Source organism: Pseudoalteromonas sp. R3 (genome assembly GCF_004014715.1).
In the GTDB taxonomy this organism is placed as follows: domain Bacteria; phylum Pseudomonadota; class Gammaproteobacteria; order Enterobacterales; family Alteromonadaceae; genus Pseudoalteromonas.
In genome coordinates this window covers 173,015-230,685 of the sequence record NZ_CP034835.1, presented here as the reverse complement: position 1 = coordinate 230,685, position 57,671 = coordinate 173,015, and the positions used below count along the sequence as shown (strand labels likewise).

54 protein-coding genes (2 of these 54 running past the window's edge) are annotated in these 57,671 nt (G+C 49.6%); 25 read left to right on the top strand and 29 right to left on the bottom strand.

What is annotated here, in order from left to right; translation table 11 throughout:
- Together metL and metB are read right to left on the bottom strand one after the other, a co-directional pair.
- On the bottom strand, positions 1-876 hold the start of the coding sequence (gene metL, locus ELR70_RS05875) for a bifunctional aspartate kinase/homoserine dehydrogenase II (protein ID WP_054016971.1). Its footprint begins 1,473 nt before the window's first position; only the first 876 of its 2,349 coding nucleotides appear in the window; its start codon is at positions 874-876; its stop codon lies off the left edge, out of view.
- A gap of 5 nt (positions 877-881) precedes the next feature.
- Complete coding sequence (gene metB, locus ELR70_RS05870; protein ID WP_054016972.1) at positions 882-2,105, bottom strand: cystathionine gamma-synthase; 1,224 nt, start codon at positions 2,103-2,105, stop codon at positions 882-884.
- A 300-nt stretch (positions 2,106-2,405) separates the two neighbouring features.
- Between metB and metJ the strand changes: the two genes are divergently transcribed.
- Complete coding sequence (gene metJ, locus ELR70_RS05865) at positions 2,406-2,726, top strand: met regulon transcriptional regulator MetJ (RefSeq protein WP_010386199.1); 321 nt, start codon at positions 2,406-2,408, stop codon at positions 2,724-2,726.
- A 70-nt stretch (positions 2,727-2,796) separates the two neighbouring features.
- On the opposite strand, the gene ELR70_RS05860 is transcribed toward metJ, so the two are convergent.
- Entirely contained in the window at positions 2,797-4,038 is a 1,242-nt protein-coding gene (locus ELR70_RS05860) for a malic enzyme-like NAD(P)-binding protein (protein WP_010386198.1), read from the bottom strand.
- Between the two features lie 630 nt (positions 4,039-4,668).
- Complete coding sequence (gene rpmE / locus ELR70_RS05855; protein ID WP_082078901.1) at positions 4,669-4,884, bottom strand: 50S ribosomal protein L31; 216 nt, start codon at positions 4,882-4,884, stop codon at positions 4,669-4,671.
- Positions 4,885-5,192: 308 nt separating this feature from the next.
- Here rpmE and priA point away from each other — a divergent pair, with 308 nt between their 5' ends.
- The 5 genes from priA to ELR70_RS05830 all read left to right on the top strand — a co-directional run bounded on the left by priA (position 5,193) and on the right by ELR70_RS05830 (position 10,244).
- Positions 5,193-7,364 carry a primosomal protein N' gene (gene priA, locus ELR70_RS05850; RefSeq protein WP_054016973.1) on the top strand — a complete coding sequence of 724 codons (2,172 nt, stop codon included), beginning with the start codon at positions 5,193-5,195 and terminating at the stop codon, positions 7,362-7,364.
- An 8-nt stretch (positions 7,365-7,372) separates the two neighbouring features.
- The gene (locus tag ELR70_RS05845) at positions 7,373-7,906 is read left to right on the top strand and encodes an SPOR domain-containing protein (protein WP_054016974.1); all 534 of its coding nucleotides are present in this window, start codon (positions 7,373-7,375) and stop codon (positions 7,904-7,906) included.
- 76 nt (positions 7,907-7,982) lie between these two features.
- Positions 7,983-8,501: an ATP-dependent protease subunit HslV gene (gene hslV, locus ELR70_RS05840; RefSeq protein ID WP_054016975.1), complete on the top strand. Its 519-nt coding sequence runs from the start codon at positions 7,983-7,985 to the stop codon at positions 8,499-8,501.
- Positions 8,502-8,512: 11 nt separating this feature from the next.
- Positions 8,513-9,841: an HslU--HslV peptidase ATPase subunit gene (gene hslU / locus ELR70_RS05835; RefSeq protein WP_054016976.1), complete on the top strand. Its 1,329-nt coding sequence runs from the start codon at positions 8,513-8,515 to the stop codon at positions 9,839-9,841.
- A 40-nt stretch (positions 9,842-9,881) separates the two neighbouring features.
- Entirely contained in the window at positions 9,882-10,244 is a 363-nt protein-coding gene (locus ELR70_RS05830) for a DUF971 domain-containing protein (protein WP_054016977.1), read from the top strand.
- A gap of 62 nt (positions 10,245-10,306) precedes the next feature.
- Here ELR70_RS05830 and ELR70_RS05825 read toward each other — a convergent pair whose 3' ends face one another.
- The 3 genes from ELR70_RS05825 to ELR70_RS05815 all read right to left on the bottom strand — a co-directional run bounded on the left by ELR70_RS05825 (position 10,307) and on the right by ELR70_RS05815 (position 13,866).
- Positions 10,307-12,187: a methyl-accepting chemotaxis protein gene (locus tag ELR70_RS05825; protein ID WP_054016978.1), complete on the bottom strand. Its 1,881-nt coding sequence runs from the start codon at positions 12,185-12,187 to the stop codon at positions 10,307-10,309.
- 108 nt (positions 12,188-12,295) lie between these two features.
- Positions 12,296-13,348, bottom strand: a complete 1,053-nt coding sequence (locus tag ELR70_RS05820) for an MJ1255/VC2487 family glycosyltransferase (protein WP_054016979.1) — start codon at positions 13,346-13,348, stop codon at positions 12,296-12,298.
- On the bottom strand, positions 13,345-13,866 hold the full coding sequence (locus ELR70_RS05815; protein ID WP_054016980.1) for a phosphatase PAP2 family protein: 522 nt from the start codon (positions 13,864-13,866) through the stop codon (positions 13,345-13,347). The genes ELR70_RS05820 and ELR70_RS05815 overlap by 4 nt, the downstream gene beginning before the upstream one ends.
- 161 nt (positions 13,867-14,027) lie before the next feature.
- On the opposite strand from ELR70_RS05815, the gene rraA reads away from it, so the two are divergent.
- Both rraA and ELR70_RS05805 read left to right on the top strand, forming a co-directional pair.
- Positions 14,028-14,534 carry a ribonuclease E activity regulator RraA gene (gene rraA, locus ELR70_RS05810; RefSeq protein WP_054016981.1) on the top strand — a complete coding sequence of 169 codons (507 nt, stop codon included), beginning with the start codon at positions 14,028-14,030 and terminating at the stop codon, positions 14,532-14,534.
- A gap of 76 nt (positions 14,535-14,610) precedes the next feature.
- Positions 14,611-15,669, top strand: coding sequence for a formimidoylglutamase (locus ELR70_RS05805; RefSeq protein WP_054016982.1), 1,059 nt, complete (start codon positions 14,611-14,613; stop codon positions 15,667-15,669).
- Here ELR70_RS05805 and ELR70_RS05800 read toward each other — a convergent pair.
- Together ELR70_RS05800 and hutI are read right to left on the bottom strand one after the other, a co-directional pair.
- The gene (locus ELR70_RS05800) at positions 15,666-17,510 is read right to left on the bottom strand and encodes a GGDEF domain-containing phosphodiesterase (RefSeq protein WP_054016983.1); all 1,845 of its coding nucleotides are present in this window, start codon (positions 17,508-17,510) and stop codon (positions 15,666-15,668) included. The two genes, ELR70_RS05805 and ELR70_RS05800, sit on opposite strands and share 4 nt — an antisense overlap.
- 24 nt (positions 17,511-17,534) lie before the next feature.
- Positions 17,535-18,755, bottom strand: coding sequence for an imidazolonepropionase (gene hutI / locus ELR70_RS05795; protein WP_200908224.1), 1,221 nt, complete (start codon positions 18,753-18,755; stop codon positions 17,535-17,537).
- Positions 18,756-18,905: 150 nt separating this feature from the next.
- Between hutI and hutC the strand changes: the two genes are divergently transcribed.
- The gene (gene hutC / locus ELR70_RS05790; protein ID WP_054016985.1) at positions 18,906-19,616 is read left to right on the top strand and encodes a histidine utilization repressor; all 711 of its coding nucleotides are present in this window, start codon (positions 18,906-18,908) and stop codon (positions 19,614-19,616) included.
- Between the two features lie 6 nt (positions 19,617-19,622).
- Here the strand turns inward: hutC and ELR70_RS05785 are convergent, their stop codons facing one another.
- Complete coding sequence (locus tag ELR70_RS05785; protein ID WP_054016986.1) at positions 19,623-20,384, bottom strand: NADP-binding protein; 762 nt, start codon at positions 20,382-20,384, stop codon at positions 19,623-19,625.
- Between the two features lie 256 nt (positions 20,385-20,640).
- On the opposite strand from ELR70_RS05785, the gene ELR70_RS05780 reads away from it, so the two are divergent.
- The 3 genes from ELR70_RS05780 to hemN all read left to right on the top strand — a co-directional run bounded on the left by ELR70_RS05780 (position 20,641) and on the right by hemN (position 26,243).
- Positions 20,641-22,671 carry a methyl-accepting chemotaxis protein gene (locus ELR70_RS05780; RefSeq protein WP_054016987.1) on the top strand — a complete coding sequence of 677 codons (2,031 nt, stop codon included), beginning with the start codon at positions 20,641-20,643 and terminating at the stop codon, positions 22,669-22,671.
- A 138-nt stretch (positions 22,672-22,809) separates the two neighbouring features.
- Positions 22,810-24,759, top strand: a complete 1,950-nt coding sequence (locus tag ELR70_RS05775; protein ID WP_054016988.1) for a methyl-accepting chemotaxis protein — start codon at positions 22,810-22,812, stop codon at positions 24,757-24,759.
- A 113-nt stretch (positions 24,760-24,872) separates the two neighbouring features.
- Complete coding sequence (hemN, locus tag ELR70_RS05770) at positions 24,873-26,243, top strand: oxygen-independent coproporphyrinogen III oxidase (protein ID WP_054016989.1); 1,371 nt, start codon at positions 24,873-24,875, stop codon at positions 26,241-26,243.
- A 45-nt stretch (positions 26,244-26,288) separates the two neighbouring features.
- Here hemN and ELR70_RS05765 read toward each other — a convergent pair whose 3' ends face one another.
- The 13 genes from ELR70_RS05765 to rpsJ form a co-directional block, all read right to left on the bottom strand.
- Positions 26,289-28,166 carry a methyl-accepting chemotaxis protein gene (locus tag ELR70_RS05765; RefSeq protein ID WP_054016990.1) on the bottom strand — a complete coding sequence of 626 codons (1,878 nt, stop codon included), beginning with the start codon at positions 28,164-28,166 and terminating at the stop codon, positions 26,289-26,291.
- Positions 28,167-28,296: 130 nt separating this feature from the next.
- The gene (locus tag ELR70_RS05760) at positions 28,297-29,172 is read right to left on the bottom strand and encodes a hypothetical protein (RefSeq protein ID WP_054016991.1); all 876 of its coding nucleotides are present in this window, start codon (positions 29,170-29,172) and stop codon (positions 28,297-28,299) included.
- 974 nt (positions 29,173-30,146) lie between these two features.
- Complete coding sequence (gene rpsQ / locus ELR70_RS05755) at positions 30,147-30,404, bottom strand: 30S ribosomal protein S17 (RefSeq protein WP_049863782.1); 258 nt, start codon at positions 30,402-30,404, stop codon at positions 30,147-30,149.
- Positions 30,404-30,595, bottom strand: a complete 192-nt coding sequence (gene rpmC / locus ELR70_RS05750; RefSeq protein ID WP_010376372.1) for a 50S ribosomal protein L29 — start codon at positions 30,593-30,595, stop codon at positions 30,404-30,406. The genes rpsQ and rpmC overlap by 1 nt, the downstream gene beginning before the upstream one ends.
- Positions 30,596-31,009 (bottom strand): 50S ribosomal protein L16, encoded by a 414-nt coding sequence (gene rplP / locus ELR70_RS05745; RefSeq protein ID WP_049863781.1) that lies wholly within the window; start codon positions 31,007-31,009, stop codon positions 30,596-30,598.
- Positions 31,010-31,022: 13 nt separating this feature from the next.
- A complete protein-coding gene (gene rpsC / locus ELR70_RS05740; protein ID WP_010386168.1) occupies positions 31,023-31,724 on the bottom strand; it encodes a 30S ribosomal protein S3 in 702 nt (233 codons plus the stop codon).
- A 12-nt stretch (positions 31,725-31,736) separates the two neighbouring features.
- Entirely contained in the window at positions 31,737-32,069 is a 333-nt protein-coding gene (gene rplV / locus ELR70_RS05735) for a 50S ribosomal protein L22 (RefSeq protein WP_010386167.1), read from the bottom strand.
- 12 nt (positions 32,070-32,081) lie between these two features.
- The gene (rpsS, locus tag ELR70_RS05730; RefSeq protein WP_010367084.1) at positions 32,082-32,360 is read right to left on the bottom strand and encodes a 30S ribosomal protein S19; all 279 of its coding nucleotides are present in this window, start codon (positions 32,358-32,360) and stop codon (positions 32,082-32,084) included.
- A 16-nt stretch (positions 32,361-32,376) separates the two neighbouring features.
- Positions 32,377-33,201, bottom strand: coding sequence for a 50S ribosomal protein L2 (gene rplB / locus ELR70_RS05725; protein ID WP_054016992.1), 825 nt, complete (start codon positions 33,199-33,201; stop codon positions 32,377-32,379).
- 17 nt (positions 33,202-33,218) lie between these two features.
- Positions 33,219-33,521, bottom strand: coding sequence for a 50S ribosomal protein L23 (rplW, locus tag ELR70_RS05720; protein WP_049863779.1), 303 nt, complete (start codon positions 33,519-33,521; stop codon positions 33,219-33,221).
- Positions 33,518-34,120, bottom strand: a complete 603-nt coding sequence (gene rplD / locus ELR70_RS05715; RefSeq protein WP_010386164.1) for a 50S ribosomal protein L4 — start codon at positions 34,118-34,120, stop codon at positions 33,518-33,520. The genes rplW and rplD overlap by 4 nt, the downstream gene beginning before the upstream one ends.
- A gap of 17 nt (positions 34,121-34,137) precedes the next feature.
- Positions 34,138-34,773, bottom strand: coding sequence for a 50S ribosomal protein L3 (gene rplC / locus ELR70_RS05710; protein WP_049863778.1), 636 nt, complete (start codon positions 34,771-34,773; stop codon positions 34,138-34,140).
- Between the two features lie 27 nt (positions 34,774-34,800).
- Complete coding sequence (gene rpsJ / locus ELR70_RS05705; protein ID WP_005495349.1) at positions 34,801-35,112, bottom strand: 30S ribosomal protein S10; 312 nt, start codon at positions 35,110-35,112, stop codon at positions 34,801-34,803.
- Between the two features lie 387 nt (positions 35,113-35,499).
- Here rpsJ and plsB point away from each other — a divergent pair, with 387 nt between their 5' ends.
- Positions 35,500-37,926, top strand: a complete 2,427-nt coding sequence (plsB, locus tag ELR70_RS05700; protein WP_054017023.1) for a glycerol-3-phosphate 1-O-acyltransferase PlsB — start codon at positions 35,500-35,502, stop codon at positions 37,924-37,926.
- A 25-nt stretch (positions 37,927-37,951) separates the two neighbouring features.
- Here the strand turns inward: plsB and tesB are convergent, their stop codons facing one another.
- Positions 37,952-38,818: an acyl-CoA thioesterase II gene (tesB, locus tag ELR70_RS05695; RefSeq protein ID WP_054016993.1), complete on the bottom strand. Its 867-nt coding sequence runs from the start codon at positions 38,816-38,818 to the stop codon at positions 37,952-37,954.
- Positions 38,819-38,992: 174 nt separating this feature from the next.
- Between tesB and ELR70_RS05690 the strand changes: the two genes are divergently transcribed.
- A complete protein-coding gene (locus tag ELR70_RS05690; RefSeq protein WP_054016994.1) occupies positions 38,993-39,457 on the top strand; it encodes an EVE domain-containing protein in 465 nt (154 codons plus the stop codon).
- 27 nt (positions 39,458-39,484) lie between these two features.
- Here ELR70_RS05690 and ELR70_RS05685 read toward each other — a convergent pair whose 3' ends face one another.
- Together ELR70_RS05685 and ELR70_RS05680 are read right to left on the bottom strand one after the other, a co-directional pair.
- Complete coding sequence (locus tag ELR70_RS05685; RefSeq protein ID WP_046004895.1) at positions 39,485-39,682, bottom strand: hypothetical protein; 198 nt, start codon at positions 39,680-39,682, stop codon at positions 39,485-39,487.
- Positions 39,679-40,740, bottom strand: a complete 1,062-nt coding sequence (locus ELR70_RS05680) for a potassium channel family protein (protein WP_054016995.1) — start codon at positions 40,738-40,740, stop codon at positions 39,679-39,681. The genes ELR70_RS05685 and ELR70_RS05680 overlap by 4 nt, the downstream gene beginning before the upstream one ends.
- Positions 40,741-40,940: 200 nt before the next feature.
- On the opposite strand from ELR70_RS05680, the gene ELR70_RS05675 reads away from it, so the two are divergent.
- From ELR70_RS05675 to ELR70_RS05655, 5 genes are all read left to right on the top strand, one after another.
- The gene (locus ELR70_RS05675; protein WP_054016996.1) at positions 40,941-41,885 is read left to right on the top strand and encodes a chemotaxis protein CheV; all 945 of its coding nucleotides are present in this window, start codon (positions 40,941-40,943) and stop codon (positions 41,883-41,885) included.
- A 147-nt stretch (positions 41,886-42,032) separates the two neighbouring features.
- Positions 42,033-44,198, top strand: a complete 2,166-nt coding sequence (gene uvrD / locus ELR70_RS05670; RefSeq protein ID WP_054017024.1) for a DNA helicase II — start codon at positions 42,033-42,035, stop codon at positions 44,196-44,198.
- Positions 44,146-46,281 carry a GNAT family N-acetyltransferase gene (locus ELR70_RS05665; RefSeq protein ID WP_082353320.1) on the top strand — a complete coding sequence of 712 codons (2,136 nt, stop codon included), beginning with the start codon at positions 44,146-44,148 and terminating at the stop codon, positions 46,279-46,281. The genes uvrD and ELR70_RS05665 overlap by 53 nt, the downstream gene beginning before the upstream one ends.
- Entirely contained in the window at positions 46,226-47,317 is a 1,092-nt protein-coding gene (locus tag ELR70_RS05660) for an ABC transporter substrate-binding protein (RefSeq protein WP_054016998.1), read from the top strand. The genes ELR70_RS05665 and ELR70_RS05660 overlap by 56 nt, the downstream gene beginning before the upstream one ends.
- A gap of 41 nt (positions 47,318-47,358) precedes the next feature.
- Positions 47,359-48,207 (top strand): CZB domain-containing protein, encoded by an 849-nt coding sequence (locus tag ELR70_RS05655; RefSeq protein ID WP_054016999.1) that lies wholly within the window; start codon positions 47,359-47,361, stop codon positions 48,205-48,207.
- A gap of 113 nt (positions 48,208-48,320) precedes the next feature.
- Here ELR70_RS05655 and typA read toward each other — a convergent pair whose 3' ends face one another.
- Positions 48,321-50,141: a translational GTPase TypA gene (gene typA, locus ELR70_RS05650; protein WP_054017000.1), complete on the bottom strand. Its 1,821-nt coding sequence runs from the start codon at positions 50,139-50,141 to the stop codon at positions 48,321-48,323.
- Positions 50,142-50,552: 411 nt separating this feature from the next.
- Between typA and glnA the strand changes: the two genes are divergently transcribed.
- From glnA to ELR70_RS05625, 6 genes are all read left to right on the top strand, one after another.
- Positions 50,553-51,959 carry a glutamate--ammonia ligase gene (glnA, locus tag ELR70_RS05645; protein ID WP_054017001.1) on the top strand — a complete coding sequence of 469 codons (1,407 nt, stop codon included), beginning with the start codon at positions 50,553-50,555 and terminating at the stop codon, positions 51,957-51,959.
- Positions 51,960-52,215: 256 nt separating this feature from the next.
- Positions 52,216-52,728 carry a DUF4124 domain-containing protein gene (locus ELR70_RS05640; protein WP_235577136.1) on the top strand — a complete coding sequence of 171 codons (513 nt, stop codon included), beginning with the start codon at positions 52,216-52,218 and terminating at the stop codon, positions 52,726-52,728.
- Between the two features lie 57 nt (positions 52,729-52,785).
- Positions 52,786-53,847, top strand: a complete 1,062-nt coding sequence (gene glnL, locus ELR70_RS05635; protein ID WP_054017002.1) for a nitrogen regulation protein NR(II) — start codon at positions 52,786-52,788, stop codon at positions 53,845-53,847.
- A gap of 55 nt (positions 53,848-53,902) precedes the next feature.
- A complete protein-coding gene (gene ntrC / locus ELR70_RS05630) occupies positions 53,903-55,303 on the top strand; it encodes a nitrogen regulation protein NR(I) (RefSeq protein WP_054017026.1) in 1,401 nt (466 codons plus the stop codon).
- A gap of 114 nt (positions 55,304-55,417) precedes the next feature.
- Entirely contained in the window at positions 55,418-55,543 is a 126-nt protein-coding gene (locus ELR70_RS25685; protein ID WP_277749876.1) for a hypothetical protein, read from the top strand.
- Between the two features lie 165 nt (positions 55,544-55,708).
- Positions 55,709-56,167, top strand: coding sequence for a cyclic nucleotide-binding domain-containing protein (locus tag ELR70_RS05625; protein WP_054017003.1), 459 nt, complete (start codon positions 55,709-55,711; stop codon positions 56,165-56,167).
- A 37-nt stretch (positions 56,168-56,204) separates the two neighbouring features.
- On the opposite strand, the gene ELR70_RS05620 is transcribed toward ELR70_RS05625, so the two are convergent.
- Complete coding sequence (locus tag ELR70_RS05620) at positions 56,205-57,443, bottom strand: cysteine desulfurase-like protein (RefSeq protein WP_054017004.1); 1,239 nt, start codon at positions 57,441-57,443, stop codon at positions 56,205-56,207.
- Between the two features lie 9 nt (positions 57,444-57,452).
- Positions 57,453-57,671, bottom strand: partial view of a 2OG-Fe dioxygenase family protein gene (locus ELR70_RS05615; RefSeq protein ID WP_054017005.1) — the end only. Its footprint extends 414 nt past the window's final position; only the last 219 of its 633 coding nucleotides appear in the window; its start codon lies off the right edge, out of view; the stop codon is at positions 57,453-57,455.

The following is a 57,671-nucleotide window of genomic DNA, read 5'->3' as shown; positions in this document are numbered from 1 at the left end:
TTTTTCCTTGCTGTAACCTTGCTTAACCACTTCGGTGCCCTGCACATCTGGGTCAAAGCTACTGCGTACCTGTAGCTTAATGGTCGTTTCTTTAAGTGGTGACAAGGTTTTTGCGTGTAAAACCGGGTTACCAAGACGGGCCAATAAATTCGCCTGCGCACGACATACCTTACTGTATTTTATAGCATTACCCACTTTTCTCGGGTCAGTGCTGAATACACCTGGCGTGTCTGTCCAGATAGACACAGACGCCGCATCCAGATAGCTGGCTAACAATGTCGCACTGTAGTCGCTGCCATTGCGCCCGAGCGTGACAGTATTGCCCATGCTGTCGGCTGCAATAAACCCTGTCACAACATAAATTTTGTCCTGATTGAGTGTCTGATGGCAGGCCAGGCGATTCTGGCTATGCATCAGCTGACCCTGGTGCTGAGTAAACAGCGACCGTGCATCCACATCTTGTGCAGCAATATTAAGAGTATTCAACAGGGCTGCGAGTAAACGTGCAGACCAGATCTCGCCGAATGCAAGCAGAGGCGCCTCCTGCAACTGGCGGGACTGTGCCAGGCGGCCAATGCTGCTTAGCTCATCGCGCAACTCAGATGCCAGCTGGTCCTGCCGGGTAGCAGAGAACAATTCACTGATCAGCTGCACCTGATGATTTTCAACCTGCAGCAATATATCGCTGAAAGCACGCTCATCCTGCTGCTGATAGCTCTGCCACAGCGCAACCAGAGTATTGGTCGTTTTGCCAGCCGCCGATACCACGATACAGTCGCCAGTTTGGCAGTGACCAATGATGATGTTGGCAACCGCTTGATAGCGTGCCGCTGAACTCAGACTTGAACCACCGAATTTATGTACTGCTTTTGTCATTTCTTCTACCACAATGCCGTATGTGCTGGCGAGAGCTTGAATGCTTTCGCATTATCACTGGAACCGCCTTGCGTAGTTTTCACCGCTGCGAAAGCCTGTTCTAGGTCTGCTAATAAATCGTCGATTTCTTCAATGCCCACCGAAATACGGATCAGCGTATCGCCGACACCCGCTTCAAGACGTGCTGCCGGATCCATGCCTGCATGCGTCATGGTTGCCGGGTGACAGATCAAGCTCTCGACCCCGCCCAGCGACTCAGCCAGCGAGAATTGCTTTACACTCGTCAGGAACTTAGCTGCATCTGCCAACTCCCCTTTAATGTCAAAGCTCACCATCCCTCCGAAGCCTTGTTGCTGTTGTTTAGCCAGCGCATGCTGAGGATGGCTTTCCAGTCCGGGGTAATACACCTGACTGACAAACTCAGATTGCTCTAGATAACGCGCAATCGCCAGCGCGTTTTCCTGATGCTGTTTCAGGCGAACATTGAGCGTACGCAAACCACGTAATGTCAGGTAACTGTCGAACGGTGCGCCTGTGATACCGATATTGTTCGCCCACCAGGCTAGCTCATCACCGAGCTCCTCGGTTTTGGCAATCACTGCACCGCCGACGACATCCGAGTGACCATTGATATATTTTGTCGTGGAGTGCACCACGATGTCGACGCCAAATGCGATGGGATTTTGTAGCGCCGGCGACAGAAAGGTGTTGTCGGCCGCAACCAGAGCACCGCACTGTGCAGCAACGTCGGTGACCGCTTTAATATCGGTTAATCTCAAAATCGGGTTGCTCGGCGTTTCTATCCAGACCAGCTTAGGTTTAATCGCCAGGATCTCCTGCAAGCTCTCGCTGCGTGTCAGATCCAGGACTTTGACCTTCAGCAAACCGCGCTTTTCCAGCGAGGTAAATAAGCGATAGCTGCCACCGTAACAGTCGTGTGGGATCACTAAGGTGTCGTCAGCATTAAGTAGCTGAGTCACCAGATGTACCGCAGCCATGCCGGTAGCCGTAATGATGCCCTTTGCTCCACCCTCTAGCTCTGCCAGTGTTTGCGCGAGAATGTCGCGATTTGGGTTGCCGCTACGGCCATAATCATAGTCACGTTTCTTATCGAAGTCCGCAAATGAATAGGTGGTCGACAAATAAAGCGGGGGCACCACCGCACCATGATGCTTATCAGCATCAATGCCTGTACGTACCGCTATGGTTGACTTGTTGCTTTGGCTCATAGGTCACCTGGCTAAGTTAGATGTTTAGACGTCTAAAAGGTTAGATGAACAAAAGTTAGAAGTCAAAACATTTATACCGCTAAATGGCTAAATAACTAGTATTTGACTATCTTTTTTAAACCGATAAAATTTCGCCACTCAACGCGAACTCTATGCTAATAAGACTGAGTATTTGAGCTTAAACTATGGCAAATGACGTGCAACATTGCCAACAGAGAGCCTGCGTGTCACGGTTGGATCCATACACAGTACACAGTCTTATTCGCATTGCATCTACAACACTGAGGCAAGTACACCACTATGGCTAAATGGAACGGTGAATATATTCACCCTTATGCAGAACACGGTAAGAAATCAGAACAGGTAAAAAAGATTACTGTTTCTATCCCGCTCAACGTACTCAAAGTGCTGACCGATGAGCGCACCCGCCGCCAGGTTAACAACCTGCGCCACGCGACTAACAGTGAGTTACTGTGTGAGGCATTTCTGCATGCCTTTACCGGCCAGCCGCTACCTGGTGATGAGGACCTGCGCAAAGATAATCCGGAGAAGATCCCGGCAGAAGTGCGTCAGATCATGACTGAAATGGGGTTGGAGATCCCAGAGATTAACGAAGAGTAATCTTGTCGACGCCAGTAAATAACAACAAAAAAAGCCTCACAGTGTGAGGCTTTTTTTTGCTCTGATAGGCTTATGCCATATAATTTTCCGGCATTTCTATTTGCGCCACACCGGACTCAACCGCCGCCTCAGCAACCGCTCTGGCAATACGTGGCAACAAACGCGGGTCCATCGGCTTAGGAATGATGTAATGTTCACCAAACTCCAGGCTGTCCACATCCGCTGCTTTAAGTACTTCAGCAGGTACAGGTTCTTTGGCGATGCTGCGGATCGCTTCAACTGCCGCAATCTTCATTTCATCGTTAATGGCCGTTGCACGCACATCCAGTGCACCACGGAAGATAAACGGGAAACACAGTACATTATTCACCTGGTTTGGATAGTCTGAACGGCCCGTTGCCATGATCAAATCATCACGTGCGCCATGCGCCACTTCCGGGCTGATCTCAGGATCTGGGTTAGAACAAGCGAATACCACTGGCTTGTCCGCCATCAGTTTCAGGTCTTCCGGAGACAGCAGGTCCGGACCAGACACGCCCACGAAGACGTCAGCGTCTTCAATCACATCCTGCAAGGTACGCTTGTCGGTATTATTGGCGAACAGCTTTTTGTACTCATTCAGATCATCACGACGTGTGTGGATGACCCCTTTACGGTCAAGCATATAAATGTGTTCACGCTGTGCGCCGCACTTGATTAATAGCTCCATACAGGCGATGGCAGCAGCGCCAGCTCCCAGACAAACGATAATGGCGTCATGAATGTTCTTGCCCTGGATCTCAAGTGCGTTCAACATACCCGCAGCAGTCACAATTGCAGTGCCATGTTGATCATCATGGAATACCGGCACATCACAGCGCTCAATTAACGCACGCTCAATCTCAAAACACTCAGGTGCTTTGATATCTTCCAGATTGATGCCACCGAAGGTGTCGGCGATATTGGCCACCGTATTGATAAAGTCTTCTGTGGTCCGGTGCTTAACTTCGATGTCAATCGAATCCAGGCCTGCAAAGCGTTTAAACAGTAACGCTTTACCTTCCATCACAGGCTTAGAGGCCAGAGGGCCAAGATTACCCAGACCCAGGATAGCAGTACCATTACTGATAACGGCAACCATGTTACCTTTACCTGTGTAACGATAAGCATTGCTGGGGTCGGCGGCGATTTCACGGACTGGTTCTGCAACACCTGGACTGTATGCCAGGGCCAGATCCTTGACGGTTTCCGCAGGCTTGGTCAACTCAACGCTGATTTTTCCTGGAACGGGGTGGGCATGATAATGTAACGCTTGTTCACGAAAGTCTGACATGACGCGATTTTTTCCTAACGAAGAAGTTGAAAGTGAGAGTGAGATAAAAAATTCGCTAACTGCTTTAAACCATACCTTTTTTAAAAATTAATTCAAGCGATATCAGGTCTATCCTGTTAAAGCAAAGATAGTTGACAGTTAGCAAAATTTAGCGACTTTTTTGCTACTTTTCGGCAAAGTTAACTCACAATAAATGATCTGATAAGTGTCATTTCCAGTTCAAAATAGCGTCATTTTTATGCAGAATATAAATGAAATGAATAAAGCAAGCTAAGAAAACAAGTTCACAACATTTGATGTGTTTTAGATCGCATTTAGCCACTTATCACTGCATTTATAGAATTATAAAACTAATTTTATCACGGATAGCTATGCATATTAATCAGTTGAATATGGCTATTCACGCTGAAACAGGTCATGACAGGATTGTCATAAAGCCAGTCTCTGAAGGTATTAGCAAGTACGCCCGCTTTCTGGCGATAGGCATCTTTATACTGGAAACTTTACTAACCAAACCGAACTGATCCGTCCACTTGGATATGAAGGAAGAAGGCGAACGCCAGATTGAAAAACACAGAGCAGAAACGAAAAAAGCACCCGAAGGTGCTTTTTCTACAGCAAAAGTAGTGCTTACTTCTTGCTGCTAAGCGCGCCAAAGCGCTTGTTGAAGCGATCAACACGACCACCTGTGTCTAGGATCTTCTGCTTACCAGTGTAGAACGGGTGACAAGCAGAACATACGTCCAGGTGAATGTCTTTACACAGTGTTGAACGAGTCTCGAATTTGTTACCGCACGAACAAGTTGCTGAGATTGTTTCGTACTTAGGATGAATACCTTCTTTCATAGGGCACCTCTAGTTAAGGCCGTATCGCTCTCCAAACCCGAAGTCTGGCACCATACGTAGTTATACAAAAATTGTGGACGCGTATTTTAGGGTCAATTAGGACGATCCACAAGCAATAAATGCAAATTAGCAGTTATTTTTTGTGCAATCTCACCATGATGCCGTGAATCACCAAGCGAAAAGCACTCTGTGAAAGCATACACATGCAATTTTACGCTGTTACGGTATACTAACCGCCGTTCTGATTGCATGTTCAACCACAATCAGACCGCTATCCTTAACTTTGATACTCAGATGCCGGAGTCTCCATGCGCTTCGCCGAAGTCGCTTTAAAAGTACCTTTACATAGAACCTTTGATTACCGCCTTGATCCGCAGCAGCTGCCTTGCGTTGGAGGCCGAGTTCGGATCAAATTCGCCAACCGAGATTGCATTGCTATCGTGGTGGCACTGAAAGCGCACAGTGATGTACCTGATGACAAAATAAAAGCCATTGGGTCAGTGCTAGATACCACGCCCATCTTGTCACCTGAGCATCTCGGCTTTTTACGCTTCAGCGCACAGTATTACTGTCATCCGTTAGGCGAAACCCTGTTTACCGCCCTGCCTGGTGCATTGCGCGAGGGTGAGCAGGTCGATAAAACACAAGTGCCTGTGCTAACCCTCACAGAGGCAGGAAGTGAAACCACACAGCTCAGAGCTAAAAAGCAACTGGCTTTGCTTGAGCAACTGCGCAGCGCCGGCGATGCGACCGCCAGTGAACTGAAAACACTCGGCTTCTCACAGGCACAGATCAAAGCATTGTTAGAAAAAGGCCTGATCCGGGAAGAACTGCGCACCGACACCGACTGGCAATCGGCCCCATTGCAACTGGGCTCTAAACCCAGGCTTAACCCCGAGCAGGCCACTGCCTGCAGTGCCATCAATAGCCAAATCGGATTTCGTACATTTTTACTTGAAGGTGTCACGGGTAGTGGTAAAACAGAAGTATATTTACAAAGCCTGGAGGCCATTTTAGCCAACGGCAAACAAGCATTGGTACTGGTACCAGAAATAGGCCTGACACCACAAACCGTGAATCGCTTTAAGCGTCGCTTTGAGGGGCTACCCATTGACTTGTGGCACTCCAACCTGACAGACAATGAGCGCTTACATACCTGGCGCCGTGCTGAACAGGGTGAATCAGCATTGGTGATAGGCACCCGCTCAGCGGTCTTTTTACCTTTTCAGGCTTTGGGCATGATAGTGGTCGATGAAGAACACGATGGCTCCTTCAAACAGCAGGATGGATTACGTTACCATGCCCGCGATCTGGCCGCTTATCGCGCCGCCCAGGGCCAGTTTCCGTTAATTTTAGGCACCGCAACACCGGCACTAGAAACCTTACATAAAGCCTTGCAGAGCCGTTATCAGTTACTGCCTCTGACTAAGCGGGCACAAACCCAACAAGATAACCGCTTTGTATTAGTGGATATGAAAGGTCAGGCTGAACAGGCCGGGTTTGCTAAGGCCAGCCTGGATGCCATTTCAGCTACCCTGGCTCGCGGGCAACAGGTTATGGTGTTCCTAAATAGACGAGGTTTTGCCCCTACCCTGATCTGTCATGAATGTGGCTGGCTCAGCAACTGCAACCGCTGTAGTACCAGTGCCACCTACCATAAATCACTACGCCGTCTGATCTGTCATCACTGCTCAGAGCAAGCCTTTGTGCCTGTGCAATGCCCCGACTGCGGCAGCACCCAGATCATGCCCACAGGGTATGGTACAGAGCAGCTGGAAGAGTTCTTATCCGAACAGTTTGCCGACTTTCCTGTGCACCGCATTGACCGCGACTCTACTCGTCGCAAGGGCAGTCTCGAAAGTGCACTGGATGAAATTAACCAAGGAGGGGCACGGCTGCTGATCGGCACTCAAATGCTCGCCAAAGGCCATCACTTCGCCGACGTCAATCTGGTGGTGATCCTCGACGTAGACAGCGGGCTGTATTCTTGCGACTTTCGTGCCACGGAACACATGGCTCAGCTGATAACGCAGGTAGCCGGGCGGGCCGGACGTAGCGGCGAGGCAGGCACTGTGCTGCTGCAAACTCACTTCCCGGAACACCCTTTATTACAAGATTTGGTCAACAACGGGTATCAGGACTTTGCTCGCTATGCTTTGCGGGAGCGCGAAGAAACCCAGATGCCACCTTATAGCCACATGGCCCTGATCCGTGCAGAAGCCACCAATGCACAGCTGGTCATGGCGTTTTTATCGGATCTGGTTCCAGCCACCCCCTACCCTGGTATACAATTACTCGGACCGATCCCCGCGCCGATGGAACGCCTGGCCGGAAAATACCGATATCAATTGCATATTCAGGCAGCGCAGCGCAAAGTACTGCATCAATACCTGACGCAACTGGCTGATTATATTGGCCAGCATAAACTTGCCAACCGAGTGCGCTGGAGTATTGACGTTGACCCTATGGATACCTATTAAAAAACGATATGGCACAACACGACTATATAAATAAGAAGCCGGGCGGTAAAAAAGCCGCCAAAGGAAAGGCCGGCAAACCCTTTCCAAAGGTTTTTGCGGCCCTGACACTGGTGCTGGTCGGTGCCTTTGGTTATGGCCTGTGGTACATCAAACACCACGGCGAACCTCAGGTACAGCCAAGCAGCCCTAAGCCTGCAAAACAAGCTGAGCAACCCAAAGTAGAAAAAGATCTCCCTCGCCCACCTGATTTTATAAAGGACATCAAAGATCATGAAGTGATCGTTGAGGTGAAAAAGCTGGAGAGTAAAGGCCCATACCAGATGCAATGCGGCTCATTCAGAACCTATAAACAAGCTGAGCAAATGAAGGCCAAAATGGCATTTGCTGGCCTCATCGCAGAGATCCGTCGCACCGAAGGCTCCAACGGCGTCTGGTATCGAGTGCGTCTGGGCCCTTATGACACCAAACGAGGCGCTGAGAGCGACAAAAACAAGCTGGAACGGATTAACATCGTCAGCTGTGGTATCTGGAAGTGGACTTGATCTTCGTAAAATCGTCCCTATCTCTACCCTAATTGAATTTACAGGTGAGGCAGCAGCCTCCTGATTAAGGAATACTATGACAACTATCGTGAGTGTTCGCCGAGGCGACAAAGTCGTAATTGGCGGAGATGGCCAGGTCTCTCTTGGCAATACGGTCATGAAAGGCAACGCCAGAAAAGTGCGTCGCCTGTACAACGGTAAAGTACTAGCAGGCTTTGCCGGTGGCACTGCCGACGCGTTCACCTTGTTTGAGCGCTTTGAAACCAAACTGGAAATGCACCAGGGTCACCTGACCCGCGCGGCCGTGGAAATGGCAAAAGACTGGCGTACCGACAGAGCGCTACGCAAACTAGAAGCCCTGCTGGCTGTTGCCGATGAAACGGCGTCATTGATCATCACAGGTAATGGCGACGTAGTACAACCTGAGCACGACCTGATAGCCATAGGCAGTGGCGGTAACTTTGCCCAGGCCGCAGCCACAGCGCTGATTGAAAACACCGACCTGAGTGCCCGTGAAATTGTGGAAAAGAGCCTTAAAATCGCAGGCGACATCTGCGTCTTTACCAACAATTTCCAAACCATCGAAGAATTGTAATAGGAATTGCCATGACAGCAATGACCCCCAGAGAAATCGTCCATGAGCTTGACCAGCATATTATCGGTCAGGATAAAGCCAAAAAAGCCGTCGCCATCGCATTGAGAAACCGCTGGCGTCGAATGCAGCTTCCTGAAGAGCTGCGCAGCGAAGTTACCCCGAAAAACATCCTGATGATTGGTCCAACAGGTGTAGGTAAAACCGAGATCGCCCGCCGTTTGGCAAAACTGGCGAACGCCCCCTTTATCAAAGTTGAAGCCACCAAGTTCACCGAGGTGGGATATGTCGGCAAAGAGGTCGAAACCATCATTCGCGATTTGGTTGAAGTCTCTTTCAAAATGACCCGCGAGCAGCAAACCAAGAAACACAAGCACCGCGCTGAAGAAGCTGCGGAGGAGCGTATTCTGGATGCCCTGCTGCCACCCGCTAAAGACGCTTGGGGTGAAACTCAGCAAAGTGATAACAGCTCTACGCGTCAGGTGTTCCGCAAGAAACTCCGTGAAGGCCAGCTGGATGACAAAGAGATCGACATCGACATCGCAGAAACAGCGCCTCAGGTAGAGATCATGGCACCGCCGGGCATGGAAGAGATGACCAATCAGTTGCAGGGCATGTTCCAGAATCTGTCGGGCGACAAAAAGAAAAGCCGCAAACTGAAGATCAAAGAAGCCTTCAAGCTCTTAGTTGAAGAAGAAGCCGCTAAACTGGTCAACCCGGAAGAGCTTAAAGAGCAGGCCATTTTTGCCGTTGAGCAAAATGGTATCGTGTTCATCGATGAGATTGATAAGATCTGTAAGCGTGGTGAAGCTTCAGGCCCGGATGTCAGCCGCGAAGGCGTACAGCGCGACCTGCTTCCGCTTATCGAAGGCTCAACTGTCAGCACTAAACATGGCATGGTTAAAACGGACCATATTTTGTTTATTGCTTCAGGTGCATTCCAGATGGCCAAGCCCTCTGATCTTATTCCTGAGCTGCAAGGTCGTTTACCTATTCGTGTTGAATTGGAAGCGCTCACTGCAAAAGACTTTAAACGTATTCTGACAGAGCCACACGCATCGCTCACAGAGCAGCAACAGGCGCTGATGAATACAGAAAGTGTCAGTATCGAATTCAACGGTGATGCGATTGAACGCATTGCCCAGGCAGCCTGGCAGGTTAATGAAAAGACTGAAAACATCGGAGCTCGTCGTCTGCATACAGTGATGGAAAAGCTGATGGAAGAAATTTCATTCGACGCTTCCGACAAAGCCGGCGAGTCACTGACAATAGACGCGGCCTATGTCGACAAACATTTGGATATGTTGGTCCAGGACGAAGATCTGAGCCGCTTTATTCTTTAACGGATAACCGCCCGGTCGATGATCGGGCTTTTTTATACCTATGTATCAAGTAACCAAACTACATTACCACACCCAGCAAAACCTGCTTGATGTGTACTTTGATGATGGTCTGACTCACTCGCTCAGTGCCGAGTTTTTGCGTGTCCATTCACCTTCGGCCGAAGTACAGGGACATGGCCCCGGTCAGCAACAGCTGGTGCTCAATAAGCAGGATGTGGCCATTGGGCAGATTGAGCCGGTTGGCCACTATGCGGTCAGGCTGGTATTTGATGACGGACACAACTCAGGGCTGTTCAGCTGGCAATACTTGAGAAAGCTGTGCGAACAGCATGAGACACTGTGGCAAGATTATCAGCAGCGTATGTCTGCACGCCACGATGTGCCGATCAAGTTTATGCCCTGACAACTTGTGTTAGACAAAAAAGGCGACCTGCGTGGTCGCCTTTCTTTTTCAAACCCTGCGGGTTATACCTGGTATTTTTCTACCGATTCATACAAGTTACGGGCTTGCTCTGAGAGTTCTTCACTACTCTGTGCATTACTGCTGGCATGCTCAGAGGCCACCTGCGCAATGTCGCGGATCTTAACCACGTTTTTGTTCACTTCAGATGCAACCTGTTTTTGCTCATCAATAGCGGTAGCAATGTGGGTGCTCATTTCCATAATGGTCTGTACATCTTCAGTGATCATACCCAGTAAATCACCTGCGCGCTCCGCCTGAGCAACACTTTCGTTACCCTGCTCACGGCACTGCTCCATGATATTCACCACTTCACGGGTGCGCTGTTGTAAGGTAGAAATGATGCTTTCGATTTCCTGCGTCGAATCCTGAGTACGCTGTGCCAGCGAACGGACTTCGTCCGCAACCACCGCAAAGCCCCGACCTTGCTCACCCGCACGGGCGGCTTCAATGGCCGCATTCAGCGCTAACAGGTTGGTTTGTTCAGCAATACCTCGAATTACATCGAGAACAGAGCCAATGGTTTCACCATCTCGCTCTAGTTGACCCACAACATCCGATGCCCCGCCCAAAGACTCAGACAGCTGCATGATATGCTCAATGGTCGAGGTCACTTCAGTGCGACCCAGCTGGGCATTCTTGTTAGTAGATTCAGCTTTTTCTGCAGCCGCTTCGGTATTATGTGAAATATCCTGAATCGTGGCCTGCATCTCGGTTGCCGCGGTTGCCACCATATCGGCTTCATGAAGCTGCTCAGTCATACCGGCACTGGTCTGTGCCGTGGTATCCGACAGATGGTGAGTCGCATCATTAATGATTGCCAGCGCGCTGTTCACATCACCAATGAGCTCTTTAAAGTCGCCAATCAGGCTATTGAAGTCTTTGGTCATCAGGGTAATTTCATCGTTACCCGTCTGTTCAATATGAATGCGCAAATTATTCTCGCGGCGGATCCGTTCTATGGTCTGATAAACTCGCTCAACCGGGCGAATGATCGACTGGCTGGTCGACAGCACTAAAATCATCACTAACACGGATGCCACCACAAAAATGATCAGTGCGGCCATCTGTGCCATTTCGGTGTTTTCAGTCACAGCTTGTTTTGACTGTTCAACAATTCTGGCTACCACCGCATCACTTTGCTCCACACTCTGCTTCATGCTGCCAAGGGCACCACTGTTGAGATCCAATCCGAGCTTAGTTTGGGTATCCACCAGATTTCTGAAACGCGTTTGATACTGTTTCAATAAGTTCAGCATCTGGCGTTCATATTGAGCGTCAAAACCCGCCGACTTAACCTGCCCCTCAAACTTAGTGATCTGATCATCAAACTTCTTGAGGTATTTTAAATCCAGTCGCAGCATAAAGTCTTTTTCGGCCCGGCGGAGCATTAACATGCTTACCAGCAGATCGTCACGCTCTTGCTGCTTCAGCATAGTTTCGACTTCATGTACGGCACTACGCAGCGCCCCATACAAGCCGTCTTTGGGGTGTAGACCAATGGTTCTTTGCAAGTCAACAACGCTGTTAAAGTCGTCTACATAGGTTTGTGCCAGACGCTCGAACTCACGTAAATTGCTATCGTCGATACCGAACTCAGCAAAAATCTCGTCCAGTAAAGCAGCCTTACGTTGCAGCTCGCTGTAGTCCTTGGCATATAAATCCAGTGCCTCAGTATCTTTGTAGAACAAAAAGTTCTTTTCATGTTTGCGCATAGACAGCTCATGAATATCGAGCTCTTCTGCATACTGAATGGTTTCATTCAGCTTACGCATGGTACTGGCTTCGATCATGATCACTGCCAGCATAACGACTAAAGCCACACCCACAACCAGCGCATTCAATTGCAAGCGCCGCTTAATGGTCAGATTTTCCAGAAATGCCATACGGTTACCCAATTATTACAAGACCTGCAATAAGTATAGATTATTCCGTCAGCATCGCCGCGCACTATTTATCATTTTTGCACGACTTTATTACTATTTGCGCATTAATTAAGCAGCTCTTGGTGCTTTATTGAGCACCGCCTGCCAGAGCGTGTCATGTAGCTCACTGACATTGCCCCATTGTCCCTTAGTTAGCCACAAAGCCAACGGTGTTGCATCACTTGGGAAATTGATCTGCTGCCCTGCGGGAGATTCGAGCCACTCATCCAGGGCTTCGGAGTTAAGATAATTCATCACCTGAGCCAACCCCAGAGACTGTAATGTCATCGCATTGCTTTGCTGCTCAAATTGCCCCTGTAAAGGCTTTAGCAGTAACTTTTTACCAAATTTCAGTGCTTCACTGGACAGCTCAAATCCGGCATTTGCCACAACGCCAGACGCATTGGCCAGATCACGGATAAAGCCGTCGCGCGAGGGCGAGCGCAGATGGATATGGTTAACAGACGTGTTTTGCGCATCCGGGTGGTAGCAATAAAACTCCTTGTCCGGAAAGTCTTTAAGCAACTCAACAATGTGGGACAAATCCTCAAACGGCAAATACACCAGCACTTTATTGGCAATTAACTGATTACCAAAGTCACCTGGCTGATACGGAATAAAGGGGGGTACTATGTTTTCTGCAAAGGGTTGCCAGTGCACACCAAGATGAATATCAGCCGGTGCAAACCAGCGAATGAGTGAACGCAGTAAGAAATTACCACCGAATAACGGTACATTGGGTGATAAGAAGGCACTTTGATGACTCATTGCAACCACGGGAACTTTTGCGCGCCTTGCCGCCCAGGCAGTGACAGGCTCAAAATCATTAAAGACCATATCGTAGCCGCGCATATCAAACGCCCGAACATCTTTGACGAAACGGCCCAGACGCAATTGCTGGAGCGTGCCCTGATAATTTAATCGGCCATGCTTAGTCGCAAAACTAATCCCGCGCCGAGTTTGGTACTCACCGAACACCGACATATCAAAATAGCGTTCATCCGGTCGACCTGTGAATACATAATCAACGTCGATCCCCAAACGGGTAAAACACTCAGCCATCACCCGTGCACGAGTGATATGGCCGTTGCCAGTCCCTTGTACGCCATATAAAATCTTCATAATTTCCCTACAACTCCTATTGCCAGTAAAGCACAGCCACTACCTATAATCGCACCCAGAATCACATCAATTGGATAGTGCACACCAACCACAATTCTCGACAAAGACACCCCGGACGCCCAAATCATCAAAGGCAAAGCCAGTGCAGGAAAAGGCTCCATCAGACAGGTGGCATATAACCAGGCACCGGCACTATGTCCGGAGGGCATGCTAAATTTATCACTTGGTGTAAGCATGGCCTTAACCGCAAGGCAATCACAGGGCCTGATCCGCGCGATACGGTTTTTCAGGTAAAGGTAAAGTGGCCGCTCAATAGCAAATGCGAACACCGCACAGAGCGCAAACTGCTGGCCCACTTCCCCCATAAACAGTGCACTCAGGATGCCAAGGATGACATACAGCCCACCATTTCCGCTTTTTGACAGTGCCAACATCACCATTTTGAACCAGGGCTTACACTCGGGTTTATAAAGGGCGAAGTACAGCGCCGTATCGAGTTTAATGATCTGTGTTTTCATAGTTCATGCTTACATTTGTTCACAATTTCAGCATAGAAGAGCTAAATAACACTGCCACGACATTTTTGTGACACAATTATGTATGTTGATTCAAAGCATTGCGCACCTACGTAATGGGAGTATACTGAGCTCTGAATTCAGTTATTTTCGAGGACGCCCGTATGGATTACAGCACTTCCGACTTATGTGATCATTTTGCCGATGCCGTTGACGTATTGGAGCCAATGTTTATTAATTTTGGTGGCCAAAGCGCCTTTAGCGGTCGTATCAAAACGCTTAAGTGCTTTGAGAATAATGAGCTGATTAACCAGACATTACAGCAAGATGGCACCGGTCAGATACTCCTGATCGATGGCGGAGGTTCAACGCGTCGTGCGCTCATCGATATCGAGCTTGCTGAACTGGCTATCGAAAATAACTGGCAGGGTATTATCGTCTACGGTGCAGTGCGACATGTCGAAGAGCTGGAAGAGTGTGATATTGGGATCCAGGCTATTGCTTCCATTCCTGTCGCCGCTGACAGCCATGGCAGTGGTGAGCAAGGCATCCCGGTCAACTTCGCTGGCGTATCTTTCTACGACGATGACTTTCTGTATGCCGATGCAACGGGCATTATTATTTCTGCAGAAGAACTACTGCTGGAAGTCGACGACCAGCAGAGCGAGTAGCATCGCCTTTCAATTATTAATTTATTCGGGCAAAGCCTGCCTTTGCCCTGTTTAACTCCATTGATCGACCAATATTATGAGTAACCACTGGCTTCATATCTACAGCGAAGCGGATATCACCGCATATAGTCATACCCGAGAAAATGAACAACGCTTTTGGCAAACCCTGTCATTCCTGCAACCCAAAGAGGACTTGACTCAGGCTCTGCGCGATGCGGCGCAATTCGGCATTAAGTATGTACTGATTGCCATCAACGAAGATTTAGGTCCCCGGGCAAACTGTGGCCGGGGTGGTGCGCACTTGGGGTGGCAGGCATTTTTACAGCGTTTTCTGAACTTACCCTGCAACCGTTTTCTGACTCCGGATGATGTCTTACTGCTAGGAGAAGTCAGATGTGACGACTTGCAACAGCAAGGCGCTGATCTGGACAACCGAGATGCGCAGCAACTAGCGCAATTACGTACCTTGAATGCTCAACTAGATGAGCGTGTCAGCGTTGTGATGAAAGCCATCTTTGATGCCGGACTCACGCCCATAGTGATTGGTGGTGGCCACAACAACTGTTTTGGTATATTGCAGGCACTGGCGCAAAGTACACAGCAAGCGTGTCATGCCATTAACTTTGACCCGCATGCTGACTTTCGTGCGCTTGAGGGACGCCACTCAGGTAACGGCTTTAGCTATGCTTATAAACAAGGTTATCTGGCGGATTATCATGTTGTCGGAATGCATGAACAGAAAAACAACCACACTATTATCAGTGCATTAGATAAGGCCGGATTCAGTTACAGCAGTTACCAGGATATCCTGGTGCGCCGAAAACTATCCCTGACTGAAGCCTGTAATACCGGACTGCGTCGCTTTGCCGGGGGCGCACCACTGGGCGTCGAGGTCGATGTCGATGCCATCTCTGGCATGCCAGTTAGCGCCTACACAAACTGTGGGTTTACGGTCAATGACGCCGAGCATTTTGTCCATCTGGCCGCCAGTCAGGATAATGTCCGTTACCTGCACTTATGCGAAGCTGCACCTGAACACCATCCTCAAGGACTACAGCAAGGGATCAGTGATGCAGGTCAGGTTTTGGCCTCTCTGGTTTGTAGCTACTTACAGGCACGTAAGTCAGACGTTTAATGTGAATCTGGCTGAGGCGAAACAGAGGCATCTTCCGGATGCTCCCAGCGCCATTGCTTCAGCCAGCTGATCATCCCAACACTACTCAAAGGTCTGGCAAAATAATAGCCCTGCGCAGCAAAGGTATTCAGACTTTTCACAAACTGGAGTTGCTCTGGTGACTCAACCCCTTCGCAGATCACTTTACATTCCTGGATCTGTTGCATTTCAACAATGCCACGCACGACACTTTTAAACGACCCCTGATTGCCATGGTCAAGGGTGAGTGAGCGGCCCAGTTTGACATAATCAACTGTCAGCTGAGGTAGCTTCGACAAAGTAACCGGCGTTTCACCAAAACTGTCAATACACAGGCGTATTCCTATTGAACGTAACCGAGACACCATCGCGATACCCTGAGGGTCAAGGCTGGTAAATAAACTGGAAGGACATTCAATGATGAGATCCCCTGGTTTTAACTGATGCTCCAGCAGAACGTGATCAATAAATTCTATGAATTCTTCATGCAACATTTCCGGACCAAACAGATTCAAACTCAGTGGCATTGAAATACCTTCAACCCTCAGCGCTAACGCAATCTCAGCTGCGCGCTCAATCACATACTGTGCAACGGGTAATGCCAGTCCAGCGATGCGAATGTCCTCAATGAACTTGCCCGCTGCCAGAATTCCCTGTTTGGGATGCTGCCAACGCAACAGCAACTCAAGAAATTCAATATCACCGTCTTCATTGCGCACAACAGGTTGAAAATACAGCTCCAGTTCTTTTCTGAAGTCAATATGAGCCAGCTCGGCCAGACGAGCCTGCTGCTCCAGTCGATTGATTTGCATTTGTTGCTGATAAGGTGCGATGGGGCTGTCAGGCTGACTATCCAGTGCTAAAAATGCGCAGGTTAACAGGTTTTCGAATTGTCCCTGTTCTTCGTCACAATTCACATAGCTGGCACGTGCCTTAACCTCTATCGTGCAGTTACCCACATTGAACGGCTTCAGCGTGCTTTCAATGATTTCGTTGATCATCTGCTCATGCAGGTGGTGCTGATTAACCAGACTACAGACAAATACAAAGTGCAGGCCGCCTAAATGTGCCAACCGAGAGACATCATTACCCAACGGCACTGGCATCACATCAGGATGCTGCAAATGTTGTTTTATACGGTTGGCCGACTGAGCCAATAACAGATCGCCAAACTCCCGGCCAAGGTGAAAATTCACCTGTTGAAATCCTTCAAGGCGGATCATGACTAACATAGCCGCACTGGGATCTCGCTGCCGGAAGTCATAAAACGCACTGCGAAAGCCAGCCCTGTCGGGCAGCTCCAGAATGTCAGCCGTTTTACTCTCCTCGGTACCAGCCTGCTGTACCTGCACCTGAGGTGCTCTTACTAACATCAACTCTGCCAAAAACACCGGCAATAAGGCGACAACCAGCAAGCCTGGCGTAAGCTGCCAGTACATCGCGCCAGCCAGCACCAGAGCAGTGCCACAGGCACTGAAGCAAGTGACCACCTGATATCTGAACTGCTCCGAGCGTAACGCCAGCCAGACATGCAACACCAACAGCGGTGCCAGCAAGTAAGAAAAGTAGTGTGTCGTATTGGCGAGGTACGCCAATACGACCGCGGTTGTCGTGGCATACAGTAATCGGTGCAATGGCTGCTGACTGACGATAATGGCTGCAACACTGGCACTGAGTAATGTCCCGGCTAAAAAAGCCACCAGCATCGGTGACTGTGGACCTGAGACTTGCCAAAATGTGGCTGCTGTGGCCACCGGAGCGAACAGGACCAGAAGCAAAGCCATGCATATATTACCATGTTTTAGCAGCGCACTTTTTGTCATCGACAGACCATTGCGAAATTCATACTATTGCACAAGTTTACCCGAAATCCAGGTATTTAACAGGTCATTTACGCCAAACTGGTAACTCAGTTCAGCCGGGTGGCCGACTTGCCACAACACCATATCAGCACGCATACCCACTTTCAGACTACCACGGTCTGACAGCCCCAGCGCCTTAGCACCATGGCGAGTCACACCGAGCAAGGCTTCTTCCGGCGTCATACGGAACAAGGTACACGCCATGTTTAACATCAGGCGCAAAGAGCAAAGTGGCGCTGTGCCCGGGTTGAAATCACTGGCAAGCGCAATCGGGACATTATGCTGACGCATCAGATCAATCGGTGGTAACTGAGTTTCACGCAGGAAATAAAAAGCCCCCGGTAATACCACGCCCACAGTCCCCGCTTTGGCCATCGCCTTAACGCCCGCTTCATCAAGGTACTCAATATGATCCGCAGACAGGCCGTTAAATTCCGCTACCAGCTCAGTACCATGCTGATTGGACAATTGCTCAGCGTGACATTTCACTTTAATGCCTAGTTCGGTAGCCTTGACAAACACGCGACGTGTTTGTTCATTACTGAAACCGACATTTTCACAAAATGCATCGACCGCATCAGCCAGTGAGCGCTCAGCGACCTGTGGCAGCATTTGCTCACAAACCAGTTCAATGTAGCCATCGGCGTCATCCCGATATTCCGGCGGTAACGCATGCGCCCCCAAAAAAGTACTTTGCACGCTGACAGGATGGTGTTCATCCAGCATGCGGTTGACTTCCAGCAGCTTGATTTCGCTTTCGCAATCCAGGCCATAGCCGGATTTACTCTCAACTGTGGTCACCCCTTCTCTGAGCAGTGCATTGAGCCGCTCTTTACCAACCACAAAAAGATGCTCATGATCCGCCGCACGGGTGGCTTTCATGGTGGTCGCAATGCCCCCTCCCTGCTGTGCGATTTCTTGATATGACACGCCATTGAGGCGTTGTTCAAACTCTTGAGCCCGTGAGCCGGCAAATAAAATATGGGTATGGCAATCTATCAAACCTGGTGTCATCCAGGCGCCTTTTGCCGAAATGGTGGGTGTTGATACCGCATCAAATTCTGGTAAATGAGCCTGCTCGCCAAGCCAGCAAATCACACCCTCTTTAACCATGATGGCGCCATTTTCAATCGCCCCGTAAGGACGCTCAATATCCGGGTCCATCGTTGCCAGATTGACATCCAGAACCACTAAATCTACTTCCATCACCACTCAAATCCTCATCACTAAATTGCTGATTTGAGTGTAGCAAGAATACTTGTATATACAATATAGGTGTGCCATGTTTATTAGCTGACCATGTTTACTCTCACTAACGCAGAGTTGACTTTCCTTTACTAACCATGGCACGGGACTGTGACAACGCAACCTAAATTCGCTCAAATAAAACAACATATTATTGCCCAGATCCGCAGTGGTACCTGGCAAGAGGATCAGCAAGTTCCTTCAGAAAATGCGCTGTCGGCACAATTCAGAGTCAGCCGTATGACCGCCAGGCGCGCGCTCAGTGAACTAACCGATGCGGGCATACTCACCCGTAGCCAGGGTTTGGGCACCTTTGTTGCCAGGTTTAAGTCCCAGTCTTCCTTACTGGAGATCCGTAACATCGCCGATGAGGTAAAAGAGCGTGGAGGTAACTATAGCGGTGTTGTGCTGTCATTAGAATCCATCGCAGCTATTGCCCCCATTGCCATTGCACTGGGTGTCGACATGGACAGTCAGGTCTACCGTAGCGTGCTGGTACACCATGATAATGAACAGCCTTTGCAGGTTGAGGAGCGCTTCGTCAACCCTCAGCTGGCGCCGGACTATCTGCAACAAGACTTTACGCAGATCACGCCTCACGAATATCTGATACAGATTGCACCGCTTACGGAGGCTCGCCACACCGTTGAGGCGATCATGCCCGGGCCCGACATTTGCCAATGGTTAAATATGTTTCATGAAGAGCCCTGCCTGCAGCTGATCCGCAGAACCTGGTCACAAGGGGGTATCGTCAGCTTTGCCCGGCTCATCTCACCGGGCAGTAAGTATCGTCTGGGTGGTCATCTGACATTTAAAAAGTAAACAGGGTCAGATGGCATGCTGATAGGAGAATCCCAGCTCGCCGAGCATAGCGCCATCAATGATCCGCTCTTTACTGTCATCACTGGCAAAACTCGGTGGGGTGGTGCCTGAGCGCTCGCAGTGCGCCTGATAGTAGGCTTGCTTAACGGGGTGTTCGGGCGCGCATACATTGTACACTGACTGAGCCTTGGGCCAGTTTGTAAATACCGCCATAATGGCTGAAATTACATCATCCCGATGGACCATATTGACGCGCTCCTGACTGGCACTGCGCAGCGCTTTCCCGGCAATAAACTGTCCTGGCTCTCGCCCAGGCCCGACTAATCCCGCTAATCTCAGGACTTTGCCACCACGCTCCAACACCAACTGTTCAGCCTGTTGTAAAATACGCTGGCGCTGAGAGTCCATCGCTGCCAGTGCCCCATGCTCGGTATACACGCCATCTGCCTCAGCATAAACGCCGGTACTGGAGCACAGCAAAAACCCCTGCATCTCGAGTTCACTCGCCAAAGCCAGTGTCGCCTCGAGTGTAAGCAAATAATTACTGTCCTCGCGACGTGCCCCCGGCGGCATGGCGCACAGCCAGAACGCCTGTTGCAATGACACATCATGGATCAGGGCGTCACCATTATGTACCAGCTGTCTCGATAACGCATCATCATGTGGCTGTCGGCGGGTTGCCTGCACTTGCCAGCCAGCGCAAGCAGCAGCCTGTGCCGTCGGCATACCCAGCCAGCCAGCGCCAGCTACAACGAGTCTATTGAACATGTCTTTTTCCTGTGATTTTGAGCGTTGCCTGCATGATGCACCAGCCAACACCACAGTGGCAATACCATGGCTCAACACAGTAAGTAAGAAAAACGGCTGGTTTATTGCTAAAAGTTAAAGTATCTGTCCCCATTGCCGATTATTGATGTAAAGATTATTCGCCAAGTGTTATCAATCAATCGCCGTAAATTGTAGCCTTCTGTGGTGAGATATGGTTTGATTAAAGCTTGCCTGATCCCAAGAAAAAGAAAAACGCATGTTAGTAAATTTATCTCTTCGAAAAAAAATCCTCCTGTTAATTGGTGGTACCATCTCCGTTTTGCTGGTTGTTGCGTCTGGGTATTTTGTTAACCACATTGCACACCTCTCCAGAGAAGGCATTGAGCGTGAAGCCCAAAGCCATTTGTATGCTGAAAAACTGTCAATGGAGTCTTTCTTTACCCGATATGGTGCAATTGTAGAGACTTTCGTGACCAATCCGCATAATGTGAACTGGTTCAATGAATATACCGAGCGAGAAAAACCACTCAGCGCAGATCTGGGATATCAGGAAGTAAATCAGGATTTTATTCGTATCTCGGCCAGTGATGAGAATATCCTCTCGGCCTTTATGGCATCAGCAAAAACAGGCGAATATTTCAAAGAAAACGAACGTACGTCAAATTATGCTGACGGCCGTCCTTATTATTCCTATAAACGTCCCTGGTGGCAGGATGCCTTGAGCCACGGCGGTTTATACGTCGGTGCGGTATCAGTTGATATTAATACCGGTGCGGTCTCAGCGGTGGTTCAGCAGCCAGTCTATAATGCACAACGTGAGCTCGTTGCCGTAGGTGGCGTAGATCTGCAGATTAATAAGATCAGTGAGCTGGTCGAGCAGATCCAGTTCGATGGTCAGGGCTACGGCTTCTTACTAGACCACAACTATAAAGTCGTCCACCTGTCCAAACGGACAGGTCATCAGCTGTCTATCACCGATGAGGGCCCAAATGGCAAAGAAGGTCTGGAAGCACTGGAGAGACAGTTTGCCGATACGCAAGGTTTTGCAGAGCTTAATCGCGCGATGCGTTCAGAAGGCGCCGGAGCAGCTAAGGTTACCCTAAAAGGCGTGGACTACTATGTGGTCTTCAACAACGTCAAACTGGACAAGCCAATCCTCGACTGGCATTTGGGTATTCTTATTCCTGTTAGTCTGATTGAAGAGCCAGTTAACGATGCAGTAATGAGTACCGTCACAGCCGTGATCATCATTCTCGCCATTATTGTTGCGATGATATTATGGGCAACGCAAATGATTGCAGCGCCGATCACAACGCTGACCAATACCATGCGTGATATCGCCTCTGGTGAAGGTGACCTGACCCGTCGTATCGACATCAACAGCCAGGATGAAGTCGGTCAGCTGGCACATCATATGAATACCTTTATCGACAAGCTGCGCAGTATGATGCTGGACACAGCTGCACAGGCACAACAACTCAGCGGTGCGGCCGCACAATTGCAGGACGTCTCCACCAACACTAACAACGAAATCCAGCAAGAGAAAGAGCAAGTTGACAGTGTCAGCGCTGCCGTGACGGAAATGGCCGCTACAGTGACGGAAATTTCCCGTAATGCCCATGAAACCAATCGTGCTGCGGATCTGGTCCAAAGTATGACCAATGATGGAGCCTCACGGTCTGGTCAGGCACAGGAAGTGATGACTGAGCTTGCCAGCCACATCGGAGAAGCAGCGAAAGTTGTAGCCGGACTGGAGCAGGAAACCAGTAACATTGGCGCCGTGATTGACGTTATCAATGGCATTGCAGAGCAGACCAACCTGCTTGCCTTAAACGCTGCCATTGAGGCCGCTCGTGCCGGTGAGCAGGGCCGCGGCTTCGCGGTGGTTGCTGACGAAGTTCGCAGCCTGGCAAGTCGTACACAAGAATCGACCGATGATATTCGCAATATGATCTCACGCCTGCAACAGATTGCTCAGCAGGCTTCGGTCATGATGCAGCAAGGCCAGGAGCGAGCCGAAGGCTCCGTAGGGCAGACTCAGGAAGTACTGGACGCACTGCGTAACATCACTGAATCCGTCAGCACAGTACAAGATCAGAGTCATCAGATTGCGACCTCAACAGAAGAACAGACCGTTGTGGCTGAGGACATTAATAACAGCCTTAATGCCATTAACGATCTGGTGAACAGTACTGCCAACCATGCCCATTTACTGGCAGATGAGGCACGGGATCTGAACAGTCTGGCCAAAGCCCTGAACAATACCGTAAACCAATTCAAACTATAGTAATGCGTCGCTAGCCCGAATGCCGGGCTAGCACTTTAGTGCCCGCTTCCTCACTACCAGCCCATTGCCAAAACTTGACTAATGCACAGTTGCAGACGATCACTTATAGGGTGACTCTTTGCAATATCGTGCTTAATTATGTTTAAAAACCTCAAACTAACGCAGATGCTTGCGTATTCATTTGGTGCGCTCATAACTCTGATGGCAGTGATATCACTGATTGCCTATTTGGGCCTGAGCTCGGGCTACAGCAACTTTGTTGATTATCGTACTCTGGCACGTAATGCCAATCTGGAAGGGCGTGTTCAGGCCAATCTGCTGCTGGTACGCCTCAATGCCCTAAAGTACCTCAAGGAGCAAAATGCAGCCAATATAGCAGAGTTCAACGAAAGGTTTGCTTTACTGAGTGACCTAATGGACCAGGCGCAAAACAGTATAGACGACCCACAGTATCGTGCTCAGCTCAGCACCAGTGCCGATGAAGTGCAACAATACCGAGCTGCCTTTGAGCAAATCGTGCAACTTTACGCCCGGCGCGATGATATTGTGACGGATCAGCTGGACGTCAATGGGGCCAAAATGCGGACCTTGCTGAGCGACATCGTAGACAATGCCTATCAGCGTAATGACAGCACAGCCTTGTATGCTGCCGCCAAGCTGGAAGAAACATTAATGCTGGGGCGATTATTTGTGACTAAGTTTTTAGTTACCAATGCCAGTGAAGATTATCAGCGTGCCGTGACTGAATTCAGCAAGCTGGCCAACCTGCTCGATAAACAAGCCGATGCTTTCGCCTGGCAGCCAGCACAGGGGATACTGGCCCAATTTTTACAACACAAACTGAACTATCTGGCGGGTGTCAAAGCGGTGAATCAAACGATTTCACAGCGCAACCAACTAATTGAACAGCGCCTCAACGTGCTGGGTCCCAAGGTAGCCAATACCCTCGAAGACATCAAACTGGACATCAAAGCGCGCCAGGATGAATTGGGGCCCAGAGCCCAACAAGCCAGTGAACAAGCAGTGATGTGGGTATCAATTGTCTCGGTCTTCGTTGTTTTTGCCGGCATATTTTTAAGCTGGTATGTCAGTCAGTTAGTACGCGAGCCCATTGGCGGCGAGCCCAGAGACATAGAAACGCTGGCCAAAGCCATTGCTAAGGGCGACCTCAGCTACCAGTTTGCGACCACCAACACCACAGGCATCTATCGGGCCATGTCTGAAATGACCGCGACCCTGAGAGATATCGTGGGTAAGATAAAAGCCGCGACAGCCACACTCAATGATACCTCTGGCACCATGATCACTGTCACAGAGCAAACCAAAAGTGAGACCGACCAGCAACAAGACCAGTTAACCCAAAGTGCCACCGCCATGCAGCAGATGAGTGCCACGGTCCAGGAAATTACTCAAAGCGCCCAGCTTGCCGCCGATGCAGCCACAGACGCCGATCAACAATCGCAGACCGGGATCCAGGTGGTACAGGCTTCCCGTGAAGCCATGAGTGAACTGGTTGGCAGTATTCAACAGGTCAGTGAATCCATTACCCAACTGGAAAGTGAGACCGAGTCGGTGGGCTCCATTTTAGATGTGATCCGCAGCATTGCCGATCAAACCAATCTGCTGGCGCTCAACGCCGCCATTGAAGCAGCACGGGCCGGAGAGCAAGGCCGCGGGTTTGCCGTGGTGGCCGATGAAGTGCGCAGTCTGGCCAGTCGCACCCAGCAAAGTACCGAAGAGATCCAGACGATGATTTCGCGCTTGCAAAGCGAAGCCAAGCGTTCGGTGGAGCATATGCATCGTAACGTCAACCATGCGGAGCATTCAGCAGAGCAAACCGAGCATGCCGGCGCGACCTTACAGGCCATTTGCAGCTCAATCAGTACCATTCGCGACATGAACCTGCAAATTGCCAGTGCATCGGAGGAGCAAAATACGGTGTCTCTGCAAATCTCAGAAAGTGTCACCAACATCAGTGAAAGTGCCGCAGAAACGGCGCAAGGCGCGCTACAGGTTTCTCAGGACGCCAAAGCACTGAGTCAGGTCGCCAGAGAGCTCGATATCCTGGTGGCTCAGTTTAAGATCTAATATACACAGTGTGCGGGTGTTTCGACCGTCCGCACCTCCTTTTGCTTTAGATCAACGCCCCAAAGCGCAACTTTGCTTACACTGAGCCCCTCAATAGCAAAGAGAGTGCGATCGTGATTAAATTACCTCAGTGGGATGATTCCCTTATCAACAAGTACAATATCTCAGGCCCCAGATATACGTCTTATCCAACGGCCCTGTCGCTGGAGTCGGGTTACTCACAGGCCGATCTGGTTGATGCCATCACCCATTCAGAAACCCGTGCGCTCTCTCTATATATTCATATTCCGTTTTGTCACCAGCTTTGCTATTACTGTGGGTGTAATAAGATCATCACCCGCCACCAGTCTAAAGCCGATGTCTATCTCGATCACCTGGAACAGGAAATCGCGGCTCAGGCCCCTTTGTTTAAAGCGTATCAGGTTGAACAATTGCACCTGGGAGGTGGTACACCGACCTTTCTGACCACGGCGCAAATGACGCGCCTGATCACTATGTTAGAACAACATTTCACTTTTACAGCGGATGCCCAGCGCGGCATTGAAATTGACCCCAGATCACTGGCCGACGACATGCTGCCGGCGCTGAAAACGCTCGGTTTTAACCGGGTCTCATTTGGGGTGCAGGATTTTAACGATCGGGTGCAGGCAGCAGTCAATCGACCGCAACAAATTGACGAAGTACTGGCATTACTGAAACAAGCTCGCGAGCTGGGATTTAAGTCTATTAATATGGACATGATTTACGGCCTGCCCCATCAGAGCGTTGCATCCTATCGTGACACCATCGCGCAGCTGATTGAGTTAGGCCCAGATCGGGTGTCGGTATTCAACTATGCCCATTTACCAGAGCGCTTTGCGGCACAACGTAAGCTCAAAGACGCCGATATGCCGGGACCAAAAGAAAAGCTGGCGATCTTTAAGCAAACACTGGAACAGATGACCGCCGCAGGCTATCAGTTTATTGGCATGGACCATTTTGCAAAAACCGATGATGAACTGGCTGTGGCTCAGCGACACAATCACCTGCACCGCAATTTCCAGGGCTACACCACCCATGGTAACTGCGACCTTCTGGGTCTGGGCGTGTCGTCCATATCACAAATTGGCAATGCCATTTTACAAAATGAAAAAGACCTGAAGCCTTACTATCAGGCTGTGACTGAGCGCCATAGCGCCATTCATAAGGGCATAAAGCTAACCCGGGAGGACGAAATTCGCGCTGCGGCCATCAAACAGCTGATCTGCCACTTTGAGCTCGACAAAGGCGCCTTTGCCTCGGAATATGACATCGACTTTGATGACTATTTCGCAGATGCCCTGGTTGCGCTTCAGCCACTGGCGGACGATGGGTTGGTTGAACTCAGCGAGCAACGCATAGAAGTCACGGCCAGAGGCAACCTGTTTATTCGCATTATCTGCATGTGTTTTGATGCCTACCTGCAGCAGCAGATCAAAAACACCCGCTTTTCACGGGTGATTTGATTCTAACAACGGCTGAGCAGTTTAATACTGCCAGCCTTATTGTCGTTATAGCTTGAACTTACCTATGGTGCCCGAGAGAGATTTAGCTTCACCGTCTAGGTCATTACAAAACTGATAGGTCTGCTCCATCGCCGCTTTTGTCTGCCTGGCCGTGTCTGATATTACCGTGACATTCTGGCTGATATCTCTGGTTGCAGCTGATTGCTCCTTGGTTGCAGTGGCAATTTGAATATTCATTTCTGACAGCCTGACTATGTGCTCAGAGATCTCTCGTAACGACTTACCACACTCAGATAAGAGCTGAGATGTTTTATGGGTCCCGTCGCTGCCATGTGTGATGGTGTTCACCGTCTCGGTTGCAGTGGCATTCAGGGAATTGATCATGCCATTGATTTCTTCCGTCGACTCTGCGGTGCGCTTCGCCAGATTACGTACTTCATCCGCTACCACCGCAAAACCTCGTCCCTGTTCGCCCGCCCGCGCCGCCTCTATAGCCGCATTGAGGGCCAGCAGATTAGTTTGCTCAGAGACCCCTCGAATTACCTCCAGGACACCTGAGATTGATTCAATTTCTTTAGAGAGTTGATTAACAGAGAGTACGGAGTTACTCATTATCGACTCCAGTTCAGCCATATGACCTATGGTATCCGATACAATCTTGAGACTTACCTGAGCATTGCCCTCTGTATCCGACGCTACTTGAGAGGCGTCCTGCGCGTTATTTGATATATCTGAGACCGTCATATTCATCTGCTCAACTGCTGCTGCAACAGAGTCTGTACTGGATGACTGTTGCTCAGACAGACCATGGACATGCTTTACATTCTGATATACCTCAGCAGCCGTTCCTTCTACGTGTTTGGCCGTCTCAGAAACACTTTTAAACATCTCGTGCAATTGATCCAAAAAGATATCAATCTGTTTTCCCAGGAAGCCAACTTCATTGTTTTGCTCAACCCTCAGCCGAGCAGTGAGATCCCCACCCTTGCCAGATAGTTCTGTTACCGCATCTGAGATCACTTCTATTGGCTTGAATATCCGATTCGCAAGCAGATTTGCACCAAACAGGCCTATCACAGCAATCACAAAGCCAATCACAATGTTCGTCATAATTGCAGTGTTGATTGCTGAAAACATTTCCTCTTCTGGAATTTCCACAACCACATACCAGTCTAATGAGTCCAGCTTTATTGCCGATCGCACCACGGTCTTATCATTGACTTCCTCCGACACCACATTGCCAGCTAAAGCGGTAATATCCACCTTGCTGCCCACAGCAGATCTGTCAGGGTGGATTTGGATTGTATTATCGGCATCCACTAAAAAGACGATCCCAGATTCACCAATTTTGTATGAGCTTATTAACTCGGTCATCGCACCCAGTGACTGCCCCACCCCAGCTAAACCCACTCTGCGGCCTTTGTCTTCAATGGCATAATTGATAAAAGCGGTCGCTTCGGTGGACGACTTGTCTACATCAATGGAAATTTCATATTCGGCACCAGAATTGATAAAAATATCCAGCCATGGCTCCTTATCCGGTTCCACTCTCCTTACAATACCCGCAGGAGTGTAGTAATTTCTGCTGACTGCTGAAACAATAAAAGCAGTATTACTATTGTTCACATGCTTCACTGTGCCCAGCTCCCGGACGATCATGGTAAGGTCTTCTTGCGCTTCCCCATTGGCCACCCAGGCTTTGATAAATTCACTCTTTGCCAGCGCTCTTGATGGGGCGATGGACGAATAGATATCAAGCTCAACCGCATACTTTATTTGTTTGAGTACGGTGGGGATTTCGGATTGCTCAACCTTCTCAGTTAAAAAGGCACTGATCGTGGTTGCGAATACAAGAGTAACGATGAGTAAGGGCAATATCGTTGCGGTGATCAGAGAAAGTACCAAGAGCTGCTTGAGCTTCATAACTTACCTTGCCAAAATCAAAAGATCTTCCATCAAAACAATATAGTAAAGTATTGCTCTGATAGGCAAAGTTTGCAGAGTATATTGCGCTAATGTATTGCATTGTCACCCAAGCACTGCATCAATCACACTAACGCATCATCAGTCTCTGGGGCATTGGTTGCCAATCACCGTCATACCAGTGAAACATTGCCAAACTATACGCTACACTCAGCAGCAGTTCCCGCTGCGAGTCTGACAGCGCTTGACTGAGCCAGATCTTTTGGTCGCCGACAAATGAATATGCAGCAAGCGCCTGCTTATCTGCATCACTGAAAAGCAACCCCGCGTTTATGGATGCCCAGCTAGGCAACTCTCTGTGCTCAGGGCCCGCTTCACCCGGAAATATAGCGTATGCCCGGTTAATAAGCTGAACCGTGTAACTCATATCCTGCGATGTTAATTCAACCTGCACAGCTTTCTCTTCAGCCGCCTTCAGGCGCAGCTGCCAGGATGTACCTCCCTGTTGGATAGTACACAGCAATTCTGTTTTATCACGCCTGTCATAACCATTGAAAGAAGAACGGATGTCGTAATGCACTTCATGACGAGTTGTTTCCGTTTTATTAGACAATGCAAAGATACCGCAGCTGGACCGCCCCTTCAGCGCCCCCTGAGCCATCAACTCGAAAGAAAAGGTTCGAGATGCAGTCACCAGAAATTCTCTTTTGATATAGGATATCGCATCACCAAACAGCAAAAAGTCCATCAGGCCAGAGCGCTCAAACTCCTCATTTATTTTTTCACGCTCCTGCGCCCAGGAACCGATCTCGCTGTTTGTGAACTCAAACTCACCAGTAAACTGATTTTCATCACTAAAAATTGCGCTGGGATTTGCAAAGCGCATGTGCTCCGCCTGCTGCAATGCAACAGGCAACTCTATGGTCGTGTCTTGGGCAACCCTAACCATTTCACACCCACCCAACAAAGCCAGCGGCCACAACCATTGAATTAATCTATTCTTCATTTAACTACCTAGCCCACTGCTGCAACATGCGCCATGCATGACAAGCTGGTTTAAATTTTGGAAAGAGACTGGTCCCACAACTACTGCAGACGACGCTTACCTGAGGGCAACCACCCATCACAACAAGCTCCCACAGAATACAACCAAATGGACCAGAATCGAAAACGCAGAAGAGTAATCGAAAACGGCTGAAATAGGAACATTTGCAGACTAAAATTAAGCTTTCTTAGGACGAACCAGAACGTCTACCAAAGTCCAGGATGTTTTCTTAGAAGGTTTTGGATGCTGCACATTCATGAAACGTCGCGCTATTCAGCAAACCCTTCTGAACAGTCTGAGTGCCCCAAACGCAAAAGCCCCAGCCAAAAGGCCGGGGCTTTTCAAAAGTTTAATTTAGTTAAAAACTAAAATTAAGCTTTCTTAGGACGAACCAAAACGTCTACCAAAGTCCAAGATTTTTTCTTAGGGGGTTTTGGTGGTGACGCACATTCACGGAGTGTCGCCCTATTCAGACGACCCCAAAAATAACCTGACCGCCCCAAACGCAAAAGCCCCGACCAAAAGGCCGGGGCTTTTAAGACAAACTTAATTAATAAAAATTAAGCTTTCTTAGGACGAACCAGAACGTCTACCAAAGTCCAAGATTTTTCTTAGGGGTTTTGGTGGTGACGCACATTCACGGAGTGTCGCCCTATTCAGACGACCCCAAAAATAACCTGACCGCCCCAAACGCAAAAGCCCCGACCAAAAGGCCGGGGCTTTTAAGACAAACTTAATTAATAAAAATTAAGCTTTCTTAGGACGAACCAGAACGTCTACCAAAGTCCAAGATTTTTTCTTAGGGGTTTTGGTGGTGACGCACATTCACGGAGTGTCGCCCTATTCAGACGACCCCAAAAATAACCTGACCGCCCCAAACGCAAAAGCCCCGACCAAAAGGCCGGGGCTTTTAAGACAAACTTAATTAATAAAAATTAAGCTTTCTTAGGACGAACCAGAACGTCTACCAAAGTCCAAGATTTTTTCTTAGAGATCGGTGCACATTCACGGATAGTCACAGTATCACCTGCTTGCGCAGTGTTGCTCTCATCGTGTGCGTGCAACTTAGTTGTACGCTTGATGAATTTACCGTAGATCGGGTGCTTAACCTGACGCTCGATAGCAACAACGATTGACTTGTCCATTTTGTCGCTAACTACACGACCTTGAAGAGTACGGATCTTATCGCTCATTATGCACCTGCCTTCTGGTTGATAACCGTTTTAACACGCGCAATATTGCGACGTACTTTTTTCAGCTCGTGAGTCTGAGCCAGCTGACCAGTGCTCGCTTGCATGCGCAGGTTGAACTGCTCACGCAGAAGCTCTAGAAGTTCAGCATTTAGCTCTTCTACGCTTTTGTCTTTAAGTTCGCTAGCTTTCATTTACATTACCGTCCGAGTTACAAAAGTGGTTTTGAAAGGTAATTTACGAGCAGCTAGGTTGAATGCTTCGCGAGCAAGCTCTTCTGAAACACCTTCCATCTCGTAAAGTACTTTACCAGGCTGAATTTCAGCAACCCAGTATTCAACAGAACCTTTACCTTTACCCATACGAACTTCAAGCGGCTTTTCTGTAATTGGCTTATCTGGGAACACACGGATCCAGATTTTACCTTGACGCTTGATGTGACGTGTCATAGCACGACGAGCTGCTTCGATTTGACGAGCAGTCATACGGCCACGGCCAGTCGCTTTCAAGCCGAAAGAACCGAAGCTAACTTTATTACCGCTAGTTGCAAGACCACGGTTGCGGCCTTTGTGCACTTTACGGAATTTTGTACGTTTTGGCTGTAACATTAGTCGCTACCTCTTACTTAGCACTTTTTTTAGCTTTCTTCGGAGCGCGCTTGGCTGGCTTCTCAGCTTCTTGTTTCAGTGGAAGACCACCGATAACTTCGCCTTTGAAGATCCAAACTTTAACACCGATGATACCGTAAGTGGTCAAAGCTTCAGAAGTTGCGTAGTCGATGTCAGCACGTAGAGTGTGTAGAGGTACACGACCTTCACGGTACCACTCAGAACGTGCGATTTCAGCACCGCCAAGACGGCCGCTAACTTCAACTTTGATACCCTTTGCACCCAGACGCATTGCGTTCTGTACCGCGCGCTTCATAGCACGACGGAACATTACACGACGCTCTAGCTGTGAAGAGATACCGTCAGCAACTAGTTGTGCATCAAGCTCTGGCTTACGTACTTCTGCGATGTTGATTTGCGCAGGTACACCAGCAAGCTTAGTTACAGCGTGGCGAAGCTTTTCAACATCTTCACCTTTTTTACCGATAACAACACCAGGACGAGCTGTGTGAATTGTTACACGGATAGATTTAGCTGGACGCTCAATAACGATTTTAGACACAGAAGCGTTTTTCAATTCCTTAGTAAGGTATTGACGCACTTTGTGATCACCAAAAAGCTGCTCAGAGAAATCTTTTGAATTCGCGTACCAGGTAGAAACCCAAGGTTTAGAGATACCTAGGCGAATACCAGTAGGATGAACTTTTTGTCCCATTACTTATATCTCCTAGCTATCTGAAACCACAACAGTGATGTGGCTTGAACGCTTAAGGATGCGGTCAGCGCGTCCTTTAGCACGTGGCATAATACGTTTCATTGTAGGACCTTCGTCTACAAATACTTTAGCCACTTTAAGCTCATCAATGTCAGCACCTTCGTTGTGCTCCGCGTTAGCGATAGCAGACTCAAGTACTTTCTTAACTAATACAGCCGCTTTCTTTGGGCTGTACGCTAGGATTTCTAGCGCGCGATCAACCGGAAGTCCGCGGATCTGATCTGCAACTAGACGTGCTTTTTGCGCCGAACCAGAGGCGAATTTGTGTTTAGCTAATGCTTCCATCATACCCTCCGATTAACGCTTTTTAGCTTTCTTATCCGCAGCGTGACCGCGGTAAGTACGTGTAGGTGCAAATTCACCTAGTTTGTGACCGATCATTTCGTCTGTAACGAATACAGGTACGTGCTGACGACCATTATGGACAGCGATGGTCAATCCGATCATGTTAGGGATGATCATTGAACGACGGCTCCAAGTCTTGATAGGCTTCTTGTCACCGCTTTCCAACGCCTTCTCTACCTTCTTCAGCAAGTGTAGGTCAATGAATGGACCCTTCTTGAGAGAACGTGGCATGGCAATTCCTCAACTATTACTTAGTACGACGACGTACGATAAATTTATCAGTACGCTTGTTCTTACGTGTCTTAGCACCTTTAGTCGGCTTACCCCATGGAGACACAGGGTGACGACCACCAGATGTACGACCTTCACCACCACCGTGTGGGTGGTCTACCGGGTTCATGGCAACACCACGAACTGTAGGACGAACACCACGCCAGCGAGTTGCACCAGCTTTACCTAGTGAACGAAGCATGTGTTCAGCGTTACCTACTTCACCGATAGTTGCGCGACAATCCGCTTCAACTTTACGCATTTCGCCTGAACGTAGACGTAGAGTCACGTACTGGCCTTCACGCGCTAGGATCTGTACATATGCACCAGCAGAACGGGCAATCTGAGCACCTTTACCAGGCTTAAGCTCAACATTGTGTACCGTTGTACCTACTGGGATGTTACGCATAGGCATTGCGTTACCAGCTTTGATTGGTGCATCAACACCAGACTGGATTGCATCACCTGCTTGAACACCTTTAGGTGCAATGATGTAACGACGCTCACCGTCTGCATATAATACAAGAGCGATGTTTGCGCTACGGTTAGGATCGTACTCTAGACGCTCAACTTTAGCTGGGATGCCATCTTTGGTGCGTTTAAAGTCGATTAAACGGTAGTGTTGCTTGTGACCACCACCGATGTGACGAACCGTGATACGACCGTTGTTGTTACGACCACCTGATTTAGAGTTTTTCTCTAATAGCGGAGCGTAAGGCTTACCCTTGTGCAGATCAGGGTTAACCACTTTAACGACGTGACGACGACCCGCAGAAGTTGGTTTACACTTTTGAAGTGCCATAATTCTAACTCCCCTTATTACTCGGCGCCGCCGACAAAGTCTAGCTCGCTGCCTTCTTTAAGAGTAACGTAGGCTTTCTTCCAGTCTGAACGACGGCCGAAACGCATGCCTGTACGCTTAGTTTTACCCTTAACATTTAGCGTGCGAACACCAGTTACTTCTACTTCGAAAAGCTTCTCAACAGCAGCTTTGATTTCTGCTTTGTTTGCATCTTTAACTACTTTGAAAACAATCGTGTTGTTCTCTTCAGCAGAGATGGTGCTTTTCTCAGAGATGTGTGGAGCAAGGATTACTTTTAAAAGACGTTCTTCACGGATCATGCTAGCGCCTCCTCAAGTTGCTTAACAGCAGCAGCAGTAATCAGTACCTTATCGAAAGCGATTAGGCTTACTGGGTCGATGCCAGCTACATCACGCGTGTCAACCTTGTACAGGTTACGTGCAGAAAGGAATAGATTCTCATCTACTTCTTCAGTCACGATTAGTACGTCTTTAAGCTCAAGCTCTTTAAGCTTAGCTACTAGTTCTTTAGTCTTTGGTGCTTCTAGACCAAATTCTTCAACAACTACTAGACGATCTTGACGAACAAGCTCAGAAAGAATGCTCTTGATCGCACCGCGATACATCTTACGGTTAACTTTTTGGCTGTGATCTTGCGGCTTAGCTGCAAAGCTCACACCACCGCTGCGCCAGATTGGGCTGCGGATTGTACCAGCACGTGCACGGCCAGTACCTTTTTGGCGGAATGGTTTTTTACCACCACCAGCAACTTCAGAACGTGTCTTCTGAGCTTTAGTACCCTGACGAGCACCTGCTGCGAAAGCAACAACTACTTGGTGTACTAATGCTTCGTTAAACTCACGTCCAAAAGTAGCTTCGGAAACTTCAAGCGCACCAGCGCCTTTAATTGCTAATTCCATCACTAAATCTCCAGGACTTAAGCTTTAACAGCTGGTTTAACGATAACGTCGCCGCCGATAGCGCCAGGTACTGCACCTTTAACTAAAAGCAGATTACGCTCAGCGTCAACACGTACTAGCTCTAGGTTCTGAGTAGTTGTTTGCACATTACCCATTTGACCAGCCATTTTCTTACCTTTAAACACCTTACCAGGTGATTGGTTTTGACCGATTGAACCAGGAGCACGGTGAGATAGAGAGTTACCGTGAGTAGCGTCTTGCGTGCTGAAATTCCAGCGCTTAACACCACCTTGGAAACCTTTACCTTTTGAAGTACCAGTAACGTCTACTTTGTTTACTTCGTTGAATAGCTCAACAGTAAGCTCAGCACCTACTTCAAACTCACCTTCACCGCCGTTAAGACGGAATTCCCACAGGCCGCGACCCGCTTCAACACCAGCTTTAGCGAAGTGACCCGCTTCTGGTTTGTTTACACGGCTTGCTTTTTTCTCGCCTGCAGTAACTTGAAGCGCGTTATAACCGTCTGTTGCGTCAGATTTGATCTGAGTAACACGGTTAGGAGTCGCTTCGATAACTGTCACAGGGATAGATACACCATCTTCAGTGAAGATGCGTGTCATACCCACTTTACGACCGACTAGACCTAATGCCATTTTCCTAAAACCTCTCTAATCTTTCGATTAACCCAGGCTGATTTGAACATCAACACCAGCAGCAAGGTCTAGGCGCATTAGAGCGTCTACAGTCTTGTCAGTTGGTTCTACGATGTCGATCAGACGTTTGTGGGTGCGGATTTCATACTGATCACGCGCGTCTTTGTTTACGTGCGGAGAGATCAATACAGTGAAACGTTCGAAGCGAGTAGGAAGTGGGATTGGACCACGTACCTGAGCGCCAGTGCGTTTCGCAGTTTCCACGATTTCCGCCGTTGATTGGTCAATCAAACGGTGGTCAAAAGCTTTTAGGCGAATACGAATGCGTTGATTTGACATTCTTAAACCTCAATTAAAAGAGCATTTAAAAAGAGCATAAAAAAACCCCCGAGGCCATCTCAATTTATAAGAGGTCGGTTGTTCTTCTATTTCTACCATTGAACTCCAAATCGGAGTTCCTGTTTACGTGCCTGAAATCCAGGCCTTTGTATGACTTTCTTGTGACGAATCACAGAAAGTTTGAGCATTATAATGACATTGGTGATAAATGCAACAATTATTACGAAATTATTTGTCCTGCAGCGCGTCTTCACTGTAAGTGGCTCAAGGCGTCTATACTTTACACAAGAGAATACACACATCAGCCTTGTCATTGTACTGACATAAATGGTCAGTCCAGTTAAAGCCTGTTATTCTATACAGCAAAAATACAAATCTGGTACCGCTATGCGCTTACTTTCTCTGGGGCTCAACCGAGTGGCCCAATGGACCAACTGCTTGCTGGTCAGGAGCAAACTGTTGCCGACAGACCCGGTGTCGCAGTTCGACCTGGATCCAAACTTGCCCACTTTTTACGTTGCCCGACTAAACTCTCGGGCCGATCTGGCTGCACTGAATGCGATGTGTAAAAAGCTTGGACTGCCAAGCCCTATGCAGGACCAGGTGCTGGGAAGTAAAACGCTGCCGCGTTTCATCGGCATCAAGAATCCGACTCCGTTACTGAGCAAAACGCCAGGCCCAAGCCCGGCGATTGACCAAGGCAAAGCCATTTTCTCGGCCCTGCGTGCGCACCCCGATATCAAAGCACAAGTAATCCCAGTGACTGTGCTGTGGGGTCGTAATCCCGGTAAAGAAAAGCCCGGCTTAGGTACTCTGTTTAGCCATTCACTGACACCCAGCTGGTTACGTAAGGCCATGGTGGTGCTTTTTTCCGGCCGCGACAACTTGGTGCGCTTTTCCGCGCCCATCGCGCTGGATCAACTTATGACAGACAAAGCAGATGTCGACGAGTTGCCCCATAAATTACTGCGTGTGGCCCGGGTGCACTTTCACCGCCAGAAGCTGGCCGCAACAGGACCCAAACTGCCCTCTCGCGAAGCCTTGTTCAACTCTCTGTTGGCTGCGCCGAGCATAAAAAGGGCCATTGCAGACGAAGCCAAATCAAAAGGGCTAAGCCATGACGAAGCGCGGCTAAAAGCACTGGAATTGCTGGAAGAAGTCGCGGCTAATTATTCAGAAGCCATGGTCCGTGTCGGAGATCGCGTACTGACCTGGCTGTGGAATAAACTCTACAACGGCATTGAAGTAAAAAATGCAGAACGCGTACATGAGCTGGCCGACAAAGGTCATGAGATCATCTATGTGCCTTGTCATCGCAGCCACATGGACTATCTGCTGCTGACCTATGTGATCTACCATCAGGGTCTGGTGCCGCCACACATTGCAGCGGGCGTAAACCTCAACTTTTTCCCTGCAGGCGGTATTTTCCGCCGTTGTGGTGCATTTTTTATTCGCCGCTCCTTCGCCGGGAATAAACTCTACTCCGCCATCTTTAAAGAGTATCTGACCCAGTTGTTCATCAAAGGGTATTCAGTGAAGTTTTATACCGAAGGTGGCCGCAGTCGTACTGGTCGCTTATTACCACCCAAAACCGGTATGCTGGCCATGACTATGCAGTCAATGCTGCGTGGTATCGACCGCCCCATCTCCATTGTGCCCGTTTATATTGGCTATGAACATGTCATGGAGATCAATACCTATCTGAAGGAACTGGCGGGTAACAGTAAAAAGAATGAATCTGTCGCTGGTGTATTTAAAGCCATTAAAAACCTCAAAAACTATGGCCGTGGCTATCTGAACTTTGGTGAGCCTATACACCTGAATCAATATCTAAATGAACATCAGGCTGACTGGCGAGATGCCATAGGCCAGGATGAAGGCGTTAAGCCGCAATGGCTAAACGGCCAGGTGGCATTAGTTGCAGACCAAATCATGACCAACATTAATGCCAGTGCAGCGCTGAACTCCATCAACCTGCTGGCCATGATACTGTTGTGTAATGAGCAGTTTGCACTGAGCAAACAGAAGCTGTTAGCCCAGTTACGCTTCTACCTCACCCTGCAAAGTCAGGCACCTTACAGCGCCAATGTGACCGCACCGGAAGAAGACGCAGAGGCGCTGCTAAAGCATGCGCTGAAACTGGATAAATTCGATATACTGGAAGATGAGCTGGGTGAGATCATCACCATTAAGGAAAAAGAGCGTACCCTGTTCAATTATTACCGCAACAACATATTGCACCTGTTTGCCGTACCCAGCGTGATTGCCCAGATGTTGTTTAACCGTTACAGCGTCACGGTTACTGAGTGCCAGGAGCGTCTCAGCACACTGTACCCGCTCTTTACCAAAGAGTGGTTTATGCATGACCTGCGTGAAGACTATATCACAGACGTGTTGAACTGCTTCGCTCAGCAGGGTCTCATAGACTTTGATGGCCATCTGGCCACCGCAGTGAAAGACAACAAGGCACTGGCACAGCTGGAAATGCTCGGCAAAGTGATCCATCTGACACTCGAGCGCTATGCCATCAGTGTTAGCTTGTTGCTGCGAGATCAGGGGATTGCGCGTGCAACGCTGGAGAGTGAAAGTGAGGTGCTGGCCAAACGACTGGGTACCTTACATGGCATTAAGAGCCCGGAGTTTTTTGACAAGAAAGTGCAAAGTAACCTGATCAGCGTGTTGCAGGCACAGGGCTTTATCGACATTTCCGATCAGCAAAAAATCGCAGCGTTGCCCGCACTCACAACGCTGTCTGATCACCTCAATGATCTGCTGCCAGCCAGGATCTGGCAGTCCATCCGCGACACACTATAAAAGACGAACTACCAACAAGTCGGCGTCAGCGCGCTTCGCGCTGGCGCATCACCCCTTCCTGAATAGTCGACGCCACCAACTCCCCCTGACGATTGAAGAACTGGCCCCTGACCAAGCCGCGGCCATTACTGGCACTGGGGCTGTCAACACTGTAGAGCAGCCATTCGTCCATGCGGAAAGGACGATGGAACCACATGGCATGATCTATGGTCGCTACTTGCATATTCTTCTGCATAAAGGATACGCCATGGGGCTGCAACGCCGTCGGCAAAAACTCAAAATCCGAGGCATAGGCCAACAAGTAGTTATGGATGCGGCGATCATCGGGCATCTCGCCACTGGCTTTAAACCAGACATGGCGCACGGGCTCCATCACCTCTGGCTGAAACGGATTATGAAATTCCACAGGGCGCATTTCAATGGGCATCTGTTGCGTAAACTTGGCAACCAGAGGCTCAGGGATCAGATCAGCTTTGTCCTGATAAAATTCCAGCGATGACCGCAGCGCTTCGGGGCCGGGTACCTCAGGCATTTCAGACTGATGTGATAGGCCGGGTTCATCTCCCTGGAAGGAGGCTGTCATATAGAAGATAGGCTTGCCGTACTGAATGGCGCTGACCCTGCGCGTGCTGAAGCTGCGCCCATCACGAATATTCTCCACATCATACACTATGGGTTTGCTGGCATCTCCCGGGCGTAAAAAGTACGAGTGCAACGAGTGGACATAACGCCCCTCTGGCAACGTATATTTAGCTGCCGATAACGCCTGACCCATTACCTGGCCGCCAAACACTTGCGGAAAGCCCAGATCCTGGCTCTGACCGCGATAGATCCCCTGTTCAATTTCTTCCAGCTGAAGTAGCTCCAGCAACCCTTTTAATGCCTGACTCATTGCGCACCTCTTTCACTGCGTAGCGGATCTCATAATTATACACTATTGTGCAAGTAAAGAGAGGCATCGCAAGTTAAATCAGGTGGTTAACACTAAACGACAGACTGAGCACATAGCGGGCCAGGCAAGAGTGAGGTAAACTGGTTGTCCGCTTTTTCTGACAAGGTAATTGACATGGCATACTGGTTATTTAAAACCGAACCTGACGCATTCTCCATTGACGATCTACATCAGGCACCTGAGCAGAGTACGTTCTGGGAAGGGATCCGCAATTATCAGGCACGTAACTTTCTGCGCGACGATGTGCAGGTTGGCGACCAGGTCTTTATCTATCATTCAAGCTGCAAAGTACCGGCCGTTGTGGGTATCGCCACAGTGACCAAGGGCGCTGAGGTCGATCCCCATCAGTTTGACCTGAGCAGCGATTATTATGACGCTAAGTCCAACCAGGACAACCCACGCTGGGTCGGTGTAACACTGCGCTACGCGCAACATCTGACACACCCGGTTACGCTGAAAGCAATCAAAGCCGACACAGCGATCACCGAGCTGGCACTGAAAAAAGCCGGCCGACTTTCTATTATGCCAGTCACCGAAGCGGAGTGGACACATATCTGCCGGCTTGGCGGCGCTGTGTAACACCGCCCGGCCAGAGCGCAATAGACTTCAGCGATGTTTTTTCTGTTTTCCCCCCTTGGGGATCATAGAGAAGTACAAGATCAACGCCAGCCAGGAAAACAGCAAAGTACCTATCAGCCAGCCATTTTTTTCATGGCCACGGGTGCGCTTACTGCCAGCAACCAGCCCTATGGGCAGTAAATACAGGCAGAGCGCGCCCATCAGTAACATCAGTTCGTCGGTCATACTCGCTCCCAGTTCACCTCACTATGGAGCACCCGCTGCGGAGCTATGTAATGTAGTACATCTCCCCCTTTTAGCGCGTAATCCAGAGGCGGGTTTAAATCCATATCACGACCGCTGAGATCGTGCGCCACCCCCAGCAAAGTCGCATTGTGATGCTCTTTAAAATACAAAAATAGCTGACCAAAGGTCAGCGCGCCTAAAGACTTCGGCAACTGCAAGCTAAACTGAGTATCGCCATGAAGTGTCGATAGCAGCTCTTCCTGAATGCGACTGGACCCAGGGTCTTGCATCGAACGCACCAGGATCTCGGCAGACATGGCGGTCGAGCACTCGACGTTACGACAGTGCTGGCGCAATAATTGCGCTTTAGTTTCATCGTTAAAATGGGCACTGATGTGTGCAGACGTTTTTACCAGCGGGCTCAGTTTTAATGCCGTAGTAAAGGTCTGATCGTCATCCTGACCATCCACAATGATTTTGTCTGCATGGGCCAGTCCGGTGCGCGCCAGTTGCTGATCATCGGTAAAACTTACCAGGCGAACAAAGTCAACCTCGGTGAAGCGCAACAGCGGGTGCTCCATCTCATCACTCACCGCCAGCACGATGCGCCTGGCTATGCGTTTGTTGTCGGCCAGGATATATTCGATCATGCGCTCGGTGCGTGTTGCATGCCAGCCGAAGATAATGATGTGATCGCTCAGATGTGAATAGTCTTTATCGCCCTTCATTGCTCGTTTTACCCAAATTGTAATTAGTTGCCCAACCTTCCCCAGCAAAATACCAAACAGCGCCAGACCCAGCGGGATTTGAAATATGGCCACAACCAGGCGTCCCATATCGGTTGTGGCACTAAAGTCGCCATAACCGACGGTCGATGTGGTCACCACGTAATAATAGATATAAGTGCTGACGGGCAGTAAGGCATGCTCCTGAGCGAACCATAATAGCGCCCAGGTTGCCCCCATATGCAACAGTGTCGCCAGACCAATCAAGGGCCAGCTGGCCTGATCAATATGCGCCTGCAATACCAACAGCAAGCGCTTAAATAACAAAGGCATTGTCCTTCCTATGTTCCAAGTCTCTGATTTACCATACTGAATAATCAGGATTATGCAACTGAGACAGGTCCTTGGCCACCTCCTGCCACCTGACTTAATTCAACTCAACCTGCCGAGGCTTAAATAGTGTGCACAGAGAGTGTTAATTTATTTACTAATAAGTATATACTGAGAGAAGGTACATATCTTAGGATCGCTTTATGGCCGGAGTATTAGCATCCGTTGATCAACGCACACAATTGGTGGGAGAAAACCGCCTCGAATTACTATTGTTCCATCTGCACAGCCGCCACTTGTTTGCGCTCAATGTGTTTAAGGTCAAAGAAGTCGTTAAGCTGCCCCACCTGAATAAGATGCCAAATGCACATCCTAAGGTAGCCGGTGTAACCACTATACGGGGAGAGTCTATCCCTGTGATCGACTTACGCCAGGCGATTTGCATGCCGCACTGTGAATACGACAGCGACAGTAACCTGGTGATCACGGAATATAATCGCACCATTCAGGCTTTTCTGGTAGGTAAAGTCGACCAAATCGTCAACACCACCTGGTCTGATATTATGCCGCCGCCACGCTCAGTTGGCCGCAACCACTATTTGACCGCACTGACCAAGCTCAAACGCGGCGATCAGGAACTGCTGGTTGAAATCATTGACGTCGAAAAAGTACTGGCCGAAATCATCGCGTACGACGTGGTGATCCCCGAAAACATTCTGGATAAAAACATCATCAATGAGTTTCAGGGACGCAAAATATTGCATGTTGATGACTCTCCCACCGCTCGTCGCCAGGTGTCAGATACTCTGGCTCAGCTGGGTATCGAAGTACTGCCCGCCACCGATGGCCATGAAGCCCTGAAGCTATTGCAACACTGGGCCGACGAAGGCATCAATGTCGAGCAGGAGCTCATGGCGGTGATCACCGATGCGGAGATGCCGGTCATGGATGGCTATCGATTAACCTATGAGATCCGCAACGACAGTCGTCTGAAGAATCTCTACATCGTGCTCAATACCTCGCTCAGTGGCAGCTTCAACAAAGCCATGGTTGAAAAAGTAGGGTGTGATGTTTTCCTGTCAAAGTTCCAGCCGGACCGCCTGGTTGAGGAAATGCAGCGTCGACTAAAAGACGTACTGAATCAGTAACTGTATATAAAAACAGGTAAAGAGAATTTAAAACCTCATATTTATCATTTGGTTAGTTTTTAAGGTATGCAAAACACCCGCACCAAACTGGGCTTTGTGCCCTGCCCTAGGTATACTTTGCGCTGAATATAAACGATGGGCGCAAAGATGGACGTATCAGAATTACTTGACGGCTTAAACGACAAACAACGTGAAGCGGTTGCAGCACCGCTGCAAAATATGCTGGTATTGGCAGGCGCGGGCTCGGGCAAAACCCGGGTACTGGTGCACCGCATTGCCTGGCTGATGCAGGTTGAGCATGCCTCCCCTTACAGCATCTTTGCCGTCACCTTCACCAACAAAGCCGCTAAAGAGATGCGTACCCGGGTCGAAGAGACCTTGCAAAGTCCGGTAGGCGGCATGTGGATCGGCACTTTCCATGGTCTGGCTCACCGTATTTTGCGCGCCCATCATAGAGAAGCAAAACTACCCGAGTCTTTTCAGATTTTAGACTCCGATGACCAGCTGAGAATGATCAAACGCCTGCTGAAATCGATGAACATCGATGATAAAAAGTGGCCACCCAAGCAGCTCAGTTGGTACATCAGTGCGCGTAAAGACGAAGGTCAGCGCCCTAAAGACATTACCGCCCATGACGTCAACGAACAACTGATGTTGCAGGTGTATACCGCCTATCAGGATGCCTGTGACCGCGCCGGATTAGTCGACTTTGCAGAGATCTTGCTACGCTGCTATGAAGTACTGCAGCAACACCCCACTTTGCTGCGTCACTACCAGCAACGCTTCCGTCATATGCTGGTTGACGAATTCCAGGATACCAACAGCATTCAGTATTTATGGCTAAAACTGCTGGCAGGTAGCGACAGCAATATCATGATAGTCGGCGATGACGACCAGAGTATTTATGGCTGGCGGGGCGCACGCATTGAAAACATCAAACGCTTTTTGAGCGACTTTGACGCAGAAACCATTCGCCTGGAGCAGAACTATCGCTCCACCGGCACCATACTGAAAGCGTCCAACGCGCTGATCCAGAACAACGCCGAGCGCATGGGTAAGAGCCTGTGGACCGACGGCAATCAGGGTGAGCCGATTTCCGTGTATGCCGCGTTTAACGAACTGGATGAAGCGCGGTTTATGGTTGGTAAAGTAAAGTCCTGGCTGCAGGGTGGCAACGCACTGAGCGACTGTGCCGTACTTTATCGCAGCAATGCCCAGTCGCGGGTGTTGGAAGAAGCTTTGTTACAGGAAGGCCTGAAGTATCGTATTTACGGCGGTATGCGCTTCTTCGAACGCCAGGAGATCAAAGATGCCCTGTCTTATCTGCGCCTGATCAGCAACCGCAATGACGATGCCGCGTTTGAACGGGTGATCAACACCCCGGCACGTGGCATTGGCGACAAAACCCTGAGCCATATTCGTGATTGCGCCCGGGCAGAGTCGCTGCCGCTGTGGTATGCCGCCAAAGCGGTGCTGGAGCAAGGGCACCTGGCTGGCCGCGCTGCCACCGCCATTCGCCGTTTTATTGAACTGGTTGAACAGCTCGACGACAAGCTGATGGAACTGGAGCTGGCTGAGCAAGCCAAAACCACCATAGAACAATCCGGTCTGCTGGCCATGTATCAGGCAGAAAAAGGTGAAAAAGGCCGTGCCCGGGTAGAAAACCTTGAGGAATTGATCAACGCCTGCGGTCAGTTTGAACTGCCGGTAGAAGAAGAGTTTAGCTCACCGCTACAAGGTTTCTTAGCCTATACCTCACTGGAGTCTGGTGAAGGTCAGGCCGACGAACACGAAGATGCGGTACAGATGATGACGCTGCACTCGGCCAAGGGTCTGGAGTTCCCACTGGTCTTTATGGTGGGCGTGGAAGAAGGCATGTTCCCGTCACAACAAAGCCATGAAGAATCCGGTCGTCTCGAAGAAGAGCGCCGCCTCTGTTACGTGGGCATGACCCGGGCAATGGAAAAGCTCTATATCAGTCATGCGGAAAGCCGTCGCCTCTATGGTCAGGAAAAATACCACAGCCCGTCGCGCTTTTTACGCGAGATCCCCGAAGACTGCCTGGAAGAAATTCGCATCAAGACCCAAGTGTCACGCCCGGCCCCCAGCGGCCGCTTCAGCAGTTCAGTGAGTCATGCTGTGTTTGAAGACAGCGGCTTCAGCCTGGGCCAGCGCGTATTACATGCCAAATTTGGAGCCGGCACAGTACTTAATTACGAAGGCAGCGGCGCACAGTCACGTATACAGGTAAATTTTGACGATGTCGGCAGCAAATGGCTGGTCACGGCCTATGCCAGACTGCAATCACTTTAAACTTGCGCGTCTGCTCACCCTGCTCGCGCAGGCCAGGCATCGTCAGCTATTGCTGATCAGTGGAGAGCAGGACTGGACTTATGACGAGGTACGGCACCTCTTCCCTACTCTGGCTGACTCAGCATTGGTATTGAGTCAGCACACAGACCTGCCTGGCGCCTGCTGGCCTGAACATCTGCATCAGGTGCTGGGCCAGGAATATTCCTGCGTCGTTTACGATCTCTACAGCGGAGTGTTACCGAATAAGCTTGCAGCTGCCGCAGGCACAGTGCAAGCCGGCGGCCTGTTAATTCTGCTCGCACCGGAATTATCTCAGTGGCATAACTGGTGCGATCCGGCGCTGGCACGCTGGCTGTCTTACAACGAAACTGCACAGTTCAGCCCCTATCTGCAGCGCTGGCAGCGCCTGCTAACCTGCACCTCAGTATGGCAGATCAGTCAGTCACAGGGCGACTTATTGCCAGATTACTATGATGCGCCGCAAGCCAGAATAGACACTAGCGAGCAGCACAACGCGCTGGCTCAGCTGACAGCCCACTTAACGCAGCCTACGCCCGGGCCCGTGTTACTCAGCGCTGATCGTGGTCGGGGCAAATCCTCGTTACTGGGCAAACTGGCGGCCAGCCTGCCCGAATTGACCTTTATTCTGTGCGCGCAGCAGCGTCGTGCTGTTCATAACAGCTTTGTCCATCTCGGCGCGGCACTGGATGAGCCGGTCATCGATAAGCTCAATCAGCTTGCAAACCTGCGCTTTATGCCACCCGATCAGCTTCTTGCACAACGCCCGAGCTGTGATGTGTTGCTGGTTGATGAGGCCGCGGCTATTCCCGTGCCCATACTGATGTCATTGTTAGATGCTTACCCTAAAGTGGTGTTTTCCAGCACCCTGATTGGCTATGAAGGCAATGGCCGGGGTTATACGCTGCGCTTTGCCAGGCAACTTGAACACGCTCACCCGCAGCGTCTGAACTTGTCACTCAGTCAACCAATCCGCTACAGCGCAGGGGATCCGCTTGAAGCTCGTTTGCGTCAGCTATTCGCCCTGGATTGTGATTATCAGCAGCCCTCGATACCGTCGGCACCCTGCACATTCGAGTCATGCTCAGGTGCACAGCTGGCAGCGGATGAAGACACCCTGTCTCAGGTTTTTGCTTTGCTGGTGCTGGCGCACTACCAAACCTCGGTGAACGATCTGCGCCAGCTGCTCGATAGCCCGCAAAATCGTTTATACCTTGCCCGTCAGCAAGACTGTGTGGTGGCAGTGTGTCTGCTCAAGCTGGAAGGCGGCTTTGACGCCGCACTCAGTCAGGACATAGCTGCGACTGCACGCCGCCCGGCTGGACATTTAATGGCACAACAGCTCGCTCAGCTCACTGGCAACCCGAAGCTGGCACAACGTCGTGGTGCCCGGGTGGTGCGCATTGCCGTGTCACCGCAGCAACAGGGGCAGCTTATTGGCAGTCAGCTACTACGCTTTGCTGAGCAGCAACTCAGCAGCGAGGTTGATTACTTCGGCAGCAGCTTTGGCTGTAATGCACAGCTGCTCAGGTTTTGGCAACATCATCAGTACCGGCCCGTTAAATTGGGATTTAAGCAAGATAAAGCCAGCGGTGAATTTGCACTGCTGGTGATTAAACCTCTTAATAAACATATCCAACTCGAACCACTTCAGCTATGGTTCAAACACCTGCTACTCAATCAGCTCAGCGAGTTATATCGTGATTTTCCCTGCGATTTGGTTACTGAGCTACATAAAACACTCCCGCACCATACACCAGATACCTTATTGTTAGCACAGCTAAGCTACTTTGCGAGCGGTGCTGCAGGAGAACAACAGATCGCAACACTGGTCACTGAACTGCTCAAGTGCCGCCCTGATCTGCTGGACCGATTATCAGCCAGTTCCCAAGCCTTAGTGATTCGGCTATTATTACAGCGTCACCCGCCAAAAGTATTAGAAGATACTTTGAATTTGGCTACAAAAAAACAACGACAGACCGCCATGCGGTCACTTGTGACGGAAGTGCATGCTGAAATTAATCTCAACCCTGAGCTGTTGCATCGCCCTGCTGGGCAGCCCTGAACTTATCGCCGATGAGGCGCTCAGGCTTGGCATGTCGGTCGCATTGAGCGGGCCCGCCAAAGATATTGGCCAACAACTCAGGCAAGGCGCAGATCTCTATTTTGATTATGCTAACGCCCAAGTGAATAAAACCCACCCCACTATTTCATTAATAGTACTGGACGATGGCTATGAACCCAGCCGCACTGTGGTCAACACCCGCTATTTAATTGAACAGCATCAGGTTATGGCACTGTTTGGCAATATGGGAACACCCACAGCTCATGCCATCCAGGCTATTCTGACACACCATAAGTTACCTTTTCTGATGCCTTTTACCGGTGCGGACTTTTTGCGCCACGACACTCCTTACCCGATCTTTAATTGGCGTGCCAGTTATATGGATGAAGCCAGTGAACAAGTCACTTATCTGGTTGACGAACAGGGCCACAAGCACATTGCACTGTTGATCCAGGCCGACGAGTTTGGCCTGACACTGGAAAAAAGCTTTCGCCAGACTCTGGCTGAGCGGGGTATGCAACCGACTGTGATCGCTCGGTTTCGGCGCAACAGTGCCGACATTAAAAAAGCACTTCAAGTCATCATGCGCAGCGAGGCGACGGCTGTCGCCATGATTGGCACTTACCAACCACTGTCGATATTCATAGACAAGGCGATGCATCGGGGCTTTAAGGGGACTTTTAGCGGCGTCTCCTTTACCTCGTCCAGAGCCCTGTTTGCCCAGCTCACCAGCAAACCTACCCTGATGATCAGTGAAGTCGTACCTGCCCTTCAGACTTGTCAGGCTGAATTATGCGATTTGTTTCGATTACTGGCGCACAGGCAAGGGCTACAGACCAGTCCGCAGGTATTTGAGGGCTTTCTCAATGCCGCCATTTTTACAGCGGCACTTGAACATTGCCCGCGCCCGATAACCCGAACTTGTCTGCCAGGTGCCTTGCAACAGGTTCTGACGGAGAATAAAGGGATCAGACATATTTTTGGCCTCTCAGAGACAGAGAATAAACCCCGCGTGTATCGATCTTACCTTCAATAATGTCTATGCTTAGAGCATCAGGTAAACGTACAGAGGCAGACATGGATTTAATTAATTTTCGGGTAGGGAAAAAAACCATTTCACTAAAAATATTGGATATCCTGCTTACGGAGCGTTACGAAGGCAACCTCACCTCTTTGCCCAATGATAACCCCAGCTTTATGGGCGTGAAGGATTACATGGGCACACCGACGCCCATCTTTGATCTGGGCTTGATATTAAATAACCAGTCGTCTTACGACATTAATAAGTCTCTGGTCACAATGTTGCAGGAGCGCGAGCAAGATCATAAAGCCTGGCTCGCTGAGCTGGAACGCAGCATCTATAACGATCAGCCTTTTACCCAAGCCAAAGATCCCAAGCAATGCGCTTTTGGCAAATGGTACTATAGCTTTAAAACCGACAATGACGACCTGCGCACACTATTGGCGCGCTTTGAGGAGCCTCATAACAAACTCCATGCGCTGGCAGACAAGCTGCTCACCATCAATGCCAAGGGAAATAAAGATGAGGCCCTGCAATTACTGGAGAAAGAAAAGTCGACCACCTTTATGAAGCTGATCCGCCTGTTTGAGTCGGCCCGGGATCAAATCATTCTGGACCACAAGCCCATTATCGTCTTCACCACCCAGGATGGTCAGCAGCCACACATTGGCCTGTTGGTCGATCAGGTCGAGGACAATATTCACTGCGATGAGTCGGACATCAAGTCTCTGCATGAAATGACCAGTATGGGTTTTGAAATCGATCCGCAAACCCGCAAAATGATGAAAGGGCTGATTAAACAGGGAGAACAACATAGCCTGGTACTCGACCCCAGTGCTATCTTTCGCCCGGACCACTTACGGCAATATGAACCGGAAGAAACCGAAGCCTATGGCTTGTTCTGAATACCCATTGCTGGCAACCGTGAAATGACACGCCTGGGCTGTGCTAGCTCATTCGTTATCGCAATAAAAAACGCCGCAATTGCGGCGTTTTTTTGTATTCGGCAAGTAATTACTTACTTGGCCTGACGGCTTGCGCGCTTACGCTCGCTTTCAGTCAGTAGCTTTTTACGAATACGGATGCTTTCTGGTGTTACTTCTACCAGTTCGTCATCATCGATAAACTCAAGCGCTTGCTCAAGTGTCATTATGATAGGCGGAACCAGGTTCTGTGCTTCGTCAGTACCCGATGCACGTACGTTGGTCAGCTGCTTACCTTTCAGGGCGTTAACCGTCAGGTCGTTATCACGTGCGTGAATACCGATGATCATCCCTTCGTATACTTCAACACCGTGACCGATGAACAGCTTACCACGGTCCTGCAGATTGAACAGGGCATTGGTTAGCGCTTTACCCGCTGCGTTTGCGATCAGTACACCGTTCTTACGTTGACCAATGTTACCGCCTTTGTGCGGGCCGTAGTGATCGAACGTGTGGTACATCAGACCAGAACCAGAAGTCAGTGTCATGAAATCAGTCTGGAAACCAATCAGGCCACGAGATGGCATGATGAAGTCCATACGGATACGGCCTTTACCATCTGGTGCCATGTCAGTCATTTCTGCTTTACGCAGGCCCAGTTGCTCCATGATAGCGCCCTGGTGCTCTTCCTGTACGTCAACAGTAACCGTTTCATACGGTTCTTCCAGCTGACCATCTACTTCGCGCAGGATTACCTCTGGACGAGATACCGCCAGCTCATAACCTTCACGACGCATGTTTTCAATCAGGATACCTAAGTGCAGTTCACCACGACCAGATACACGGAAGCTGTCCGGGTTGTCGGTTTCTTCAACGCGCAGTGCAACGTTGTGTACCAGTTCTGCCTGAAGACGCTCAAGGATGTTACGTGAAGTAACGAATTTACCTTCCTGACCTGAGAACGGAGACGTGTTTACAGAGAAAGTCATAGTTACCGTCGGCTCATCAACAGATAGCGCAGGTAGTGCTTCAACCGCATTGACATCACACACAGTGTCAGAGATTTTCAGCTCGCCCAGACCTGTAATAGCGATGATATCGCCAGCCTGTGCTTCTTGTGCTTCATGACGGTCAAGGCCTAAATAAGTCAGAACCTGACCCACTTTACCGTTACGTGTTGAGCCGTCAGCACCAACGATAGTCACCTGCTGGTTTACTTTCACTGTACCGCGCTTGATACGGCCTACACCGATTACACCGATGTAAGAGTTGTAGTCCAGCTGAGAGATCTGCATCTGGAACGCGCCTTCTGGATCTGCGTCTGGCTTTTCTACCTGCTCAACAATGGCTTCAAACATTGGCTGCATGTTGTCTGACGGCTCGTCCAGGTCCAAGGTCGCCCAACCGTTGATAGCGGATGCGTAGATAACCTGGAAGTCAAGCTGCTCGTCAGTCGCGCCTAAGTTATCGAATAAGTCAAATACCTGATCCATTACCCAATCAGGACGTGCACCTGGCTTATCGATCTTGTTGATAACAACGATAGGCTTCAGACCCAGCGCGAATGCTTTTTGCGTTACGAAACGCGTTTGCGGCATTGGACCTTCCTGGGCATCAACCAGTAGCAATACTGAGTCAACCATTGAAAGTACACGCTCTACCTCACCACCAAAGTCGGCGTGTCCCGGGGTGTCAACGATATTGATGTGGTAATCGTTCCATTCGATGGCGGTGTTTTTCGCCAGGATGGTGATGCCACGCTCTTTTTCAATATCATTCGAGTCCATGACACGCTCTTCGTTGCCACCGCGTGTCTCTAATGTGCCAGATTGTTCCAGCAGCTTATCGACTAGGGTAGTTTTACCATGGTCAACGTGCGCGATGATCGCGATATTTCTTAACTTTTCAATGCTCATATTTTTACTCAGAGAAGTTGGCCCTCAGTGATCCTAGTCGAATCGCGCAAAAATGCGCACCTAAGATGCCGATCCACAATTAAAGGTCGCGTATTATCCCCTAATAATGTGACAGATGAAAGTTTATCCAGCTTTTTTTTACAACCCAGACCGTGAAATGCGCAAAGTCTGCTGTTTTGTCGCTCCACAGTCACAGCCATGTGCTAAAGTGAAACCATTGCGCAGCGCACCAGTGTGGTGCGAAACCCAATATTGACACGCACCACGATGGTGCAAAATAAGATTAAATACGTTATGGATAAAAATAATCCATTGATTAACAATGAATTACAAAACTGGCACGAATAACGCTTAGTAGTGCGCAAATGCAGAGCACTGCAACAAAAAATAACCCTACGAGTCGGAGGACACATGTCACAATCGGTTTTAGATTTAATTAAAGAGCATGACGTTAAATTCGTTGATTTACGTTTCACGGATACCAAAGGTAAAGAACAACACGTTTCTATTCCTCACCACCAAGCCGATGAAGACTTCTTTGAAGACGGCAAGATGTTCGACGGCTCGTCTATCGCAGGCTGGAAAGGCATTAACGAATCAGACATGGTACTGATGCCAGACGCCTCTACCGCTAAACTAGACCCTTTCTCAGAAGAAACCACGCTGATCGTACGTTGTGACGTACTTGAGCCCTCAACCATGCAAGGTTACGAGCGTGACCCACGCTCTGTTGCTAAGCGTGCAGAAGACTACATGCGCTCTACTGGTATTGCTGACACAGTGTTATTCGGTCCTGAGCCTGAGTTTTTCCTGTTTGACGACGTGAAGTTCAAAACAGACATGTCTGGCTCTATGTACAAAATTGATGCCCAGGAAGCGAGCTGGAACTCAGATAAAAGCTACGAAGAAGGCAACATGGGCCACCGTCCGGGCGTAAAAGGCGGTTACTTCCCGGTTGCACCGGTTGATTCATCAGGTGACTGGCGTAGTGCGACTTGTCTGGTACTAGAAGAAATGGGTCAGGTTGTTGAAGCACACCACCACGAAGTAGCAACAGCCGGTCAGAACGAGATCGCAACACGCTTCAATACTATGGTGATCAAGGCTGACGAAATTCAGGAAATGAAATACGTTATCCATAACATGGCGCACCTGTATGGCAAAACAGCGACCTTTATGCCTAAGCCTGTGGTTGGCGACAACGGCTCTGGTATGCACTGTCACCAGTCACTGGGTAAAGATGGCAAAAACATCTTCGCAGGCGACAAGTACGGTGGTCTGTCTGAAGAAGCCCTTTACTATATCGGTGGTATCATCAAGCACGCTAAAGCCATCAATGCATTTGCTAACGCTTCTACCAACTCGTACAAGCGCCTGGTACCTGGCTTTGAAGCGCCTGTTATGCTGGCTTACTCAGCACGTAACCGTTCAGCGTCTATCCGTATCCCGGTTGTACCGTCTGAAAAAGCACGTCGTATTGAAGTACGCTTCCCGGATCCTACTGCGAACCCGTACCTGGCGTTCTCTGCCATGCTAATGGCAGGCCTTGATGGTATCAAAAACAAGATCCACCCTGGCGATGCGATGGATAAAGACCTATATGACCTGCCAGCGGAAGAAGCGGCAGAGATCCCGACGGTTGCCTCTTCACTGCAAGAAGCACTGGATTCTCTGGACGCAGATCGCGAATTCCTGACTCAGGGCGGTGTATTCACTGATGACCTGATCGATGCATACATAGCGTTGAAGTCTCAGGAAGTTGAGAAGCTGAACATGACAACTCACCCGGTTGAGTTCGAAATGTACTACAGCGTATAAGCTGATTTTCGGTGTTCTGGTGTGTACAGGCTGATAAGGCTTGTACACTGCGCAGCCCAGAATACTTAGTTAAGCCGTATTCGCTCACCGACCGGGCTGCTGTTCGGTGAAAGTACTGGCTGACTCTGCGCTCTTAAATCATATGTGTTCTCAAGCCCGCATTGCGGGCTTTTTTCGTATCGGTGCAATGGTAAACTTGCGCTAAAAGCACTAAAGTTATAGCTGGTCATGTGCGTCTTTTGAGCAAGGTGAAATTGTGTTGCGGCTTTATTGGGTGATTCTGTGTTTGGTGTACAGCGGCAGCGCTGTATCAGATCAAAAAGTCTACCGCTGGAAAGATAAGAACGGTAATTGGGTTTACTCCGATGTGCCGAAAAAGGGCTCTGAAAAAGTCAAACTCAGCACCAATATGCTCACTATGCCGGCCACAGATACCAGTATTCTGATCCCTACCCAAACGACGCCAGCTGTAACCTATCAGGCGAAGATTACCGCACCGAGCGACCAGCAAACACTGCGAGAAAATAGTGGCAGCGTTTATGTGAATGGCTTAGTGACGCCCCGTTTTGCCAATGGCTTTCAGGTGCAGCTCTTTTTGAATGGCAAGGCGACCGGTCCTAAACAGACCACTGCTTCTTTTGCGTTACGAGACGTGCCCAGGGGGGAACACAAATTGCAGATGAAGGTTTTTGATGACAAAGGCATGCTGGTTGCCCAAAGTGCAGTAACCACCTTTTTCCTGCATCGCGCCAGTCTGCTCAACCGTTGATTATAATAACAGGTGTGCTAATCTGCGGCGCACCAATTTGGTGCAAGGCGATCCAATATGGCACAACCCTCCTCTGAACTGATACACGAGTTATGGCAAAATTTATCTACCGCGGTGATCTTATTAACTGAAGATTTGACCATTTATTTTGCCAACAACAGCGCCAGTGAACTGCTGGGGCTGGGCAATAAGCGGCTACTTAATCAGCCTTTCGAAACCATTTTTCATCACCACATGATCGACATGAAGCGGCTGCAACGATATGTCCTGGACGATGGAGTCGACTGTCAACAACATAAGGTTGACGTGGTCTTCATCGACAATCGCGCCAGCACACTGAACCTGTTCGCACGCCGCTTTATTCTCCAGGGTCGTGCGTTTATTCAACTGGAATGCCGCAGAATTGACGAAGAGCTGCGCTTTGATCAGGCCTTTAATCAGGCACACCAATATCAGGCTGCCAGAAACCTGATCCGAGGGCTGGCGCATGAGATAAAAAATCCATTAGGTGGGATCAGAGGAGCGGCGCAATTATTGCAGTATGAAGTTCAGCAGGAAGAGCGGGACGAGTGCGCCGAGCTAATCATCGAACAAGCCGACCGTCTGACCGAACTGGTCGACCGTTTGCTGGGGCCCAATGAATTACCCAGAAAGGAGCCCTGTAATGTCCACCGTATGTTGGAGTCGGTGCTCCGTCTCAGCGAACTCGACGGCGCACCTGGGATCCGACTGGTCAAAGATTATGACCCCAGTATCCCGGATGTAGTTATGGATGAGGCGAAAATTCAACAGGTGGTTTTAAACATTGTTCGCAATGCACAACAAGCACTGGGTAAGCAAGGCGAGATTAAAGTCTCCACTCGGATCCGCCATCGCATCAGGCGTGGTAAGCAGTTAATGAAAAAAGCGCTACAGATCCGAGTGACAGACAATGGCCCAGGTATTGCGCAAGAAATGCAGGCAACCCTGTTCTATCCAATGGTGACCAATAAAGAAGGTGGCTCGGGACTAGGCTTGTCCATTGCACAAACTTTGGTTGAGCAGCACCATGGCTTTATCGATTGTGACAGCTGGCCCGGACATACGGAGTTCGCTATCTACCTGCCGTTTGACGCATAAACGCATCGCAAACAAAGATGCGCTGGTAACTAATTATGAGAAGTGGGATCACACAATGAAAAATGTTTGGCTTGTCGATGATGACGCCTCTATACGCTTTGTCCTGGAAAAAGCGCTGGCCCGTGCGGACTTTCAAACCGAAAGTTTCTCCAATGGCCAGGATGTGCTCACCGCCCTGACCTATGATCAACCCGCCGTGCTGATCTCAGACGTCAGGATGCCAGGCATAGACGGTATGGCACTGCTCGAAGAAATAGCCGAACAACACCCGAACCTGCCGGTCATCATAATGACCGCCCATTCCGATCTGGATTCCGCTGTCAACGCCTTCCAAAAAGGGGCTTTTGAGTATCTGGCCAAGCCATTCGATCTTGATGAAGCGGTCTCTCTGGTTGAGCGCGCTTATCAGGCAAGTTCACAAAATAATAAAGCCAGACGACCCAGCAGTAATGCCAAACAACCCGACATTATTGGTGAAGCACCGGCCATGCAGGAAGTTTTCCGCGCCATAGGTAAATTGTCCGTCTCCAGCATGAGCGTGCTGATTAACGGCGAATCCGGCACAGGTAAGGAGCTTGTAGCAGGTGCTTTACACAATCATAGCCCGCGCAAAGAACAACCATTTATCGCTCTCAACATGGCCGCCATTCCTAAAGATTTGGTCGAATCTGAACTGTTTGGCCACGAAAAAGGCGCCTTTACCGGTGCTGACAGCATTCGCCGTGGACGGTTTGAGCAAGCCAATGGCGGTACGCTGTTTCTGGATGAAATCGGCGACATGCCACTGGATGTGCAAACCCGCCTGCTCAGAGTGCTGGCTGATGGCGAGTTTTATCGGGTCGGTGGTCACCATAGTGTGAAAGTGGATGTGCGGATCATTGCAGCAACACACCAGGATCTGGAGCGTCTGGTTGAACAAGGGGAGTTTCGTGAGGACTTGTTCCATCGCCTGAATGTTGTCAGGCTGAAGCTCCCTCCGCTGCGAGAGCGCCGTGAAGACATTGCCAAATTGAGCGAGAACTTTTTAGCTCGCAGTGCAAAAGAGTTGAAGGTACCGAGTAAGGTATTGACCCAAGAGGCGCTTAGCGTCATGCAGGCGTTTCACTGGCCCGGTAATGTTCGCCAGCTTGAAAACAGCTGCCGCTGGCTAACTGTGATGGCACCAGGCGATGTTATCAATGTCGCTGACCTGCCTGAAGAGCTGAACCAACCTGTACAACTTAGCTCGACAGATGCCGTTGAAGGTGACTGGCTGGATGCCTTTCAGCATTGGCTGGAGCAAGAGCTGCACCAGGGAAAGGAAGACATTTGGCCTCAGGTTCAGGCACAACTCGAAACCAGATTGATAAAAACAGCACTGGCCGTGTGTCATGGCCACAAACAAGAAGCCGCCCTGAAAATCGGCTGGGGACGCAATACCCTGACGAGAAAGCTGAAAGAGCGCAACTTTACCTGAGTGTGCTGGCAGCTGTATGAAAAAACATCACTTGTTCCTGAAAGCTGGAAACCGTACTTTTAATACGTGCCTCGGCACATAAAAAGAACGAAATACAACATTTAAGGAACGACTATGAAAATCAGATTACAGAAAAAATCGCTCAAACGCTTGGACAACAAAACTCCACTGGCTCAGGAGCTGACCCCACAGGCCGCTGGTGGTATGTATGCCAGCTCACCTTACAACCCGGATGTATGACCTACAAGGGGCTGACTTGCCCAACCTCTCCGTATGATCCGGGCTGCTAAATACGTGCCCGACTGCCGAGCGAAAGCCCGGCAGTTTCTGCATCGGCTGCTACCTTGACCCCACAGTAAAAAGCAAGCACTATGCAGTCATATAGATCCGAACTTGCTGTATATTATGAAACTATTGGAGCATATTCCACTGATCAAACAGTTGGAAATTCTCAACAGACTGGCCTTCTTTAAAGAGTTTACCCTGTCTGAACGTCAGGTACTGCTGGAGTCCTTTAGTCACCTGTATCTGGTCAGTAAAGACAGGCATGCATTTCGGCGCTTTGACAAAGATAATCGACTCTACATTGTGCTCAGCGGCGAGCTGTCAATCTACACTCAGGATCAGCATCACGCGATTGGCAAAGTCGGTCCGGGTGAATTCCTCGGAGAAGGGGCGTTCATTACCCATAGGGAGCGCAGCACCAGTGCACAGGCAACCAAAGATACCATTTTACTGGCAATCACACCCGATGCACTGACCCGACTGCCCAATGTGATCAGAGAAAAAATCAAAGATAAGATCATAGATGGAATGAGCGCGCGGATCAGTCAACTCAACCATTATATTGAAGACCATTTATAGCGGATCAAAAAAGGCGCCGGAGGGCGCCTTTTCAGTGTTACTGTGCCAGTAACGTTTCGAAGTGTCCGAACAAAATGTCCAGCTCTTCGATGGTGTTGTAGTGCATACACCCAATACGCACCACACCGCCACTCTCCATCACACCCAGTTGCTCACATAAGCCCTGCGCGTAGAAGTTACCGTCCCACACACAAATATGCTGCTTGCCCAGATACTCGGATACAGTGCGCGGTGCAATGCCCTCAAAGGTCAATGCAAAGGTCGGTGTGCGCTCTGCCAGACGAGTGGTGTCTGAAATACCAAACAAGCGGATCTGCGGGAATGCCTGCAAGCGTGACAAAAAGTGCGCACTCAACGCCATTTCATGGGCTTTAGTATTTGCAAAAGCCACGCCTAACCGCTCACGTCGTGGGGTATCTTCAGGTAGTCCGCTCAATGATGCAATGTAGTCGATGGCGGCGACAACGCCAGCCAGGCCTTCAAAGCTCTGTGTTCCAGTTTCCCAGCGACCTGGCACAACGTCTTTTGCCGGTTCAACTTTATAAGGTGTAAAGCCGGCAAGGTGCGCCATTTTACCGTATACCACGCCCACATGAGGGCCGAAAAACTTATACACCGAACAGGCCAGGAAATCACAATCCAGCGCCTGCACATCGATAAGTTCATGCGGCGCATAATGTACCGCATCCACATACACTAAGGCACCAAATTGGTGCGCCAGCTCAACTATCTGTTTAATGTCGTTAATAGAGCCCGTTGTGTTAGATGCATAGGTCACCGCCACCAGCTTAGTCTTGTTGCTAAGCAAACTGCGGAAGTGATCCATATCCAGTGTACAATCGGCCTCATTCACTTTAACCGCATGCACACTGGCACCTTTGTCTTCGGCAGCCTGACGCCATGACGACACGTTCGAGAAATGATCGGCATTGGTGACAATCACTTCATCACCCGACTGCCAGTCGCGCGAAATGGCACGGCTGAAGCTAAAGGTCAGGCTGGTCATATTAGCACCAAACACAATCTGCTCTTTAGCCGGTGCGTTAAGCAGATCTGCCACAGCCTGGCGGGCATTATTCATCAGCTCAACAGTCTTATCGCTGGAGAAAAACGCCCCGCCGAGGTTTGAGTTAAAGTAACCCAGATAAGCAGACATGGCACTCAAGACTGACTGAGGAACCTGTGAGCCACCCGGACCATCGAGGAAAATAGGTGAATGACCAGCCACTTGCTGCATTAGCGCAGGAAACTGACGACGCACTTGATTCAGATTCATAATGGCCTCTTACGCGGTGAACACAAAGCAGTCCAGGTAGCCGGTCTGCGTGGCATCTAACTTGTTCATTGGCGTCGCGTTGTGCCACACCTCACGGTCATTGACCAAAGCGAACAAGCCATCTTTGATCTCCATTTTAAAGCATGGTTCAGCCTCTTTGTGTTCATACACCAGTAACTCACCACCTGCGATGTTCTCATGAGAAACACCACATACACACACATGATC

Coding starts and splice junctions, on each gene's coding strand:
- priA (WP_054016973.1), top strand. CDS start 5,193: ATGCGCTTCGCCGAAGTCGCTTTAAAAGTACCTTTACATAGAACCTTT.
- rplV (WP_010386167.1), bottom strand. CDS start 32,069: ATGGAAGCATTAGCTAAACACAAATTCGCCTCTGGTTCGGCGCAAAAA.
- ELR70_RS05775 (WP_054016988.1), top strand. CDS start 22,810: ATGTTTAAAAACCTCAAACTAACGCAGATGCTTGCGTATTCATTTGGT.
- ELR70_RS25685 (WP_277749876.1), top strand. CDS start 55,418: ATGAAAATCAGATTACAGAAAAAATCGCTCAAACGCTTGGACAACAAA.
- ELR70_RS05805 (WP_054016982.1), top strand. CDS start 14,611: ATGAGTAACCACTGGCTTCATATCTACAGCGAAGCGGATATCACCGCA.
- rplD (WP_010386164.1), bottom strand. CDS start 34,120: ATGGAATTAGCAATTAAAGGCGCTGGTGCGCTTGAAGTTTCCGAAGCT.
- ELR70_RS05785 (WP_054016986.1), bottom strand. CDS start 20,384: ATGTTCAATAGACTCGTTGTAGCTGGCGCTGGCTGGCTGGGTATGCCG.
- ELR70_RS05680 (WP_054016995.1), bottom strand. CDS start 40,740: ATGCCTTTGTTATTTAAGCGCTTGCTGTTGGTATTGCAGGCGCATATT.
- rplB (WP_054016992.1), bottom strand. CDS start 33,201: ATGGCACTTCAAAAGTGTAAACCAACTTCTGCGGGTCGTCGTCACGTC.
- uvrD (WP_054017024.1), top strand. CDS start 42,033: ATGGACGTATCAGAATTACTTGACGGCTTAAACGACAAACAACGTGAA.
- rpsS (WP_010367084.1), bottom strand. CDS start 32,360: ATGCCACGTTCTCTCAAGAAGGGTCCATTCATTGACCTACACTTGCTG.
- glnL (WP_054017002.1), top strand. CDS start 52,786: ATGGCACAACCCTCCTCTGAACTGATACACGAGTTATGGCAAAATTTA.
- typA (WP_054017000.1), bottom strand. CDS start 50,141: ATGAGCATTGAAAAGTTAAGAAATATCGCGATCATCGCGCACGTTGAC.
- ELR70_RS05815 (WP_054016980.1), bottom strand. CDS start 13,866: ATGAAAACACAGATCATTAAACTCGATACGGCGCTGTACTTCGCCCTT.
- rpmC (WP_010376372.1), bottom strand. CDS start 30,595: ATGAAAGCTAGCGAACTTAAAGACAAAAGCGTAGAAGAGCTAAATGCT.
- ELR70_RS05765 (WP_054016990.1), bottom strand. CDS start 28,166: ATGAAGCTCAAGCAGCTCTTGGTACTTTCTCTGATCACCGCAACGATA.
- ELR70_RS05620 (WP_054017004.1), bottom strand. CDS start 57,443: ATGAATCTGAATCAAGTGCGTCGTCAGTTTCCTGCGCTAATGCAGCAA.
- ELR70_RS05660 (WP_054016998.1), top strand. CDS start 46,226: ATGCTGAAATTAATCTCAACCCTGAGCTGTTGCATCGCCCTGCTGGGC.
- ELR70_RS05845 (WP_054016974.1), top strand. CDS start 7,373: ATGGCACAACACGACTATATAAATAAGAAGCCGGGCGGTAAAAAAGCC.
- ntrC (WP_054017026.1), top strand. CDS start 53,903: ATGAAAAATGTTTGGCTTGTCGATGATGACGCCTCTATACGCTTTGTC.
- glnA (WP_054017001.1), top strand. CDS start 50,553: ATGTCACAATCGGTTTTAGATTTAATTAAAGAGCATGACGTTAAATTC.
- ELR70_RS05675 (WP_054016996.1), top strand. CDS start 40,941: ATGGCCGGAGTATTAGCATCCGTTGATCAACGCACACAATTGGTGGGA.
- rpsQ (WP_049863782.1), bottom strand. CDS start 30,404: ATGAGCGATAAGATCCGTACTCTTCAAGGTCGTGTAGTTAGCGACAAA.
- ELR70_RS05760 (WP_054016991.1), bottom strand. CDS start 29,172: ATGAAGAATAGATTAATTCAATGGTTGTGGCCGCTGGCTTTGTTGGGT.
- tesB (WP_054016993.1), bottom strand. CDS start 38,818: ATGAGTCAGGCATTAAAAGGGTTGCTGGAGCTACTTCAGCTGGAAGAA.
- rpsC (WP_010386168.1), bottom strand. CDS start 31,724: ATGGGACAAAAAGTTCATCCTACTGGTATTCGCCTAGGTATCTCTAAA.
- hutI (WP_200908224.1), bottom strand. CDS start 18,755: ATGGAAGTAGATTTAGTGGTTCTGGATGTCAATCTGGCAACGATGGAC.
- hslU (WP_054016976.1), top strand. CDS start 8,513: ATGACAGCAATGACCCCCAGAGAAATCGTCCATGAGCTTGACCAGCAT.
- ELR70_RS05625 (WP_054017003.1), top strand. CDS start 55,709: ATGAAACTATTGGAGCATATTCCACTGATCAAACAGTTGGAAATTCTC.
- ELR70_RS05780 (WP_054016987.1), top strand. CDS start 20,641: ATGTTAGTAAATTTATCTCTTCGAAAAAAAATCCTCCTGTTAATTGGT.
- hslV (WP_054016975.1), top strand. CDS start 7,983: ATGACAACTATCGTGAGTGTTCGCCGAGGCGACAAAGTCGTAATTGGC.
- rplP (WP_049863781.1), bottom strand. CDS start 31,009: ATGTTACAGCCAAAACGTACAAAATTCCGTAAAGTGCACAAAGGCCGC.
- ELR70_RS05830 (WP_054016977.1), top strand. CDS start 9,882: ATGTATCAAGTAACCAAACTACATTACCACACCCAGCAAAACCTGCTT.
- rpsJ (WP_005495349.1), bottom strand. CDS start 35,112: ATGTCAAATCAACGCATTCGTATTCGCCTAAAAGCTTTTGACCACCGT.
- metJ (WP_010386199.1), top strand. CDS start 2,406: ATGGCTAAATGGAACGGTGAATATATTCACCCTTATGCAGAACACGGT.
- ELR70_RS05825 (WP_054016978.1), bottom strand. CDS start 12,187: ATGGCATTTCTGGAAAATCTGACCATTAAGCGGCGCTTGCAATTGAAT.
- rplW (WP_049863779.1), bottom strand. CDS start 33,521: ATGATCCGTGAAGAACGTCTTTTAAAAGTAATCCTTGCTCCACACATC.
- ELR70_RS05685 (WP_046004895.1), bottom strand. CDS start 39,682: ATGACCGACGAACTGATGTTACTGATGGGCGCGCTCTGCCTGTATTTA.
- ELR70_RS05860 (WP_010386198.1), bottom strand. CDS start 4,038: ATGTCAGACTTTCGTGAACAAGCGTTACATTATCATGCCCACCCCGTT.
- plsB (WP_054017023.1), top strand. CDS start 35,500: ATGCGCTTACTTTCTCTGGGGCTCAACCGAGTGGCCCAATGGACCAAC.
- ELR70_RS05665 (WP_082353320.1), top strand. CDS start 44,146: ATGTCGGCAGCAAATGGCTGGTCACGGCCTATGCCAGACTGCAATCAC.
- ELR70_RS05690 (WP_054016994.1), top strand. CDS start 38,993: ATGGCATACTGGTTATTTAAAACCGAACCTGACGCATTCTCCATTGAC.
- ELR70_RS05820 (WP_054016979.1), bottom strand. CDS start 13,348: ATGAAGATTTTATATGGCGTACAAGGGACTGGCAACGGCCATATCACT.
- rpmE (WP_082078901.1), bottom strand. CDS start 4,884: ATGAAAGAAGGTATTCATCCTAAGTACGAAACAATCTCAGCAACTTGT.
- rplC (WP_049863778.1), bottom strand. CDS start 34,773: ATGGCATTAGGTCTAGTCGGTCGTAAAGTGGGTATGACACGCATCTTC.
- metB (WP_054016972.1), bottom strand. CDS start 2,105: ATGAGCCAAAGCAACAAGTCAACCATAGCGGTACGTACAGGCATTGAT.
- ELR70_RS05800 (WP_054016983.1), bottom strand. CDS start 17,510: ATGACAAAAAGTGCGCTGCTAAAACATGGTAATATATGCATGGCTTTG.
- ELR70_RS05655 (WP_054016999.1), top strand. CDS start 47,359: ATGGATTTAATTAATTTTCGGGTAGGGAAAAAAACCATTTCACTAAAA.
- rraA (WP_054016981.1), top strand. CDS start 14,028: ATGGATTACAGCACTTCCGACTTATGTGATCATTTTGCCGATGCCGTT.